Consider the following 57671-nt stretch of genomic DNA (forward strand, 5'->3'; position numbering starts at 1 on the left):
GACAGCTACCTCGCCGGCCTTCACCTACGCGGAGCCATCTTGTGGATCCGAAGCCTTCAACCCATCTGAAGATCTGAACTCCGTACAGGCCCTAGGGGCACATCGTGAACGGTTCGATGCCAGGCAGGTGGCGGGACCATTCACCGGCGGTGAGCGTACGACCGGCGCGCTCGCACAGGGTCGCGGCCACGTGCCGCTCGTCCACGTCGTGCACACGGATCGTGCCGTCGGGGGCGGCGGTGTGGAGTTTCGTGCCGTCCGCGGAGAATGCCACCCACCCGCCGTCGGCGCCGTCCGCCGCCTGCTTGCCATCGAAGACGACGCCCAGCGGTCGCCGGCTCGGCACGTCCCAGAGGCGTACGCGCAAGCCCTTCTCGTACGTCGCGATCGTGCGCCCATCAGGCGACCAGGCCAGCATGGTGACCTCGCTGCCCGGCACCGCGGGGAACTCGGCGATTCTGGTCCTGACGTCGCCGTCCCACAGAGAGAGTCGGCCAGGCCCGGAGAAGGCCACCTGCCGGCCGTCCGGGCTGAAGGCGAAGGCGCCGGCGAGCTGCCCGGTGCCCTGTTCGGGAGGCCGGGTGGCGCCCTTCTCCGGATCGATGAGCTGGAGCGGGTTTCCGGTCACGAGCAGCCGTCCGTCGGGGCGGAAGGCGAGGTCGTTCGCGCCCGTCCCGGTCTCCGCTTGTCGAGATCCGCGTTCGAGGTCCCACAGTTCGACGCGACCGTGCTCCCCGTAGCGCGACACGGCCAGCGTGCGTCCGTCCGGACTGAACGCCAGCGCCTGGGCGCCCTGCTCGACGCCGCCCCCCAGCTTGAGCCGGGCCGACACCTTATACCCGGGCAGATCCACGAGGTGGACCGTGTTGTCGGCGGCCAAGGCGAGCCGGCGGCCGTCGGGACTGAAGGCGGTCGCGCCGCCACCGCCCGACCGGCTGATCAGTTTCATCAAAGCGCGGCCCGTCGCCGCGTCCCTGACCTCTACCCGGTCCCCCCAGATCGCGGCCAGCACGCGCGTGGAGGGAGCCAGCCGTACGTTCCCGCCCTCGCTGCCGCCGCCGATCGGCGGGTCGAACACCATCGAGACGTCCTCGGTGTGGACGGCGCCGTGTTCGTCCAGGTAGCGGACGGCCCGGTCGGCGAGGTCGAAGCGGAGCCCGCCGGCGAAGGCGGGCAGGGCCTGGCTGTACACCGTGTTAAAGAAGGCGGGCATGGCTTGGCTGTACACCGTGTCAGGGGTGGAGCGCCGCTGAAAGGTCAGTCGCTCCCGGCCGCCCCAGTTGGCGATGAAAGCGTCGCCGAAGACGAAACCGGCCTCCGGGCCTACCCCGCCCCCCGTGCCCATCCCGCCCTCCTGGCTCATCACCTCCTCACCGGACGGCAGCTCGAACATGCGGATCCTGCTCGTCTCTTTCGAATTCACCACCTCCGTGGTCATCATCAGCTTGCCGTCGTCGCTGAAGGTGGTCTGGTTGATGACGCCCTTGTCCCGCTCGAGCGGCGGGATCGGCGTTCTCTTGCCCCGGCGCAGGTCCCACAACTCCGCGTCATGGCCTTTCACCACGTAGCCGAAGCGGCCGTCCCGGCTGATCGCGTTGAGCGCGGCTCCCGAGGGAGCGGTGAGCTGCTTACGCTTGGCGACGTCCCACCATTCGGGCAGGGCTTTCGCTCCCCAGGGGATGGCGAGGTAGCGCCCGGAGGCGTCGAAGCTCAGTGCGCCGCCGCCCGATTGCCTGCCTTGACGGGCGATGGGGGCGCCGAGCGGCCTTCCGGCGCGCGTGTCCCACAGCCGTACCCCCTCGTGGTCGAGGAGGGCCAGGGTGTGCCCGTCGGGGGCGAGCGCGGCTTGGGACACCTCCGCGCTCACCCCGGACAGCACGCCGATCCGCCGTTGGCCGGGGACGTCCCAGATCCTGGCTGTCCCGCCGTCCACGGACACGAGCACGCGGCCGTCCTGGCTGAGGTTCTGCACGGTCGCGGCCGTGTAGTCGGGGTCGAGGAAGACGGAGGCCGCGGTCTGAGAGAGCGAGTCGTAGAGCGCGCCGCGGGTCTCGGGCAGCTCCGGGCTCAACCGCCAGCCGGCCACGCTCAGCAGCTTGGCGACCTGAGGATCGCTCTGCCGCAGGTCGGCGGCTCGCAGCGCGAGCTCCCGCGCCAGCGCGTCGTCGCGCTGGCGGCTCGACTCCCTGCGCAGGTACTCCGCGGTGCCGAGCCCGCCGAGCGCGACCACGAGCAGTACGGCCAGGGCCGCCGCGACCAGACGGCGTCTCCTCGCCCTCCCACGGGCCAGGTTCACCGCCTCGTCGAGGAACGCGCGTTCACGCCGTCCCAGCGTGAGGTCCTTGTGCGCGGTGGCGGCCCACTGCAGCGTCCGGTCGAGTGCCGAGCCCTGCAGCAGGTCGGCCGGTCTTCTGCCGTGCTCATTCCACAGCGCGGCCGCCTCGGCGAGTCGCCGGTGGACGGGCAGCCCTTCGCGGTTGCCCGCCACCCAGTCGCGTAGCCGGGGCCAGGCGTGCAGGAGGCCGGGCGTGGCCAGTTCGTACGCGGCACCGGACCGCGTGACCAGGCCCGCGGCGCCGAACACGGTGAGCATCGCGTCCACGGCCTGCGAGCCCGGCAGCTCGTCCCTGCCGACGGGCCGGAGTTCGTCGCCGTCGATCATCCGCAGGAACACCTCGGGCACCGTCGCCCGCTCGGCCTCGGTCAGCTCGGCGTAGAGCTCCTCCGCGATCGCGCCCAGATCGGGCTCGGGCCGTCCGGTCAGGGCACCCGCCTGCGTAAGCCCGCGTTCGAGCAGGTCGTCGCCGCGGCGGAGCGGTGCCTCGCCGCCATGGCCCAGCAGCCGCAGCAGCACCTCCCCGGCGGCCGGCCGCTCGGTGGGATCCCGGGCAAGCGCTGCGGCCACCAACGCATCCAGGGGCTCAGGCAGGCCGCACGCGTCCGGCTCGAACTCCATCACCCGCCCGATGACGGCGGCCGGATCCCCCGCCTCAATCACGTCCTCGCCCCGGGCCGCGAACAGCACCACCATCGCCCACGCCCACAGGTCAGCCGCCTCGCTGGCGCCGCGTCCCGAGAACACCTCCGGCGGCATGTATCCGGGCGTGCCCATGATCGGCCCGCTCGTCGTCGGCCCCACCTCACGGGCCACACCGAAATCGATCACGCGCGGCCCGTCCGGCCCCATGATGATGTTGTCCGGCTTGAGATCGCGATGCACGATCCCGTCCTGGTGGATGGCGGTCAGCGCGGTCGCCACCCCGATCGCCAGCCGGTGCAGCGCGTCCTTCTCGTACGACCCCGACTCCGCCACCACCCGCCTCAGGCTCGGCCCTGGCACGAACTCGCTGACGACGTACAGCGGCGCCGAATCGACCTGTGCCTCGATCACCTTGGCGGTGCAGAACGAGGCCACCCGCTGGGCCGCCGCCGCCTCCTTCGCGAGTCTGGCGCGTGATTCGGCGCTGTCGTACCTGGGGACCTTGATCGCGACCCGCTCTCCCACCTCCCCGTAACCCTCGTAGACGACGCCCTGGCCGCCCGCGCCCAGCCGGCCGGCCAGCCAGTAACGACCCAAACGCCGCGGGTCGGATGGGGTGAGAGGAACCATTGAGCGTGCCATTTCGGGAAACTCCGGACGGGCTGAAGGTCAAGGACATCTGTCGGATGCTGAACACCGGCGTGGAGCCCAAGCACGCCGAGAGCGTACGCATGGTCGGCCGCGCGCTCAATGAACCTTTTCAGGCTCCGCGGCAAGTGCCCTGGTCACAGCATGATCGCGATGCCGGTGTTGGGTCGGCTGCTCCTTCGCGTGTGCAGCGGCCTTCACACAGGTTCCAGTCTTCCTCCGGTTCACCCGCAGATCACCTGCTCCTGGACGACGAGGTCGAGCTCTCAGCCATCGAGGAGTCGTCCGCATCGGCCCAGTCCGCGCCGATCACCACCGTCGCCGGCGTACAGGCTCGCGGGCCGATGCCCAGCATCAGGCGCGGTACATCCAGGGGAATGCGCCGGACGCGGGCCGGAGACCCCGCCGGGGCCGCCTGCACCACTGACCGCGACCGGGCGCCTACGCGTGAGGTCACTTGGCGTGTGGATAGGCGACCATGGTGTTTGTGGAGTCGTCCCAGAACAGACCGTATCCGGAGTAGTCGCCGAAGGGAGCCACGACGTAGTTGCCGAGCTGGACCTGGCCTGTGGCGAGGTCGATGGTGACCCGCGGGTCGGCCTGGTCGGCAGTCGAGGCGCCGATACCGAAGGCGACGCCGTCATCGGTCACACCGGTCAGATGGACCGGCTTGTCTCGGTCAGTCTCCTCGAAGCAGTGGCCGGTGCCTTTGTCCAAGTCGAAGGCCGTGTGGCTGCGGACGAGATAGCGTCCGTCGGCAGACAGGGAGGCCCCCTTGGAGTCGTCGGCCGTCACGCGCTGATCCGGCGCACAGTCGACCTTGGCGCGAGCCTTTCCCGTGGTGGGGTCCAGGACGGCCCACGTGTCGTTGGGCGCGCCTTCGTCGCGCCACTGCGCGACGAGGGAGTCCTTGACCGGGGCGATGAAGATCTTGTGATCGCTGTCGGTGGTGAGGGTTCCGCCTGACCAGGCTCCCGGCACCCAGTAGTGGCGGCGCGGCTGGGTGTTGGTGGCCAGCAGCGGCCCGCGAGGGGTGACCGCTACGGCCTTGGTCGAGCCGAAACACAGCTTGCACTCGCCGGCTGGGGGTTTCATCTTGCGCAGGTCGTACGTCTTCGTCGCACCTGTGGCCGGATCCACGGTCACCACCACGTCGTTGTCCAGCTTCACCAGCAGTCCGCCACCGCCGTTGGTGACCACACCCTCGCCGTCCAGTTCGAGATGGTGAGCCGGCTTGACTCCGTCTCCAGCGGCACGGGCGGGGAAGATGTCGATCGTCGTGACCTGCCGGCCCTTGCTGACCACGTCGGCGCCCTGAAAGCCGGACGCGGAGGCGACCAGGTAGTCCTTTCCCTGCACGGTGACCGAGAGCGCTGACATCAGGCCGGGGCCCTTCACCTCGCTCTTCCACAGGCTTTGGCCGCTGGTCACATCGAGCACGGTGAAGGTGCCGTCGTTCTTGCCGCCCTGCCGGAAGACGGCGACCGCTCCGGAGTGCGGCAGGGTCAGCTGGTCCCCCGGCAGGTCGGACTCCCAGCCGCGGGAGGTGTCGTAGAGGCTGGGCACCGACAGCTGTGTTTTGGGCGCGACACGCTCAGGGGAGGCGGACGAGGACGGCGTCGGCGTGCTGGTCCGGGGTCCGTGCGTCCCTCCCGAGTCATCGCTTCCCGTACCTCCTCCGCAGGAGGCGAGGAGGCCGACAGCCGCCACTGCGGCGAGTACGCACCTGGGCCGATTCACACGAATCCTCCATTCAGCAGAACGCGTCGGTTGGCTCGACCGCCGAGATCGCCGCAAAGTTCCGGGGACGTTTTCGACCTGAACAGGTCGCGGATCTGGCATCGTTGCTCGCCCATTGCCCCCGGTACGAACGCGATCAATCCCTGGCTGCGACGCACTCACCACTGGCCGACCGTGTGGCCGACCCTGCCGAGCCGGTCGTGATGCGGCCGCACTTGTACGGCACTTTGGAACTCGATATGAGCAAGCACCTGGAACGGGACGAGCAGAACGCGGGCCTGACTCGATCGTTTACTGCATGGCCCGGGTCCCCTACCCTGGACACTTGTCATGGCTACGGGCGAGTGGACGCCACGGCGTTCACCCACCCTTCGATCCGCTTCCGGCCACTTCAAGGGCGACGGAAACCCTCTCCACCTCGACCGGGACCACCTGGCGACGACGCTGCCCTCTGGTGAAGGCAGACGACTTCGTAAAGGTGCGGATCGGGCATGCCGAGCTCAAGCATGGGGCTCATGCGATCGGCGTTGGCTCGCCGGGAGGTGTTCGAACGCCTCCCTGTTCTGCATTGCCGGTAGTTGACTACGCGGGTGCCGTCGAGGCCACCCGTACGTTCCCGTCCCCTTCACTCGGCCATAGACCCAGAGGTTGTCGTATCGGTTCCGCACCCAGCAGTGGAAGTAAATCCCCTGCGGAGCCTGGCCACGCTCCCACACCGGTCCGCCCGCGGCCCTTTCTTGAGGTTGTAGGGGTCCTTCATCACGCCGTAGCCGCTGTCCAGGTTGGACCGCTGAGTTGTCCCGAATCGCATGGTCCCCCTTTGTCTTGTTGATCAGCTGGCGATCCATATGGTGCGCTGGGTGGTGTTGAGAACTTGTTGAGTATTGGTTGAGGGGGGAACGCCCAGCCACGCGCCGGTCGATGGCATCCACGTCGACGTCCGGCTGGAGGAGCGCAAGCTGTGCCTGCTGGTGGTGATCGGCGTGCGCGCTGACGGGCGTAAAGAACGTGTCGCCTTGGCCGACGGCGACGGCAGGCAACTGGCGCTACTGGGGGCGAGCGATCTGCGCGACGACGAATGCATCGAGATTGCTCACGTTCCGTAGTGGAGCTGGGAAGTGGATGTGCCACGGTGCCATCAGGGAAGGAACTGACCGGCCGATACACTCACCGCCGAGTCCCGGCCAGGAACATGATCGTTGTCAGCGCCAACGGCTGTCCGCTCGTTCCAAGTAACCCCCGAACACCGTCGATACTTGGAGGCTTGATCATGTCGTCCAGATCCGTGGAAGCCGTGCTGGTCATCGTCGACCAGGACGGTGCCGTGCTGTGCGACATGGCCGGCGGCAATCCGACGCTGCCGCGGATGCCCTTCGACGGCAGGTGGCCGCCGATGGACAGCGAGCTGACGGATCGCGTTCGTCGCGAACTCGGGCTGACCACAGTGGTCCTGGAGCTGTTGGACTTTACGACGGTGGTCCTGCTGGCGGCGGACCGGGCGCGGCCGGTCCGCGCCGATGGGTTCGCGTGGCACGGTCATGATGCGGTGACCGGGCAGAGCCGGGTACTCGACCGCCGGGCGGCGCGATCCCGTCCGCCCGCCTCCGACTGGTTTCGGCCTGGCTGGTTCGAGCGAGCCGAGTCCTACATCGACGGGGAGTTAAAGGGTGCCGGTCGCGTGCGGCTCGGTCCGAGCCGCCAGATCAAGCACTGGAGCATGTCCGCCGTGCTCCGCACGCCGACTGACCGGGGTGACGTGTACCTGAAGGCGGTCCTGCCGAGGCTGGCTCGCGAACCGGAAATCACTCGATACCTGGCGTCATTGCGCATCGCGCCCTTCGCCCACATCATCGCGATGTCACCCGGTGACCGCTGGTGGCTCGCCGAGAACTTCGGCGGTGTGGACGGCTGGGCGGTCTCCACAGAGCAGCGTCGCGCATGCTTGACACAGCTAATCATGGTGCAGAAGGAGACCATTCACCGCGGGGACGAGTTGATCGCCGCAGGATGTGTCCCGCTCACTTCGGCCTCGCTGGCCGACGGCGTACGGTCGATCATGGCCCGCGACGACATCTGGCGGGCGCCCAAGCTTGCGAAGAACCTGGACCGGGCGCTGACCGACGAGGAGGCCGACCGGCTGCAGGCACTGACGCCGTATCTGCTCGAGTGCGTCGAGCGCCTGGACGGGGCGGCCATCCCGGCGACGATCGTCCACCGCGATTTCCACCCGGGCAATGTGGTCGTGCGCGACGGCGAGATCCTGTTGCACGACTGGAGCTTCGCCACCGTCGCGAACCCGTTGTTCGATCTGGCCTCATGGCTGCTCGACGTGTCCGAGCCGGATGCCGCGGCCTACCTCGACGCCTGCTTCGCCGCCTGGGCCGACATCGTCGCTCCGGAACGGATGCGGGACGCATGGCGCGTGGCCAAGCCGCTCGCCGCGGTGGTGGAGATGATGAAGCTGATCGAGCTGGCCGACATCGTCGGACCGGATCACGACTTCAACTGGCTGCCGATGACTTACGGTTGGGGCCGGCGGCTGCTGAACGCGGCCGCCGACCCCGACCTGACCATCAACGGTTGGCGATAGTAGGGCTCATCGGCCGTACGGCTGGCCGTCGCCCGCCTACCGGACCGCGGCCCGAATCGTCGCCGCCGTACGCTCCTCGATCGCGCGGATCACCGCCACCATGTCGGTGCCGCCGAGCCCCAAGGCGGCGCTCTCGCCGAACAGGGCGTGGCAGACGTCAAGCAGCGGCGAGACGATCCCGGCCGCGCGCGCCGCCTCAGCGATCCGCCGGCAGTTGTTATCCAGGACGTCGGAGATCGCGGCCTGCACGGCGAAGTCCCGGTCGACCAGCTTGGCCGCCTTCGCCTGGGACACGCTGCTCGCCATAGGCCCTGCGTCGAGCACGCTCACGAACCGCCGCAGGTCCAGGCCGTGACGGTCGGCGAAATGGGTCGCCTCGGCCAGGCCGGTGACCATGGTGATCAGGAACAGGTTGACCGAAAGCTTCATGAGCAGCGCGTTCGGGACCGGCCCGCACCCGATCGTCTCATGGCACATCGAGCGGAGCAGCGGGAGTACGTCCTCCGTGCCCGGCGGCTCGCCGGCCACCATCGCCACGAGCCGCCCGGCCTCGGCCGGCTTGCGCGAGCCCGAGACCGGCGCCTCGACATAGGCGCCGCCGGCGGCGCGGATGTCGGCTTCCAGCCCGCGTGAGTATTCCGGCGAGGTTGTCCCCATGTGAACGATGGCGTGCCGCGCGACGTACGTCTCGAACGCAGGGGTGCCCCGGCCCAGGACGGCGTCGATCGCCGTGTCGTCGGCCAGCATGAGGATCACGGTACGCGCCTGCTCGAACACCTCGGCGGGGCGCGCCACCACCTTCGCGCCTGCCGCGCGCAGCGGCTCGCTCCTGGCCGCTGAGCGGTTCCAGACGACGATCTTCATCCCCGCCCGCGCCAGGTTGAGCGCCATGGGCTGCCCCATGACGCCGAGGCCGATGAAACCCGCGTCCATGACCACCTCCCCGGCCATCGTACTATGACAAGCGTCATGAAGGGAGAGGTGGTCAGATGGCGCACGGGCCGAGAGAGCGCATGGTCTACAGCGCGGCGCAGCTGCTGCGGACGCGGGGGGTGACAGGGACCGGCATCCGCGATGTGGTCGAGCACGCGGGCGCGCCGCGGGGGTCATTCCAGCACTACTTTCCCGGCGGCAAGGACCAGCTCGTCGGCGAGGCGCTGCTCTGGGCCGGCGACTTCGCGGCCGAGCGGGTCGCCTCCTACGCGCGCACCGCCGCCGACCCGTCACCGGCCGGGCTCTTCGCCCACATGGTGGAGCAGTGGAAGGCCGAGTTCTCGGTGCGCGGCTACGAGCGCGGCTGCCCTGTGATGGCCACGGTCGCCGACCTGGCGGGCGGGGAGTCCGCGGTCAACGAGCAGGTACGTGCCGCACTCGGACGGTGGGAGCGCGCGGTGGCCGCCGAGCTGGTGCGGCTGAGCGTGCCCGGGGAGCGCGCGGGCGCGGTGGCGACGCTGATGATCGGTGCTCTGGAAGGCGCGATCATGTTCGCCAGAGTCCGTAGGAACGTCGGTCCGCTGGACGCCGTGGTCGCCGAACTATCGCCCTTGCTGGACTCGTACCAGACCTGATGGCCGGGCCCTCCCAACGGCACCCGCCAGGCTATCCGGCGCTCCAATACACGGGTCCACTCCCTGCCCCGCGGGAGCTCCGCCAGCAACCGCACCCGCAGGCCGGCGAGAGCGGCGTCCGGCGGGGTGAGGTCGGTTCCGGCGACGCGCTGATCCGCGCCATGCGCCTGGTGGCCGCCGCGCTGTCCGGGATGGCCACCGCCGCCCGAGCCGCGCGTGACCCGATGCGCGACGCCGGGGAGGCCCTCATCAAGGCCGCGACCGTGCTGCAGGAGGCCGCGAAAGAGGCGCACAGCCTCCGCGCGATGGGCGAGCTGATGACCATGACCGACTGACGACCGCCTGTGACCTGCAACGCACCTTGGCCGGGGATCTGCCACATTATTGGCCGGATGTCACTCCTAGTGACGGGCCCCTGAGCCAGATCACGTTAGGTGGAATCTGACCGCGGTTGTGCCGTTCCGGCGGCTGGCGTACGCATGGCGCCGCACCTTCTGCTGCGGCGCCATACTCACTCATGCGGGGTATTTCCCGGTCGGCCTTTCGGGCATCCGGCCATCTTCTTCACGTGCGCGGTCAGCTCGCGAGTGAACTAAGAGCCGGTCCGGCTGCGCCCAGACGAGCACCTGCCCCGATGCTGTCGGCACCGCATCGCGGACGAACCAGTTGCCCGGCACCCGCTGGGCGCGGTCCGACCTCTTGCCGACCCTGAACTCCTCGATCGAGCCGTCCCGCTCGGCCCGTACCTCGTCCATCTGCGCGCTGCCCTTGAAATCCCTGGGAATGCGGAACGAGACCACGCATCGGCCGCCGAGGGACTCGCGCTCCACCGACTCCTCCTCGATGCGGGCTCCCTCCGAATTCTCCCCGCCACCGCCACCTGGCCGCGCGGTCGACGACGAACTCGCCAAGCTCGACCCGGCCGGCTACCGGCCGCTGCGCTCCCGCTGCCCAGACCCGACGTGAGCCGCCGGGCGTAGATCGTTTCCGCTGCAGCCATCTCCCCCGACGTCGGGAGTGCCATGAATTACCTGAGAGTCCGATAGGTGGGGCCACGAACGAGCGGCCAGGCTGCCCGGGGGCGTGGCTTCCTGGCCGGTCGCTGCTTGCGGCTCGTTGTTCAGACGAGCACCGGCGTGGGAGCGGGCAGGTAGGGGGTGATGTTGCGCCAGGCGCGCTCGATGTATTCCTCCTTTTCGCCGACCGGGGCGACATAGTGCAGCGCGCTTTCGGCGGCGTCGTTGCCCTCGAGGCGGGCGATGATCCAGGCGGCGAGGTAGTGCGAAGCCAGGCAGCCGCCGGCGGTGGCGATGTTGTCCTTGGCGTAGAAGGGCTGGTTGAGCACCTCGACGCCGGCGGCGATGACCCAGGGCTTGGTGGTCAGGTCGGTGCAGGCGGGGATGTCGTTGAGCAGGCCGAGCTTGGCCAGCACGAGCGCGCCGGAGCACTGCGCCGCGATGAGTTGGCGCGAGGGGTCCAGGCCGCGCAGGATGTTCATGATCGCCGGGTCTTCGACGACCTCGCGGGTGGCGATGCCACTGCCGACGATGACGGCGTCAGCGGCGCACGCCTCCTCAAGAGTGGACATCTGTTCGATGACCACTCCGTTCATCGACGTCACCTTGGGGGCGCGGGTGGCGATGGTGACGCGCCAGTCGTCGGTCTTGACGCGGTTGAGTACTCCGAGCGCGATCAGAGAGTCGAGCTCGTTGTAGCCCTCGAAGGTGAGGATGGCGATGTGCACGGCGGTCGTCCTTCCGCATAGGTGGGGTGAGTCTTGACGGTAAGGACCCGCGACCATGACGGTCAAAGAATTGTCATGGGTACAATTCGGTGCATGGCAGCCTCGCGGTACAAAATGCTGGTCGACGCGCTCGCGTCCGACATCCGTACGGGGCGGCTCGCCGCAGGCGTGCGGCTGCCGACACACCGCGGGCTCGCCGCCCGTGAGGGCATCGCCGTGGTGACCGCGACTCGGGTGTACGCCGAGCTGGAAGCGATGGGTCTGGTGAGCCGGGAACAGGGCCGCGGAACGTTCGTGCGTGACATTGCGGTTCCCGCCGGCCACGGCATCGATCAGCTGGTCGTCGCCACGGACACGGTCGACCTCACCTTCAACTATCCGTCGCTGCCCGGCCAAGCCGATCTCCTACGGCAGGCCCTGCGAGAGGTGGCCACCTCCGGTGAACTCGACTCGCTGCTGCGCTACCAACCACAGCGTGGGCGTCCCCAGGATAGAGCCTCGATCGCACGGCACCTGAGGCGTCGAGGAATCACTCCTGACGCGGATCAGATCCTCATCGTCAACGGTGCGCAGCACGGCCTGGCCATCACTGTCATGGCCGCGCTCAACGCCGGCGACGTCGTCGCGGTCGACGCGCTCACCTACCCGGGTTTCAAGGTGCTCGCGCACACCCTTCAACTCGACCTGGAGCCCATACCCACCACCACCGACGGCCCGAATCTCGATGCTCTTGAGAAGCTGTGCGCTACCCGCCCTGTACGCGCGATCTACACCATGCCCACCTTGCACAACCCTCTGGGCTGGGTCATGCCGGCAACGGACCGAACCCGCCTGATCGAGCTCGCTCGACAGCACGATTCGCTCATCATCGAAGACGCCGCATACGCCTACCTGGTCGAAGACCCTCCACCGCCTCTGGCTGCAAGTGCACCGGACATCACCGTCTACGTCTCGGGGCTGTCCAAGAGCGTCGCCACCGGCCTCCGGGTCGGCTTCGTCGTCGCCCCGCCGTCTATGGTGCCGTCGCTCGAACGCGCGATTCGGGCGACCACCTGGAACACCCCGGCCCTCACCACCGCGATCGCCTGCCGCTGGCTCGACGACGGCACGGTGGACCACTTGGAAACGCAGAAACGAGACGACGCCAAGGCCCGCCAGTCACTAGCCAGACAAGAGCTGGCAGGCCTACCACTCATCAGCCACCCCTCGTCCTACTTCACCTGGCTGACGCTGCCCGACGACGCACGCGCCGATCGCCTGACCGCCACCCTCGCGCGCCAGCACATCTCGGTAAGCACGGCTGAGCCCTTCACCACCTCGAAGCACACACCACAGGCGCTCCGCCTCGCTCTCGGCTCGACCGATCTGGACCGCCTCCAGTCGACGCTGCGCACAGTGCGACGAGTCGCTATCGAGGACGCCTACGTCTGAACTCCACTCGACCAGCCGATTCCCGCCCGCGCCAACGTCTGCGTACGAAAGTCCGTCGGCCCGAAGTCCTGGGGCCCGGTCGGCCTGCGACCCGAGACTGATGAGCAAAACACCGCAGCCGTCTTCCCCCGGAACCGACGGCCTCAAGACCTCTCAACAGCCGCAAAGGAACGACGTTGGTCCTGTGCCAACGTGCGCCACAGCTCGTGGAGGGGGCGGCCGGCCCCGATCACACCTCGGCAACGACCGCCCAGCCGCAGGAGACCAGCCCGGTATGCCCAGCTCCAGCAACGGCGCCGCCCCAGGCCCCCGGCGGCACCATCGTCCAAAGTGCCGCAACGCTTCGGAGATCACCGCCGTCTACGGCCGCCACCGCAAGAGACTGGTGTACGTGGACCCGCCGTCATGGCAACACCCAGGAGCGGGACTTCCGGCACGAGATGGGCGGCGAGGTGGTGCACCGGCTCCTCACCGAAGCCCTGCACGCCTGCCGCGCCACCGTCGTCATCTCCGGGTACGGCAACCCGCTCTTCGGCGAGGAGCTGTGTCGCGGCTGGCACCGCCACAGCGCTGGAGGCCGGCCCCAGCAGCCAGCCAGTGCGGACATAGGAGAGCCGTACCGAGGTGCTCTGGTCCTATTGCATCCTGCTCTGGTCGATCCCGCCGAACACAGCCTTCCGCCGCGTATCTGGACAATCCCGGCCATTCCGTGCCAGTAGTCTGCGGCGCCGCCGCCGCACTGATCCAGCAGGTTGACCTTGCCAACCGTGTACCGCGGAGCCGTGGCCCTTTCGTGACCCGCTTCCGGCATGATCACGGCCCATGAAGAAGACGATCACAGTTCTGGTTGCCGGCTGTGCCTTTCTGGTGACGGCTACCCCTGCGCAGGCTGCTGCTCCCAAGGATCCCGTCCGAGCTCTGAAGAGCAAGCTGGTTTCCGGGCACGGGGTACGGTTCACCGAGACCACCACCCTCATCGGAGACGGCAAGGTCAAGCTGCAGAGCCGCAAGGGAACGTTCCAGTTCAACGCCAAGGGCATCGCTGCCTCAGACATCACCAGCAAGACGGGCCCCACCGAGCCTGAGCGGACTATCAGCGTCGGCAAGGTCAGCTACACCTCGGGCGGCATCTGGAAAGAGCGCCTTCCAGATGGCAAGACCTGGCTCAAGACCGGCAGCATGCCCGGCGGCGCCGGCGGCTTCTACGGGCAGGTCATCAACCCTGCGGAGCCGGGAACGTTAGCCGCGCTGATCAAGAAGGGCAAGCTGAGCGGAAGCACGATCACAGGAAAGATCACATTCAAGGAACTGGAGAAGGTGTCGCGCTGGTTCGACGCGTCGATCCCGCTGCGCATGCACGACGACACGAAAGTCACCTACACCCTCAGCCTCACCTCGGCAGGGCTCGTGAGCAGGGTGAGGAGCTCGTACGCCGCAACGGGGGTGTTCGACAAGAGCGGCTTCGACGGCAAGACGATCACGATCGACAGCCGCTTCACCGGGTGGGGTGTCAAGGTGTCGATCAAGGCGCCGGACCCGGAGACGGTGACCACTGACGCGGGTTCCTGATTGTTCCGTTGACCGGGCCTGGGCCTTCCGTAAATAAGCGATATGTCGCAGCGGGACCACCTCTTGCGGCACGACGATCCAGGAGGCGTTCTCGGCGATCTCGACGGCCGTGGGTGCTCGGGTGCGCCTGCCGGCACTCCCGCTGCGGACAAACCCCACGTCGGCATGTGTGACTCCGCGCGGTGCCCGCAAGCCACCCATCATCCCTGCCATCGGCCCGCCTGGGCCGAGTTCGCCAACAAGACCAAGACCTTCCTCGGTGAGGCGGCCCCACCCGCAAGACCGAACGCACCCGCCTTCAAGCCCAGCACGACCGCGCTCGACGCCGCCTCCGGAGCCACCGCATGAGGCTCAGCCCGCCATGTTCTTCCCGGGCCGGCTCGGCGGCTAGCGACTTCATTAGTGATGGATAAGGGAGGAGCTGGGTGTGTGGAGTTGCCCCAGTTCAGTGACGCGCTCGCCTGCCAGGCTTTCGAAGCAGGGGCGCAGGAGCTCGACGATGTCATCGGCGAGCGCGCTCAGCTTGTGCAGGTAACGGTCGATGACCGCGCCGGCGATGACGGCGCTGACCAGGCCCGCCCGCAGGTCGGCGTCCTGGTTTGATGTGCCGGGCATCACAGGTGGACGAGGAGGCTCCGCTGCCGAACGCTGACTCCTGCGTCACAACGCGGGGTGATTTCAAGATCCAGTAGACGTCTTGAGCATCTTCATCTGCTGGTCTTACCGTCGTGGCCATGCGACAGATCGATGACTTGGACGTGCTCAAGGTCATGACCAGCCGGTTCCGGATGAAGCTCTTCAGCCTCCTCTTCCGGATTGGCCCGATCACGGTAAGCGAGCTCGCCAGGCGGATGGATGCCGACCCCGGCCAGGTGAGCTATCACCTGCGGCAGATGCAGAAGCATGGCTTGATCGAGGACGTGCCGGAGCTCGCCCGGGACAGTCGGGAACGCTGGGTGCGGTCAGCTATGGGCGGGTTGGCAGTGGTGGACCTCCAAACCCCGGAAGCCAGAGCCGTGGTGCAGGCGTGGACTTCACAGTGGGTGATCGACCAGTTCGAGCGGCTGCGTGACTTCGAACGCACTCACATGACGCTTCCCGAGGACTGGCAGAACGCGGCCTTCGGAAGCAGCCGCCACCTACGGCTCACCACGGATGAGCTCGCGCAGCTCGCCGACCAGCTCGATGCCGTGTTGCAGCCGTGGCGCGAGCTGACCAAATCGCGTGTCGAATCGAACGAGGCTCCGCCGGATACCCGCCCGATCTTCATCTTCTACCACGCATTCCCCGAAGAACCCTGAGGAGCCTTCCATGCATCACATGCATGAAGAGCTCGTCCGCGCGGACCTGGCTGAGCGGCGAGCCGAGGCCGCACGGCTACGCATGATCCCGCCGCGCTCGCGTCGGCGTGTTCTTTCGCGCCTCCGCGGCCGGTTCGCGATCACCCTCCGCCGCCTCGCCGACCACCTCGAACCTGCCTGATAGTCCGTACGGCTAGCTGTGGGCGTAGATCTCCAGAGCACGTCTCGCACGACCTGCACGTCGTTGAGCCTGCGTTGGCTCAGGTGAGACGCAACCGCAGCCCAGCACGCCGGCAAACACCCGCGCCAGGTGTGGTCACTTCTCGCGAACAAACCAGCCGGGACAGCTGGCACATCGGCCTGACAGGTTGCCGCTGTCTGCGATTGTCTTGGAGAACAGCAGTCGGACAGGCAGCTGGTGACGTTGCTCAGCCGAGGAGGTGAAGGAGTGGTCGGCGGCAGAGCGCGCTCTCGCGCCCCACGCGAGCTGGCCGACGATCCGCGGACGTGGCCTCATGCCGATCTGGCCGGCCATCTGCCAGCGGCTCATGTGCAGGCGATCGCCGCCACGCTGGCCGTAGTGCTGGCCGAGCGAGGTCTGAGCCTGCGTGGTATGGCCACCTCCAGCGAGCCCGGCGGAGCCGCGAGCTGCGTGACCCCGTCCATGCTCATCCGCAACCGCCTGCCTCTCACGGCTGGCCGGCCGGGGCGGCGACGCCGGGCGGACTTGTTCCTCTTCGGGGGCCGGCGGACGGACATGACCTTTGACGATAAACGGCATGGTGGCGGGCCCAGATCGAGAACGAGGCGGCATTGCGGACCTGCACAAGGAGAGCGCGGGGCCGCGACCATCGCCCTGTGGAAGTAGCTGGCGACCATCGCCTGGTACGCCTCCTCGTCCCGGCCGAGCGGACACCCTCCCGACAGCGTGCACTCCTGACGTCACCCCCGGGGAAGATCGCGCAGACCTGATAGAAGTTCGTTCTTGATCGATGCGTCCGGGTCATGGAGTCGGTCGTGCAGTTCGTGCACCACCCCGCCTTGAGGGCGGGCGCGGCCGGCTGGCCCTCTCGGATGTGTCCGACCTGATGATCATGCCGATCTGGCCAAGGAAGTCGAACACGTGCTCCTGTAACACCTTGATCCCGCGGCCCTGCGCCCACTGCTGCACGATGCGGGCGAACGTCCGGATCGCCATGGTGCCGTTCGCCGCGCCCATAAGCCATCGCCCCTACCCATACTGCCCGCAGGGTCGCCGGCTACGTCCGCGCAGGCACCGCGTACAGGACGGCGACGAGGGACTCGCCCTCGAATCCGATGCGCACGCTGTCCGGATCCTGACGGACGGCGGCGGGAGTAGCGGCTTCCGGCACCGCGGACGGGGGCACCGGCATCGGGTGGAACCCGGCCTCACGCAGCCGGGCGAGCCAGGTGGCGGTCGGCTCGTGACGTTCGTAGCGCTCCTCGTCGTCGGCCGTGCCGACGATGTCGGCCACCTCGCGGCGGAAGAACAGCTTCATCGCGTTGCGGTCGGCGGCCGCCACCTCCAGCGCGTCTATCAGCCGGAAGACGGCGTGGAAGTGCTCCCACGAGTTGTGGAACCGCTCGAGGAGTGCCACCTGATGATGGTCGGAGTCTGGCTCGCACAGCACCACGATGTCCGGCTCGGCCGCGCGCAAGCTCTCGAAGAACGTGTTCCGCTCGTCCACGCCGGACGGACTGTCCCGGAGGTGGTGCAGCGCGAACGCGGCGTTCATGACCAGCGGACGTGGCGCATGGCGTACCAGGTCCCAGTCCTCGCCGGTCATGTGTTCGGCGAGTCGGGGCACCCCGTGGAAGTCCAGCGTGACACCGGTGTCGCGGATGGCTTGTTCGGCCTGGCGGAGGCTGGCCGCCGCGGGATCCACCCCGATGACCGTCAGTGGTCCGGGTGCCTGATCGCGGTCCGCGAGCGTGCGCAGCACCGCCGCCTCCTGGCCGCCTGAGCCGATCCCCACGGACAGCAGGGTGGCCTCGTCCTGACCCGCGAGGTGCCCGGCAAGGAGCGCGCCGCCGATGCGACCTGCCAGATTCACGATCGGCAGGTGTGCGGCCACCAGGTCGAACAGCTGGATCTGCGGACGCTCGAAGCTGCGGAGATAGAGATTATCTCGCTCGTCTTGGCACGTTCCATGCCGGGCGGCCAAAGCGTCGTGATAGAGGAGATAGAGGAAGTCGTCGCCGCCTGTTTTCTCGGGGTTGATCACACTGCGGAGCTTTTCCAGCCAGCGCCCCGCGGTGTCGGCGCGGCCCGCGTCCGTCTCCTCCACGGCACGGCACAGCAGGTCGAATGCATGGGAATTCACGTTCAAGCCTTCCTTCGACGTTGGTAATGATCGAGGATGCCGCGACGCTCTTGTCATCAACTTGGGATGCGCTTGGCGGCCAGGAATGGGCAAGGACGCGCCCGCGCGACGACATCGGCATGGCTGCCGGGCACCGGTCTCGCCCTCCAGGCCCGTCAGCGGGACCCGCGCACCGAACTCGCGGGCGAGAGCACGTTTCTCGACTCGGAGATCTGCGGGCGTGCCCAAATCCTTGAGACGTCCGTTCTCTCCGAAGACCAGCTCATCTCACGAGAGCTTGCCTTTTCTGCTGCGGCGACCGCTGTGATCGGCTTGGAAATGTCGGCGATCCGGAACAGCGTCAAGTCCGTCACTTTCTCACGACTCGTTTTTCTGCCAGGCCAAAGCCTTGCGCATGGACCGATCGCCCATCCTTGGCGATCGCCAGGGACAAACCCGGCACGTCGTAGTACTGCATCCACCTCGCTACCAGGCTTGCTATGACAGGACCGGCCTCGCGCTTCTCCCGGATCGGGCAGAATCTTGATGCGGCGCCTGTCCCGTAGTCGGAGGAGAATCCACCTAGGGACACCAGGCGATACCGCTCGGGCTCTTTCTCCTTCTGCCGGACCTCGTTGTGCAACGTGGTGACGTCGATCCCGTAGCGGGCAACCCACAAGCGTCCGTCGGATCTAGCTCAGATTGAGGCGTACATCCGATATTTCTGGTCGGCCGGAGCGAAACCTACGGTTCGGACAGAGCGGTAATGGACCCTGCCCTGCCGCTCGAATGCCGCCTGGTCATTGAGTTCGCCGACCTGCGGCTGGACCCAATTCCAACGGGTGTCGTATCCCGGCCATGCCTCCCATACGAGGGTGCACACTGTCTCGGTCAGGCCGGGGGTCGGGTAGCAGCAGGGAGAGTGCTTAACGTCGCCTGGCCACGCGGCGCGGCGGCATCACAGCTCCAGAGACTCCTGATCCTGGTCAGCCATGCGTTCTGGGGCCTGCTCGGTGTTCGCCGCGCGGTCTGGTTGATCGAGTCGACTTATGGCCTCACGAAGTACGACTCCGAGACGTCGACGATTGCCGATGGCTTGAATGACCAAGACAATCATCATGAGGAAAAGCCACCAGAGTCCTACCAGAAGGTAAGCTGCAGCGTCAAATCCAGCTGCGCCGAGCTCTCCGCTCAAGACAATAACCATTGCCACTAAAGGAATGCTCACTCCGGCACGGAACTCGATCTCACATCTTAGGCGCTCGTACAATTCGTACAACTCGGGCTCGCGACCTATTAGCCTAACTAAGTTAGCGAACTTTAGATGGTCGCTAGAGGTTCTGGTAGCTAGCGCGATGATCCGGTCGATGAGCGCCAGGACCAGGTTCGACACCATCGTGGAGACAGTTCCGACGAGATAGGCCAGGAATATGAGAACAGTGGCGACGAGGGGGTTGAGGATGACCTTTTGAAGGTTATCCAGCGATCTACCCACAATCGTCCAGTACGCTGTTCGCTCTGGAAGCTTGTCCGCCTCCTCAGGGGGTATGCCACTTAGATCGAGAAACGGTCCGACATTCGAGCCAAGAAGAAGGAGCGCAAACAAAACGAGCCAGATGAATCCAGCCGCGATCGGAGTCCTGATTTCGCGTAGGCCAGGAAGTAGCCGAGAGATAAGCATGACTAAGAGGGTGTTGTTGAACTTTCGATCTTGGAAATCGCCGTCCTAAAGCACCCGACAGGAGGGCACCTCGCCACGTCTTCCGATGGGATGGGTGTGGTGGTCGTGGCCTTTTGGATGCTGGTGGTCATGCCGTGTGCTGGCTCAGTGTGGTGGGGTGCCGGTGACGGACGGGCGGTGCTGCCCGGCCTGTGGGACTCGCCTGCCTGGGTGGATGCGGCGGGACGCCGTCTTCTGCTCGGATGTGTGCCGGGCTCGGCATCGGTGGCTGTTGCTGCGGATCCGGGTCAAGGTTGAGGTGATCCAGAACCCTTCTCCGGAGCGGACGATCAGGTGTCCGGAGTGCTCGCGGTCGTGGCTGGAGGGCGTGGATCATCCGGTGGGGACGATCTATTGCTCGCCGCGCTGCCGGACGCAGGGGTGGCGGCGTCGCAGAGCCGGTGAGAACGGCGTCACGGTGACGCCGTTTCTTTCGGATCGTTGATCCCGAATTGTCCTCATATGGCGGTGTGGGGAGAAGTCCGTAACGAGGGCATTGTCACCGATTGTGTGCGGGTGGAGACTTCGCGCTAGCACTCGTGAGGAGTGCGGGACGCGAGGAGGGGCGCGATGACCACGATGATCGGGAAGGTGACGCAGGAGCGGTACGAGCAACTGGTAGCCGATGGGCTGGAACAGCTCGCCGTCCAAGGACGCACACAGCTGCAGCTCGGCGATCACGCCTTGGAAATCGAGCCGATGAACCCGCGGGGCGGGTCACATGCTGGCCTCGGGGAAGAGTCGTTCGGTGTCCGGCAGTCGCTGGCGCAGTACGCCGAGGATCTGGACATGCCGCTGACGACCCTGCTCGATAACCGGTGGGTGGCTTCCCGCTGGCCCAAGGAGCGGCGCCAGCACGGCGTGTCGTACGTCGTGCACAAGGCCCTGGCGGGCATCGCGGAGGAGGACGTGCGCTTCGCCAAGATCCTGGACCCGCCCTGGCATGAGAAGTCGAAGACCCACCGGTGGACGCAGGATGCCGCCAAGCGGGAGGTCGGCCAGCGCGTCAACCGTCCCACCACGGTGCAGGAGAAGGTCAACAAGGTTCACGACCTGCTGGAGGATGAGAAGGTCGCGGCCCAGGTGGCAACGGATCTGCTGCGCCAGCCGCAGGTGGTGTCAGAGGTTGTCGAGGACCAGACCGCCATGCATCTGGTCAACCGGGCACAGGTCGACCGCTCTCACCGGATCGCGCAGCAGCGGATGGAGGCCGTGCCCCAGCCGGCCAAGCAGGCCATCCAGCGGGCGCGGGAACAGGTGCGCCACAACCGGGAGTACGTCGATCTGGTCGGGGCCTGCGCGACGTTCGTCGCCGCGGCGGGCCGGATCGTGCCCACCTTGCGCGGGCACGCCTTCACCGAGGAGGAGCGTGAGCGGGTGCACGCCAACCTGGCGCGCGTGCGCGGCGCGACTGAATGGATCGGCCAGGCGATCGATACCGGCGACCTGTCTTTGGATGAGGGCCTGGCCGCGTTACTGCGGGGCGAGTGAGCCCGCGATGGCCTACTCCACGCCTGGGCGGGGGCGGCGAGATCGGCTGCCGACGAACGTGTGTGGTGAGCGAGTGCGGATGGCGCTGATGGAAGCGCGCCCGGCCGGGCTGACCACCCGGCAGCTGGTCGCCGCGACCGGGTTGAGCCCGTATCAGGTCCGCAAGGGCATCTTGTGGATCAAGGAAGTCGCCGCGCGCGAGCACTTGACCCCGCTCGTCTATACCGCGAAGGGCGGCTACCGGTTTCCCGCCGACTCCGCCGACTGGGTGGTCTACGAGAAGACGCAGTTCGCCGCCGCGCTGACCCGGATCAGCCGGCTACTCGACGGCACGATCACTCCGCACGCCATCAAGTACCCCGACGACAAGTGGGCCCGCTTCGTCCTGGCCCAGGCCACCGGCCTGCAGTCCACGCTGGACATGCTGACCAACGGCAATGCGCCGGTCGGAGGCTGAAGCGATGCGCCCACGCCGCTACCCCTCCGACACCAGCGCCGCCGAGTGGGCCCTGCTGGAGCGGCTTCTCCCGGTTCCCGCCTGCCGCACTCCCACCGGCGGCAGGCCGGAGAAGCATCACCGCCGTGACGTGGTGGACGCGATCCGCTATCTGGTGGCGAACGGCTGTGTCTGGAGGGCGACCCGGACGATTTTCCGCCCTGGGCCACGGTCTATGGCCTTTTTGTGCGCTGGGCCCGGCAGGGGTGGTCAACGAGATCCGTGATCAGCTGCGTCGCGCCATCCGGTTGCGCGCGGGCCGCTGTCCGAGTGCGGTCACCCTTATTGTCGATTCTCAGTCGGTGAAGGGGTCGGAGACGGTCAGCAAGGCCACTCGCGGCTTTGACCCAGCGAAGCGGATAAATGGGAGGAAGCGGCATCTTTTGGTTGATTCGGGCGGGCTGCAGGTGATGGTCATGGTCACCCCGGCCGATATGGCCGACCGGGACTGCGCCCGCGACCTGCTGTTCCGGCTGCGGCTGACCCATCCCGAGATCACCCTGGTCTGGGCCGACTCCGCCTACGCGGGATCGTTGATCGAGTGGGCGCGCACCTTCCTGAACCTCACCGTCAAGGTGGTCTCCCGGCCACGCGGCGCCCAGGGTTTCGTCGTATTGGCCAAGCGCTGGGTGGTGGAACGCAGCCTGTCGTGGGTGCTGCGCGCCCGTCGCAACATTCGCGATCATGAACGACTTCCCCAGAACAGCGAAATCATGATCATCTGGTCGGCCATCACCCAGATGCGCGCCGTCTCACCCGCAGCGCCCGCGCCAGGTCGTCCTGGGGAAAAGTTTCGTGACCGCGCTGTTGCGGATCAGCGTGTCTCGGAACCCATCAAACGAGACACGCTGATCCGCAGCCATGCGGCCACGAAACCCCTGGCCTTGGGGAGCGCCCCTCATGGGATCTCGAACCGAGCAATGCCTGAACTGCGAGGCCCCGCTGCCCCCGCCCATCACCCGCGGTGGGCGGCCTCGCAAGTACTGCTCCGACACCTGCCGGTGGGCCTTCTGCCGGACCCGCGCCAGGCGCTGGCGTCCGCTCACCCAGCGGCACCGACGCCAGGACGACACCCGCAAGCGGTGCCGCCACCTCCGCGACCAGGCCGAACACCTCGCCCAGGCAGCCGGGAAACTGGCCCTCGACCTGCACGCGGAGGACCTCGCTCCGCCCACCCAGCAGACTGGCTGGAAACCTGGGCCCATCGCCGGCTACACCGCCACCGCTTTGCCCCTGCTCGCCCACGCCCGCGCCGTCCTGGCCGCTGCCGTCACCGCCGACCGAGCGACCGGCGCCACCTGGGACGAGATCGCGGCCGTTCTGGATGTCAGCCCCGACACCGCCGCCCGCCGCTACCGCACCTGACGGCGAGCTGGCACCTCATCGAGCGGCGCTCACGCACTGATCGAGAAAGCCTTGGCGCGTGCAGCCGTCGGGATGGTGAGATGGCACGATGATCAACCACGACGAGGCGGCTGTCCGACCGTTGACATTGGCTTGGGTGAGCCGGCACCTGGAGGTCGGCGAACGGATAGTCAAAACCGAGGCGCTACGCGGCGGCATCACTGCTGACATGCGGTGGCTGACCATCGGCACTAAGGACGGAAGGACGCGTGACCTGGTGCTGCGGAGTTTCGTCGACCCGTTCTCCGTGGAGCGCGCCGAGGGCGGACTGAACAGGGAGGCCGGAGCTCTGACCCTGTTGGCGGGGACCGGTGTGCCGGCTCCTGAACTGGTCGCGGTTGATCCAACCGCCGCGCATTGCGAGTACCCGTCGCTCTTGATGACACATCTAACGGGCCGGACGGTCCTCGACGATGAGGGAGTGGAGACGCGCGTCCCACTGCTGGCCCGTCAACTCGTGGCCATCCACGCGCTGCGGCCCGCCGAGCGGCCCCGGAAGTATGTGACGCTGACGACCTCCGACACCGTCGTGGTTCCGAAGGGCGCCGACGCGGCGGTATGGGCCGCGGCGATCGACGTGATCCGCAGGCCCACGCCGCCCTATGAAGGGCGATTCCTGCACCGGGACTTCCAGCCCGGCAACGTGCTGTTCGCCATGTCGCCCCCAAGCCCGGCAGGTCCCCGGATCACCGGCGTCGTCGACTGGGTCGCGACCTCCTGGGGCCCGGCAGACCTCGATGTCGCGCACTGCTCCACCAATCTCGCGCTGCTGCACGGACCGGCGTGGGGTCTGCGGTTCGCTGAGGCGTATGAGGAAGCCGGCGGGGTGCTGGCTGCGACCACGAGCGAGCGGCTGTACTGGCAGGTGCGGGACGCGCTGGCCTGCTCAGAAGAAGTGCAGTCGGTGTCGCAGCCATGGCGGGAGGCAGGCAGAGCAGAGCTGACGACGCGATCCGTGGAGGAGCGGCTGGACGCCTATGTCATCGCCCTGATGGACGCGCTGGGCTGAGCCCTGGCGGTCCGGGTGCAGCCTGACCCCATCGGAGGTTCGAAAACACCCTCTAAATCTAAATCCACCGACCGGCCAGGGCCACCGTTCCACAGGCAACAGCTCACTTTCTGGGGCGATGCCGTCCGGTCCGGTGCGCGCCGCCTCAGGAGCGTACGGCTCAGGAAAGGGTGACGCATTCGCCTTCGACACCAGACCGGCGTCGACGGTTGTCGGGGTTCTTGGCCTCTTCTCGCAGGTCAGGGCGAGATGATCTCTTCAGGTATGCAAGGCACTTGCAGGCATGTTGCATCGATGGTGACGGAGGAGGCGGTCGGCCTGGCTCGCTCGGCCAGCGACCGGGAGGCGCTGATCCACGCCGGCACCGCCATCTGCGGGCCGGCCCGGAGATCTATATGCAGGACCGAAGCCGTCAGTCGGTGGGTTCGACGCCAGGCTGCACATCCTCCTCGCCGGCGTCATGGGCCACCTCCCGCCGCTCCTTCTCCGCCTTCTGCTCCGGGTCGGGCGGGGGTTCGACCGGTTCTGCGGGGATCGGGCGTGGCGTGTCCCGCACTTCGACGCTGGCGCGCTCGGCCAGCGTGTCGGACTCGCCGTTGACCTGGCCGACCGCAGGCGGCATGTCCTCGGGGCGTTTCTCGGCCTCGTTCATGACCGGCAACTGCCCGAGCGTCAACCCCCAAACCAACCCTCAACTCCTGGAGAACCGACCATGCCCAGGGGATTTCCGCCTCCCGAGAACCATGCAGGTGCTGGAGAACGGCACCCACTATGGGCTGATCCTCGAATACCGCGACTCAAACTGCACGCCGCGTGGACTGAGAGCGGGGACGCCGCAATCGGCCTGATGTCGCTGGCGAAGATGCGCAAGCTGGTGGCCCGCGAAAGGGTACGCGCCACGCGAGAACTGCACGACACCTTGGCCGCGCTGCTCAGCGCGCAGCAGCCCCCCGGACCACTGGATCGCCTGCCATCACCCGCACACCTCCGGGAAGATCATTCCAGCCGGGCCGCGGCCTCCTGTGGCTCGGACGAACGGAGGAAGCGCAGGTCCTCCATGACCAGGGCGACATCGGTGGCGCCGCCGCGGCGCAGGGCCGGGGCCAGCGCGTCCAGGTCGGACCAGCGGGACGGGCGGAGGTGGACGCGGTAGCCGTCTCCGGCGGGCTCCAGGGTGAGGGCTTCGCCGATGGCGAGCCTGCTCTCCGGGAGGTGGGCCGCGGTCGCTCCGGCGGCTCGTTCCAGGGCGGTGACCGAGGTGACACCGGCGGCGATGGGCAGGGTCGTGTCCGGGCCGGTGACGTGTTCGTGCAGGTCACGCAGGCGGGCGGCGGCGGTCGTACGGGCGGGGTGGTCCTTGGGCAGGCGGTCGGCCAGGAGGCTCGCAACGCGGGCGATGTGACCCAGCGGCGGTACGGACGGACGCTCGCCGAGCAGGGCGATCAGCGCCTCCAGGGCGTCCTCGGCGCCGGAGGCGAGGGTGACCCACTGTTCGGTGGTGAGCGGGGTGAGCCTCGGGTGGCGTTTCGTCCAGTACGCGACCGCCCGGTCCAGGTCGGGGCCCGTACGCCAGAGGTCGGCGGGGTCGTCAGGCATGAGCAGCTCGACGACTTCGACGGCCTCGTCGTTGGTGGTGAGCGCCTCCAGGGAGAGCGCGGCGACGCGCAGTTCGAGCTCGGTCAGGTCGAGTTCGCGGGCGCGGGCGGCGTCGCCCTTGCGGAAGGCGGCGACGCGGCCCCGCGCCCAGCCGTCCGGCCAGGAGAGCGTGCGGGCCGAGGTGGACAGCAGGATCAGGCACTGGGCCGGTGACAGGCCGGTGGCCTCGGCGAACGCCCGTACGGTCGCCTCCCGGTCCACGGGCGGCGGGCCGTTCTCGGCGATCAGGCCGAGCGCCCGCCGGAGCCGGTCCGGGTCGCCCCAGCCGCGGCAGGTCCGCAGCTCGACGGCGCGGTTGCGGGTGAACAGGAGCGGGTCGGGGCCGCCAGGGGTGTAGAGGAGCGCCGTGACCGCGTACCCGTGCCCCACCTGCTCGTAGTCGGCGACGGCGGCGGCCATGATGGGGCCGCGGCCCGAGCGGATCTGCCCGAGGTCGTACTCCGGGCGCAGCCGGGCGACGTGCCAGGTGCCGTCAGCACGAAGGAGTTCGGGGACGGCGGCCAGTTCCAGAAGTTGCGCGCGCCCGCCGCCGTTGCCCCACGCGGCCTCCAGGACGGCGGCGCCGAGGCGGCCCAGCGTGTTCTCGACCCCCTTGACGGCGGGGGCGTCGAATATCGCGATCTTCTTGTCGTACGGCACATCGACGGCGGCACGGGCGAAGTGGACGATCCTCTCGTACGCGGACTCAGGCCCCGGATCGTCCGGCTCGGGGGACTTCTCGAACGGGACGGCGGGCGCCGCGGAGGCGGGCGCCGGGCGCAGGTGGGGCGGCGGGGTCAGCGCCAGGCGCTCCAGCAGGGCGAACGCGCGCTCGCGGCATTCGACGGCCGTCCACACCAGGAACGTGACGCCCTTCCAGAGCGACTCGTCGGTGATCTCCGGCAGGAGCGGGCGGAGCCGTCCCGCCAGCTCGTCGCGGGCGGCGTCCTTCTCCGAGTACCCGCTCTCGGGGTCCAGCACCCGCATGAGGTCGGCGGCGAGCGCGGCGTCCGCGACGTCGATCAGGGCCTGCGCCTTCTTCTCGTCGACGGCGCGCAGCGCCCTGGAACCTTCGGGGTCGCGCGGCCGCATCGCCGACCACCTGCCGGGAGGCGCGACCAGGCGGGTCCCGGATGCGTAGCGGTGGTGCTCGACCGTGCTGATGTTCTCGGCACCGTCGTGCTCGGGCACCCTGCCCCAGCCGCGGACGTAGCGGCCGATGGTCCGCCCGGCCGGGTCCCGCAGCTCGATGATCCGGCCCTGGCCACGCCACACGGTGGCCTCGGCGCCACCGGGGAAGGCGACCCGTTCGCCGTCGGCCGGTACGACGCGGCGGGCGGCGGGGTGGGCGCTGCCGTGCGGGCAGTGCGGGCCGCCGTGGTCCAGTACGGTCACCCGGCCGTTCACGGCGATCAGACAGCGGTCGTAGAGGTCGCGCGCCTCGGTCCGTTCGTGGGACCGGCTGGAGACGTGCTCGTACGTGCCGAAGCCGTGGGACGGACCGACTCCATCCGGTGTGACGACGGAGGCGCGGAACTTGTGCTCCCAGAGCCGGCCGGACTCGATCAGGAGCAGGTCGGTGCCGCTCTCTTCCAGGTAGTCGGTGATGGTGTTGACGTGGCCGGGGACGAAGGCGGGCAACTCCAGTTCGTCGAGGACGCCGCCGCTCAGCGTGGTGGCGAGGGCGCGGGCCGGGTCCGTCCCGGTCGCGATCGTCCGGACGCTGTCCAGGAGGGGGCCGGGGATTCCGGCGATGGTGAACCGTTCGGCGTCGCACAGGGCGGCGTGCGCGTCCGGAAGCCCTTGCTCTGGGACCCGCTCGGCATGCTCGGCCAGGATGGCGGCGACAATCTGCGCCGTTCCCGGTGTCGCGGTCAGGGCCCGTACGGTCTCGGGGGCGGTCTGCTTCGGGACGGCGGGCTCGGTGACGTTGAGCTGGTTGGTCACGTTGCCCACGATCGCGTCGCGCAGCAGCGGAGCCCAGTCCGGGTCGGCGGCAACGGCGGCCAGGTCGGTGCCCGCTCCGGAGGCGAGCCGGTCGTACAGCTTGAACGTGTGCAGCAGCCGGGGCCGCGCGAGCGGGACGCCGCGGTCCAGGAGGAGATCGAGGAGCGGGAGGTCGGCGGCGGTCTCCTCCCAGCGGTTGACCTCGTCCTCGTCCACTCCCAGTACCGCCTCATGGTCGTCGCAGGTGAGGCCCTCCGCGCACAGCCGCGTACCGGCGTCGTATAGGAGGTCGCCGAGACCGGCGACGGGGAGTGCGAGCCCCGCGTACAGCTTCAGGAAGCGGCCGAGCCAGTCCTTCGCCGCCGTCCCCGCCAGCCCGGGGAACGTGGAGAACGGGGCGGTCAGGCCCGCGCCCGCGAGGTTGCCGAGCAGGAGCGACACTGCCGCGCTCTTCGCCTTGGGAGTGTCGTTGGCGGGCAGCGGCAGGATGCCGAGGAGCGCGCGGCCGATGCCCGCGTCCGCCCGTGCCATCGGGCCGAGCAACGGAAGGGCGAACGTCCAGAGGGCCTGCGGTGCCGACTCCATGCAGCCGCTCTCCAGCAAGGCCCGTACGGCGCGTTCGTCCTCGGGCCCGCCGAGCGCGTGCCCGGCGGCCTTCGCCAGCGCCGCCCAGCCGTCGGCCAGGGCCAGCGCGCCGTCCGCGCCGTCCGGGACTTCCTCGCACCACTCGGTGAGCAGGCTGCGGTGCCAGCGGTACGCGCCGGAAGCGGGATGGCGGGCGGCGAGCCGCTTGGCGTGCTTCTTGAGCGTGACCGTTCCGGCGGCGTCCGGTCCCGCGGCGAGGTGCGCCGCGACGAGCGCGGCCTCGTCGACCGGCAGCGCGTGCGCGTCCTCGGCGGCGCGGGCCTTCTCGAAGAAGGCGGCGGCGAAGCGGGCGCTGCCCGCGGCGGCCAGGATCCGCGCGCACTCCTCGTAGAACGGCGGTAGCAGCACGGGCGCGTGCGTCTCCAGGTCTTCGCCGGTACGGGTGAGCGCGGTGCGCGCGAGGCCGGGCTTGCGGGCGGCCAGGCCGCGGGCGGCCCGCAGGTCGGTGTGCGCGGCCAGGATGCGGGCGCGGTGCGCCGGGTACCGGTGCAGCGCGGAGGCGAGGAAGCCGAGCGGGCCCGCGTGCACGGTGCCGACGCCGGTCTCCGCCACCGGGTCCAGGTCGTACAGCGACTTCTCGGCCTTGTCGCCGTCGACGACGGCGCGCCGGACGAGTTCGACGACCGGCTCGTCCAGGACGGAGTGCTCGTAGCGGACGGCGACGCACGTGTCCTCGTCGGAGCCGGCGGGCGTGCCCGGCAGCACCGCCCCGGCGCGCAGCAGCACGCCGCGCGTCGGGCCGGTGATGCCGGAGGGCACCACGGTGCCGGGCTCGCCCTGGTGGGCGTCGCAGTAGTGGGAGTACGCCTCGGCTGCCTCCACCACCGGCTCCGTCTCGTCCACGGTGCGGTCCGCGTACAGAGCCATGAGAATGCGGACGCCCTCGGACCAGGCGATGTCGCCGATCTCCCGGCCGCCCGCGGTGAAGCTCAGCCACGCCATGTAGGCCGGGCTCATCGGCCCGCTCCAGTCCAGGTCGATCTCGATGCCGATCGGCTCGGGCGCGTGCACGGCGAACCGCGCCCTGTCCCCCTTGATACGCCCGCCCAGCTCGTGCACGCGGCGTTCGAACGCGGCGCCGCTCTCGTACCGGGCGTCCATGTATCCGAAGGTGTCGACCACGCCGAACGTACGGTCCATGCTCGCGGGACGCGTCCACACCTCACGGCGTACCTGCTCAACAACCTGCGTGAGGTTCCGTCCCCGCCAGATGGGCAGCTCGTCGCCGAGCAGCAGCGGGTGCGGGATCGAGAAGGCGTCCGCGCCCGTCCACACGCCCTCGCGCAGGAGCGCGCAGCGGCCGAGATCGGGCGCGCCGTCGACGATCGGGGCGATGACCAGGTCGGTGAGCGTCTCGCGCCACACCGGGTCGTCCCACACGGCCGCGAACACCGAGGCCGGGACGGGCAGCGACCGCACCATCCAGGACTCGACCCGGTCGTGCACCGCCCGCGCGTGCTCGCCGAGCCGGTCGCAGAGGGCGGCGAGCCGTACGGCGGTCGGATCCTTCCTGATGTTGGCGGGCACCTTGGCCAGCACGCGGCCCGCGGCCGTCCGGCAGGCGAGCACCGGCCGCCGCGTCCACTCGACGGTGAGCTCGTGGCCCGTCGCGATCCCGATCCATCCCATGGCACGCCATTCTTGATCATCCCTAGGACATTCGACGGGAAACGGATGATTTACCCGTAGCCGGTGGGTCGTCCTTGTCATCGCGGGCGCCGGCGCGCTGCTCGCGGCGGCCCTGCCCGGCGTTCGGCCGGAGTACAGCGGACATGGACGGCGCCGAGGTCGGGGTTGAGCGGTGGGATGGATCTTGCGAGGTGAGGAGTCTCCGACCTGCGGGGCTTGGCATGTTGCCGAGGTGGTCGGCAGGGGCGGCCGCTGCTGATGTTCGCGTCGGATGCGAACTCGGGGACGTCCGGGATGAGGCTTCTTCGGCGTGGGTGAACCCGAAGGCCGCGGCCTCGGGCACAGTCGGTGACAGCGGCGGGCCGCCGACTGGACATAGTGTCCGCCCGACCACCGCCAGGCCCGCGGGGCCGCCGTCGCGCGCCGGTCCTGACCTGCGGCGGTGTCCTGAGATCACGGGCAGTAGGTGCTGGCACCGGGCATTCTTCGTCGAGGGGCCTCCTTCGTGCACCCCTTCAAGCCCGCGACACGGCCTGCCGCAACTGCTCGGACGGCCGACGACGTCAACGCTGTCCCAAGCCTGCCGACCAGCCACCAGCTCCGCACCCGATCCGGCAGCGATGAGCGTGGCGCCGGCAGGACGCACACCCGGCCGTCCTCCGCTGTTTCACGCGTTGCCACACCCCGGGCGCCGGAACCACCTCGTCCGTCGGCAACGCTTGTGCCAACCGCGACAGCTCCTTGAAATCGGCGCGCTCCAGCATGGTGTTTGTCCGATCCATCATCACGCCGGCCACCATGAAAGCAACCCCCAAGACGGCGACGACGACCGTCAGGACGACCGAGACCTTCGCGGCCAGGGCGACCAGCAAGCCGAAAAGCGCGATCGACATCGCGGCACGTAGTGCCACCTGCACGTACCTGTTGTCCACCACTTCACCTCACACGCTTCATCCACCCCCTGGGAAGACGCCAGACAGTGAAGAGCGCGGACCTGCGGCTGCTTTGGCTTTCCGCCTCACCGCGTCGCGGGGGCCAGGCGGTCCTCGGCGGCCCTGGTTGGCGACGGCTTCGATGGCGTGTGGGGTGCGGAAACTCAGCCGCCGAGGTTGACGTGGGGGTTCGTGGCTCGAGCATGATGAGGTCTCGCCCATCCTGCCGACGGCGTTGTGGTCTTCCCTCTACCTCATCCACCTGGTCCTGCTGGGTCGCGGTGATAGGGCCAACGCAACGCATGGACGTCAGGACGGCCCAGGACTCCTGAAGCTACGGCGACCCGACACTCGTCGACCACCGTGGCAGCCGCCGGCGCGCGACGCTATTTGGCCTCTCCGCGCGCTGCGGCTGCCCGGCGGACGGAGGCCTTCCGGTGGGGATCCCCAGACGGAACACCTTGTCGCGGAGAGGCCTGGCGCGAGGGAGAGCCCTTCAACAGCGAGAAGTGGGATCTGACCCACCTCGTCGCTGAAAGTTCTGCGGGCTGCGCCGACCAGCCGGCTCAGCGGACTCGGTCGTAGACCATGGCGAGTTCGCCCAGCTCGCCGGTCTCCTGGTGGGTGAGCGTCCATTTCGTAGCCGGCAGGCCGTCGTCGAACAGTCGTTGCCCGCCTCCGGCGATCTCGGGGAAGATCATGAGGTAGAGCCGGTCGAGCAGGTCTGCCGACAGGAGCGGCTTGATGATGCTGGCGCTGCTGTTGACGAGGATGTCGCCTTCACCGCTGGTCTTGAGCTCGGTGACGACGTCTGCGGCGGGGGCGTTCACCACGCGGGCGCGTTCCCACGGCGCGTCGGTCAGCGTGGTCGACAGGACCACCTTTTCCGTGTCGACCAGCCACTTGGCGTATCCGCGGTCGCGCGGATCGGCGTTGTCGTCTTCGGCGACCGATGGCCAGTAACCCAGGAATCCCTCGGCGTTGATCCGGCCGAGCAGTGCCGTCGTCGCGTGCTCCCACATGCGGGTCATGTGGTTGCGGGCGACATCGCTGGTTACGTACGGGGCGAACGCGGCGAAGTCGCCGGGCCCGCCGGGACCGTTGTAGCGCCCGTCGAGGGTGAGGGTCAGGTTCGCGGTCACCCTGCGGCCGGTCGTGTTCGTCATTTCGTGCTCCTGGTGTCGGTGTTGTGCGTGTCGGTGTCGTACGTGGCGAGGGTCGCCGCGAGCTTGTCGAGGGTCTGGCCGTAGCCGATCTCGATGCCCGCGATGAAGTCCGCGGAGTCGACGGTGCTGTCGGCGATCCGGACCTGAACGTCGAGGTCGGTGCCGGTGTCGGTGGGCCGTAGGTCGAAGGCGACGTGGGCGGTGAAGGCGATGTCGCCGCTGGGAAGCCTCGGGGAGGACCGGTAGGCGAGGCGCTCCCCAGGGCGTACGTCATCGACGACGCCCTCCGCGCGCCCGGCGACCAGGTCGGAGCCATCGGCGTCATCAGCATCGCGGTACTCCAGGACAAGCCGTCCACCCGGCCGCGCCTCGAAGACGAGCTCGGAGACGCGCAGGTCGTCGGGCGTCCACCAGCGGGCGAGCAGGGGCGTTTCGGTGAGGTGGCGCCAGATCAGCTCGGGGTGTTGCGTCAGCGACCGGAGGAATCTGAACGAGCGGCCGTCGGCCCACCCCGGCTCCTGCGCGGCGAGTCGCTCCGCCTGGAGGCTGAGCCCGTACCGGTCGTAGGTCTCGCGCGGGCCGCCGGCCTGGTCCGCGGTGTCGGCGAGCCGGCTGAGCGCCGCCGCCAGCTGCCGCAGCGGAGCGGAGCGGAGCGCGTAGACGCGGCGCTGGCCGGTGCGCTGGGAGGCGACGACGCCGGCGCGCTCGAGGGTCTGCAGGTGCTTGGTCGTCTGCGGCTGGCGCGCCTCGGCGAGCTGGGCGAGGACACCGACCGAGCGGGGCCGCTCGGCCAGCAGGGTCACGAGCCGCCAGCGGGCCGGGTCGGCCAGTGCGGTGAGAAGTGCGTCCGCTGTCTCCATGGCAAGAAGTATTCGCTATGGCGAATATTCGTGTCAAGGAATAACTGGAGAAAGGTGGGAATCGGCCAGGTAGGGCGCAACCCGCGACCTTCCCCCTCTCCATGCCCGGCGGAGACATGCTCGGGGGGCACCTCGGCAAGCGTGTGTTGCCGCATAGCAGGCTCATTGGTGCCGACCGGGCGGTGAGTCGGCTTGGTGATCGGGTGATTCGCCGTTCTCGGCACGATCTTCTTCACCGCTGTCACCGGTTCAGCCACCGGAGCACCGGTGCTGCCCGACTACAGTCACGCGCTCACTCACGTACATGGACGATCATGATGGCGGCGAGCAGGGCATCGGCCCGCTGTGCGCAGGCGGGTCAGAGTCTGGCGGTAGGAGCGCAGGGTGGCGGCGTCCAACTCCCAGCGGCAGCGCCGCGGACGCCCGCGCAGCTCGTTCAACTGCTGCTGTGGCGGCGGACTTCTCCATGCTCCGTCGCCACAGTATGTCCGACGCTCAGGAACGCCGAAGTCCTGGCGCTGCTTCCCGACGCAGGCGGCGCCCATGTGAACCGGCCGATCCGGCGACCCACCTGACGTGCCTGACCTGCAGGTGTGATCAGCGGCTCCTGAGCGCGAGAGCGTCCGCGCCAGGCCTGCCCTTGAACCACGCCGAGCCATGCACGGCATCGACCTCGCCATGACGCCGAGAGGCTCGTCATCCCGGGCCCCACGCCTGCTTGGTCGCGAGCCGGCAGGAACGGCGGGATCCGAAGGTCAACTCATTCACAGAATGATCGTCTGCGCGCTACTCTGCCTCCGGCCTAACGGAAACGGAGACCGTGGATGCCCAAATTAGCCAGATCCGGTTTTGCCCTGCCCTTAGTCGGGGCCATAGTCGCGGCCACCCTGATCGCCACCGCACCGGCCGCGTCAGCCGCGCCCGCGCGCGGCAACGGACACCGGGTCACCGTCATGGTCCACGGGTTCGACCGCGAGGCCGACATCAGCTGCTCCGGCGCATGGAACAGCGCCAAGAATCTGCTGAACGCAAATGGCTGGGGCGACGTCGTCACCTTCGGCTACTACAACAAGGCCACCAACTGCGACCTCAGGCTCCAGGGGACCACCGACACGCGCATCCAGGAGGTCGGCCGCCAGTTCGCGTGGACCGTCTACTACCTGTACTCCAGCAAGGACGTGGCAATCGACGTCGTAACGCACTCCATGGGCGGTCTGGTCGCGAAGGCCGCCATCGAAGGCGTCAACAGGTACGGCGTGGGCAAGCCGCCGCCCGACCTGAGCGGGCTGACGGTCGATCCGAACAACCTCGGCGCGACCGTGTGGCCCAGAGACTGGCCCCCATTCCTGTACATCGAGGACATGGTCACGTTCGCCACACCACACCTGGGCATCGGCAGCGCGGTGGTGACCGCGTGCGCCCTCACCCACGAGCAGTGCAGCGACATGCGTCCGGGCAGCGGCTTCATCAGCTGGCTGGGAAAACAGCCGCTCTCCCAGATGGGTACGGACTACACCTTCCTCGCCTCGAGGCACGATGACACGGTCAGCGCCGACTCGGCGACCAACAAGCGCACTGCCCACCATTGGGCACTCTACGGCTCGAACGCCGACGGTGGCACGCTGAGTCACACCTCCATCCGCAACACCTCAACCGGCGACTGGCAAGCGTCGTACGGGGGGCAGTTCAGCGACGAGGGTGAGGGCTCGTATCCGGCACCGCTCCTGCGGATGCTGGACGGCCTGTACGACCAGCAGGCCCAGTAGCGCAGAACGACGACCGGCACGCCACGGGGGTGGCGTGCCGTCAAAAAAACAAAGCAAGGTGCCCGTGTCTGAACCCATCCGCCCAGGTGTACGGGACCGAAGCGAAAGAGACGCGGCGACCCGCCGTTCGTGGGAGCGTCGCTGTGACGCGGACCTGAACGGCTCTCCGCGCGCCTGAGCTATGCGGCGCGCCGATCACTGTGTCTCACCGGACCTGAGGCATGAGCAGGGCGCTGAGCTGGTTGCCTCAGTTTGAGTGAGACAGGGATGCCGTCGCGTCCCGCTCAAACTGAGGCAGTCTTCGTTTGCTACCACCGGCTTGTACGGCTACCACCAGCGACGCGGGGCCGATCTGCCGATCAGCGGCCGGGGCGTGTCTCCATCGAGTCGGCGGGTGCGGCGGGTGCACCGGCGACGCGACCGGGAACGGGTTCGCCTGCCGGGCCGGCGCCTCCGCCAAGGTCTCCACGCCCAGCTCCAGGTCCGACTTGGCCGGCGTCGCCTCGAACGTGCCCGCGGCCAGCTCATCGGCCAGCGCCAGGATGACCGTGTTGCTCGCCGAGAACGTCTCCACCGCGGCCACGTACTGGTCGACCTTCGCGGCCGTGGCCGTGTTCAGGTTCTGGGCCTGCCGGCGCTCGCCGGTCTCGCCCCACAGCCACAGGTCATCGCGCTGCTCCCCGAACACCTGCCGCTGCGCGCGGGGCTTCGATGGGGATCCGGTCGATCGCCTTGCGGTTGGCGGTGGTGGTCAGCCAGGCGGCGGGTTGGGAGGCACCCCGTCGGCCGGCCATCCTCGCCACGTTTGGCCGGTTGCTCACTGCTGGGGTTCTGACGGTGCCTTGCGGGGCATCAGGGCGACGACCGGGAGGCTGAGGGCGGTGACGGCCAGAACGACGATGAGACTGACTTTCATCGCGTGGCCCAGTCCGGAGGCCGCGGCTTGGAAGAAGATCGAGGTGACCGCGGCCGAGCCGATCGCTGATGCGAGTTGCTGGATCGAGCTGAACGAGCCGCTGGCGCTGCCGGCTTCCTCAGGGCTCGCGTCGCCGAGAGCGACGGTGGGGATCGTGGCGAAGCTGAGGCCAATGCCGACGCCGATGACGAACATCGCCGGGGCCAGCGCCCAGAGGCTGACGTTCGTCCCGGAGTGAGCGACGAGGGCCAGTACCCAACCGCAACCGACGAGGTCGACGGTGAGGCCGATGAAGACGAGCCGGCGACCGAGCTTGGCAACCAGGCCACCCATGGCGGCGAACCCGGCGGCGACGAGCCCCAGGGTGAGCGGTACCAGGCCGAGCGAGGTGTCCCGCGGGCTGGCGTGCAGCCCCTCCTGCAGGAACAGCGACAGCACGAAGAGCAGGCCGCTGCCGGCGGCGACGGCGACCAGGCACACGAGCAATCCGGAAGTGAAACCCCGGTTCTTCATGAGCGAGGGCTTGATGAGCGGGTGGGTCGCGGTGCGCTGGCGGTAGGCGAAGGCAGCGAAGAACAGGACGCCGACGACACTCGAGACGATCGGGATGACGCCCCAGCCGTTGGTCGCGCCCTCGATCAGGCCGTACAGCAGCCCGAGCATGGTAACCCCAAGCAGGCCGGAGGCCCAGCCGTCGACGACGGTGGACCGGTCGCCGTCGCCGTCACGCGGCAGGATCTTGACGGCCATGATCAGCCCGATAACGCCAAGGATGATGTTGATGAGGAAGATCGGGCGCCAGGACAGACCGAACACGTCGGCGCTGATGAGGAAACCGGCCAGGACCGGGCCGCCGACACTGGAGAGGCCGAGAACCGGGCCGAACAGCCCGAACGCCTTGGCGAGCATGTCACGGTCGAATGCTTTCGTCACGATCGCCATGCCTTGCGGGATGAGCAGCGCCCCGAACGCTCCCTGAGCAACCCGGGCGACGATGAGCAGGGCCGGGTCAGGTGAGAACCCGGCGATTGCCGACGCCAGGGTGAACCCGCCCATGCCGATCAGGAAAAGCCTGCGTTGGCCGAACTTGTCACCCAGCCGTCCGCCGACCACGAGCAGGACACCCATGGCGAGCATGTACGCCGGTCCCAACCACTTGATCAGACTCTCACCGCCGTTGAGATCGCGGGCGATGGTGGGGGCGGCGACGTTCGTAACTGTTGCATCGATCACGTCGAGGGCGTCGGCAAGCAGCACCAGCCCCAGGATCGCCCACATCAGACGGCTGGAGCGGCGTGTGGTGACTGTGCCCGGCTCCGTCAAGGTAGTCATGAGGAACGTCCTTCTCGGTTCCGTCGGGGCGCCCCTCCTGGGCGGCCTCTCACCCCCTCTACGAAGACCCTCGACCCGATCCGACACCGCCCACAAAAAATTCGTCGAGATCTTCCGGCGCATGTGTCGTAAGCGGACCGACCACGGTGGTGTGGAGGCACCTACGCACGCTTCTCAGCCGCGTGCGACGCCTAGAGCTGTCGCGGCGCTCTCCGGATCGCCCACGTCAGGCCCGATATGACAATCGCCGCTGCCCGCACATGACCACCTGCGAGCAGGAGCCTGGCCGATGTAGTCGTGTGGCTCAGAGCAAGCTGGAGCGCGAACCAGACCGTGGTCACCGCGAGTGCGACCCGGACGAAGGTCTGTTGCGGCGGGGCGGCTCGACGCACGACACCTACCGCAAGGACGGATCCGAATGCGGCGCACAGGACGACGCCGAACCGCAATAGGCCGGCCGGGACGCGCTGCCACCGCAGCAGAGCGTCGGCGGCAAATACCCCGCCGTCATCCCCGCCACCGCAGCCGCCCCCCTCGTCCGCAGGCTCCGCACTGTGCCGCCCGGCCTCCTGAGTCCGGATCGCGGCTCCCGGCCCGGTCTCAAGGACGGGTGCGGGCTGGTTGACGAGAACGATGTCGGTATCGGCGGTCGTCACCGGGACCGGTCCTCGCATAGTATCGAAACGAAACGATTTCTTTTTCATTGGAGGGATTGTGGAGGGTCGTTCAAAGCTCACGCCCGAGCGCGAGGCCGAGATCTACGAGACCGTGGTGCGCCTGATCGGCGAGCATGGCTACGAACGGTTGACGATGCAGCAGATCGCGGCCGCCACGCGGGCGAGCACCGCGACGTTGTACCGCCGCTGGAAGGGCAAGCCCCATCTGGTCACCGAGGCGCTGAGGCATGCCGCACCGCCGCCGTTGGCCGACATCGACACCGGGAGCCTGCGTGGCGACTTCCTCGAGGGCGGACGCCGCATGGCCGCCATCGCCGACGACCAGGAGGCGGTCATGTCGGCTCTGGCGCACGCCTCCAGGACCGATCCCGAACTCCAGGACGCGATGAACGAGGTCCTGGCCGCGCCGATGGCGGAGGCCGCCCGCCGCATCATCGACCGGGCCGCCGCGCGCGGCGAGATCGCCCCCGACTCCCCCGGCCGCGAGTTCATCCCCGAACTGCTCCTGGCCTCGGTCCTCGTGCGCCGCACCCGCACCGGCCGCGGCATCGACGAGGACCATACGGCGCGCTTCGTCGACGCCGTCATCCTGCCGGTACTGGGGGTCCGCTGACATGACCGGCACCCCGCACACCCCGCACGCCACCGTGGCGGCGACGGCCTCGAAGCTTCCGGCGCGCTTCGGCTGGATCTACGCCGCCCTGATCGTCTCGATGCTGCTGTCGGCACTCGACCAGACCATCGTCGCCACCGCTCTGCCGACCATCGTCGGCGAGCTCGACGGACTGTCCGAGATGGCCTGGGTGACCACCGGCTACATCCTGGCCGTCACCATCGGCATGCCCGTCTACGGCAAGCTCGGCGACCTCATCGGACGGCGACCGCTGTTCCTGTGGGCACTAGCGATCTTCATCGCGGGATCTCTGCTGTCCGGCCTCTCCCAGGACATCGGCCAGCTCATCGCCTTCCGCGCCCTCCAAGGCCTCGGCGGCGGCGGACTCATGATCTGCACCCAGGCCATCCTCGCCGACCTCGTGCCAGTGCGCCAGCGGGCCAAGTACATGGGCGCCATCGGCGCGGTCTTCGGCCTGTCCTCAGTAGCCGGTCCGCTCCTGGGCGGCTGGATCACCGACAACGCCTCGTGGCGGTGGGCCTTCTGGATCAACGTCCCCCTCGGCGTCGCCGCGTTCGCCATCAGCTACTTCGGCATCCGGCTCCCCAAGCCCGACCGGACGGTCAGACTCGACTACCTCGGAACCGCCCTCATGGCCATCACGGTCACCAGCCTGGTGCTGGTCGCCGACTGGGGCGGCAACGATCACGCCTGGGACTCGCCGCTGATCCTGTCGCTCATCGCAGTGACCATCGCCGGCTCGATCGCCTTCGTCCTGGTCGAGCGGCGCGCCGCCGAACCGCTCATCCCGCTGAGCATGCTGCGCAACCGGGTGTTCGCCCTGTCCACCGTCATCGGCATGATCGCCATCGGCGCCGGCATGTTCGCCGTCATCGGCTACATGCCGACCTACCTTCAGATGGTCTACGGCCACTCGGCGACCGCCTCAGGACTGCTCCTGCTGCCGATGGTGGCCGGCCTGATGCTCACCGCCACCGTCTCCGGCCAGCTCATCGCCAAGATCGGCCGCTACAAGGGCTTCGTCATCTCGGGTCTGGTCATCGTCCCGGCGGGCGTGTACCTGCTGTCGACCCTCAACGCGGACTCGCCGGTCCAGCTGGTGTGCGCCTATCTGGCGCTGCTCGGCGCCGGCATGGGCCTGCTCATGCAGAACCTGGTCCTGGCCGTGCAGAACGCCTTCCCGCGCAGCGAGGTCGGCACCGCCACCTCCGCCAACAACTTCTTCCGTGAGATCGGCGCGACCGTCGCCACAGCCGCGGTCGGCGCGCTGTTCGCCGAGCGGCTCACCGGCTCCCTGTCCGACCTCGCGCCGAGCCTGGGCGGGACGGGCACCGACTCGCTCACCCCCGCGCTCGTTCGCTCGCTGCCCGAGTCCGTTCGCGATCAGGTGGTGCATTCTTACGTCGACGCGCTCCTGCCGATCTTCGCGGGCCTGTCCGTGGTCGCCCTCGCAGCCCTGGCACTCGCGTTCTTCCTGCCCGACCGCGGGCTGCGGGAGGACGAACCCGAATCGGAGACCGCAGACGCCGAGGCGCTTCAAACCGTCGCAGCCGACCGGCGGAGCGGCGCATGATCGCAGAACTGGAGGCCCCGGCTCGGCGAGCCGGGCTGAGCAGGGCGGTGGTGGCCCGTGCACAGTTCGTTCTCACCGTCGATGCCGGCATCCAGCTTCCCAACTTCACCGTCACTGTCGCCAACTCAACGAACCTCAGCGGTCGAGCGTGCCTCCCGGATTTCCGTCGGGGGAGGACGACCACAGCACCCAACGCGTGAGGACCGACAGAAAGTGCCGGAACACGCCCAGAGTGAAGCGTCCAGGTCGTTCGCTGTTCAACTGACATCGAGGAGGCCGAGCCGTGCCGCTCGTACGCCCGCCTGGAAGCGGCTGCTCGCCCCCAGCATCGCCGTGAGCTCACCCACCAGACGGGTGACGGTACGAGTGGAGACGCCCATGCTGCGGGCGATGGCCGAGTCCTTCTGGCCGGCGGCCAGCATGCGCAGGACGGCCCGCTGCTGCTCGGTGAGCGTGACGCCGTCGGCCGGTCGGGGCACATCGTCGGGCTCAGAGGCGGTCGTCCAGCAGTAGTCGTAGATCGCTGCGAGGGATCTCACCAGGCTCCCACCTCGGATGAGGATGCTGCCTGCTTCGGGGTCATGAGGGTCGGCCTGGACGACGGCGGTTCGGCGGTCGTAGATGAGCATCCGCGTGGGAATCACCGGGGCGACCCGGACCTCGATGTTGAGCCGTCGCCAGCGGCCCATGAATTCGCGGATCAGCGGGTTCGACAGGGCGATCTGCGCGTGCAGTGCTCGCATGCGCACGCCGTTGCGCATGGTCGTCTCGCTGCGGACGAGCCCCTCCTCCAGGGATTCGCGCGTCCATGCGGCGATCGGGTGCATGCCGAGCACTTCGATCTCGGCCAGTTCGGCCAGTTCGTTGATGCGCTCGGACAGTTGATCGCTGCGATCCAGCCACGGGAAGAACTCGATGTGCGCGTGGTTGTCCGCCTGTTCGGGCAGGTGGAGGTAGTGCTTGGCCAGTGCTGCCGTTCTCACGTGCTGCTCGACGAGGCCGTCCAGCAACCGGTGAGTGTTCTGCAGGGTGCGCTTGAGCGTGACCGTCACGTCGGCGGCCGTCTGCGTTTCCGGGTTCAGAAGGTCGAGCCGGGTGAGCTGGTCACGGGCACGGTCGATCTCCGCCGCCGCCAGGCCGAGTTCGTCCGCGGCCTCGGGCAGCGACTCTCCTCGCTGGTGCATCCGGGCGTACAGCGATCGAGTGACACGGTCCTCCGCGGAAGACGGCTGCCCGTCCACTGGACTCCTTTCACCATGGGCCAACGCTGAACATTGGCATAACTGGCCCTTTGTCGGCAAAGGGGTCCACTTTCCGCCATGTCCTACTTCGGAAGCCTGCTAGCCCTCCACGAATCACTGGGCTTGCAGCACGATCCCTGGGTGAGGCGAAGCACCATCGCCGTGAACAAGGAGGGATCCATTTGATCACCGTTGCGTACAGTCTCGTCGCCTACCGCGTCACCGGCCTGTCGTCGGCGACGTGCGAGCACTGCCTGGCCGCAGTCAAGCTGGAGCTGATTCAGGTGCCGGGAGTCGTGGGGGTGGACGCGGATCCGGCAGAAGGCCGCGTGAGCATCCTTACTGACGGCCCCGTCGACGAGGGGCAGGTCCGCGCGGCCATTGAGGCGGCCGGCTGCACCGTCGAAGGTTCCTGACCTGCCCGTGGCCGGGTCCGCCACGTTGGGTGGCGGACCCGGCCGGTCGGCAAGGAGTCGGCGTGAGTGATTCCTTAGGCGAGAGGTGGGAGCCCGCAAGGGCATGTCGGGGCGGGCGCTGGCGCGAGCAGGGCCGCCGGCTGACTCTTCTCCCAGCCTTCCTCGACAACGCCCCTGGTCCGCAGATCTCAACAAACGGTGATCAGCTTCTTGGCCGTCCCGACTTTCTCACGCTGCTGGCAGCCTTTGGCGCGGGAAGGTCGAGGTCTCTGGCAACGGCTCGAGGAGACCCGCCTGCGCACTGCCGTCCTTGGGCGGAACGTGCGCGAGCTTCGCGATCAGATGCGTGAGATGAAAGACGAGATCCGTCGCGCTCAGGCCCGCGCTGACACCGTCTTCCTTGGCCTGCCGCTGGACCGAGTTGCGGGTGGACCTGCAACGGAACCCGCTTATGAAACAAGCCCGGACGGCCGCGCAGCTACGAAGAACTCGGCGAATGTCTTGGCGAGTGTCTTGGGATGGGTGAGCGGGACGGCGTGCCCGGCGCCGGGGATCTCGCGCACCTGTGCGTTGGGGATGTGGTCGGCCAAGTGCCGCGCGCTGGCGTGGTAGAAGGGAATGGTGTCGGATCCGTGCAACACCAGCACTGGAGCGGAGATCGCGCCGAACGCGGCCGGATCCTCAGCGGTGGGGTCTTCGTAGGCCACCACTTGCTGGAGCATGTTGAGTAGGTGCGGGACGTAAGCGGCCTGTGGCCTCGAAGTAGCCGGCGTCCTCGGCCACGGCCGTCTCCTCGTTGAAGGGCCCGCCCGCGGACCGCAGCCGTCAAGTCGCCACCCTTGCCCGTTACGTCCGGGACGAAAGCATGAGGGCGCCGCGGCGATCAACGTGATCCGCAAGCCCGCGCCGCCCTTTGAGGGGCGATTCCTGCACTGGGATTTCCAACCCGGCAACGTGCTGTTCGACATGTCGCCCCCAAGCCCGGCAGGTCCCCGGATCACCGGCGTCGTCGACTGGGTCGCAACCTCCTGGGGCCCGGCAGACCTCGATGTCGCGCACTGCTCCACCAATCTCGCGCTGCTGCACGGACCGGCGTGGGGCCTGCGGTTCGCTGAGGCGTATGAGGAAGCCGGCGGGGTGCTGGCCGCGGCCACGAGCGAGCGGCTGTACTGGCAGGTGCGGGACGCGCTGGCCTGCTCAGAAGAAGTGCAGTCGGTGTCGCAGCCATGGCGGGAGGCAGGCAGGACAGAGCTGACGACGCGATCCGTGGAGGAGCGGCTGGACGCCTATGTCACCGCCCTGATGGACGCGCTGGGCTGAGCTCAGGCGGTCCGGGCGCAGCCCCGATGGCGATCTCGAAAACGCCTACCGCCACAGGATTGGCAGCGCGGGTGGTGTTGGTCTGTGACTGTACTCGGCCGCGACCAGCCGCTGGCTGAGATCGGCACCGCGCTCGCCGACCTGTGGGGCGCGAGCGCGCCGGCGACCTGGAACCGCAACCGCGCCGCCGTCGCCTCCTGGCTCACCTGGTGCCAGACCAAGAAGCACTGGGCCGCCTCGGCGGTCCAGACCGACGCCGAACGCCGCAAGGAGAGCGCCGACGAGACCCGCGCGGTGGCCAAGACCACGATCCACCGGCTGCTGTCGCGCCGTGACATCTCTCTGCGTGAGCGGGCGCTGTGGCGGATGCTCCATGAAACAGCGGCCAGAGCCTCGGAGATCCTGGCGCTGAATGTCGAGGACCTCGACCTGGACCACCGGCGCGCCCCCGTCCGGTCCAAGGGCGGCACCGTCGAGTGAGTGTGCTGGGAGACGGGCACCGCCCACCTGCTGCCTCGTCTGCTCCGGCTCCCCGACGGCACCTGACGTACCCGCGGCCCGCTGTCCTTGTCCCGAACGGCGCCCAGTCCCGGCCCGCCGCCCAGCAGCCGCCGACATCTGCCCGCACACCGGCCACGCCCGCTCGGCTACGACCGCGCCCGCGTCCTGCTGGAGAAGCACGCCGGGCTCGATCCAGCTACAGCACAGCGCCGCCACCCACCTCGGCGACGCCGAGATCCCGCTGCACACTCGCACCGCCATGCGCTACGTCAAACCCGGCCCTGAGGCCGGTGGCGCACCGACGGCGTCACCTCCTGCCATTCGCGTGTACTTAACGACAGGCCCTGTCAGATGCGATCCCGGACTGGTTCGCGATCACAGGTGGAGGCATGCCACTAGCCTGGCGGGATGGGATGGGATCTGGGCGAGCTTGTCGCGAAGTACGACATACCGGGCGCTCAGGTCGCCGTGCTGGCCAACGGGGAGATCCGGGACGAGGCTGCGGGCGTACTGAGTCTGCGCACCCGAGTCGAGGCCACGACCGACTCGGTGTTCAAGATCGGCTCGATCACCAAGATCTGGACAGCCACGCTGATCCAGCAACTGGTCGACGACGGTGTGCTGGATCTCGACCGTCCCGTCCGCGACTACCTGCCCGGCTTTCGGCTGAGCGACCCAGCCGCCACCGCGTCCCTGACCGCCCGCCACCTGCTCACCCACACCGGCGGTATCGACGGCAACCACTTCACCGACACCGGTCGCAACAACGACGCGATCGAGAAGTTCGTCGCCACCCTCGCCGAGGCGGACCAGCTCCTCCCGCCTGACACCGTCTTCTCCTACTCCAACAGCGGGTACGTGGTGCTCGGCAGGCTGGTGGAGGTGTTGCGCCACAAGCCCTTCCACGACGTCCTCCGCGAACGCCTGGTGACACCACTGGGCCTGCACACCGCCGCTACCGACACCTACGAGGCGATCCTGCACCGCGCCGCGGTCGGCCACATCCAGACCGGCGGTGAGACCGTTCCGGCGAAAAAGTGGGCGGTTTCCTACTACTCCGCGCCCAGCGGCTCGCACCTCGCGATCAGCGCACGCGACCTGCTGGAGTTCGTCCGCCTGCACCTCACCGACCCCGCGCTGGCGGCACTGCGCGAACCCCAGGTCGAATCCGTCCCGGACTTCGGCGGCGGCGTCATCGGCTGGGGGCTTGGCTGGATGCTCTACCAGGACGGCGTCATCGGCCACACCGGTGTCTCCAAGGGGCAGAAGGCATTTCTTCGCGTCGTCCCATCGGCGGGTGTGGCGGTGGCCGTGCTGACCAACAGCACGGGCGGTGAGCCACTGGCCTACGAGATCTTCGGTGCGGCTCTCAGGGACCTTGCCGGCGTCGAGACGGCACCACTACCCGTGCCGCCCCTGAACCCGACCGGGATCGACGCGGACCGCATGTGCGGCACCTACCGCTCCACCCTGTACGACATCACCCTTACCAGCGAGCACGACCACGCGTTCCTCACCTACCGCCCACGTAATGAAATCGCCGAGTCCTTCCTCGGCGGGTCCGAGAACCGCGTCGAGGTCGTCCGCCTCAACGACAGCTCGGTCATCACCGCCGAACCGAAGTCCGACGGCCACCAGGTCCTGTCCCTGGTCGGCTCCGACGGGCACGGCCGCGCCCGCTTCCTGCACAACGGCGCCGCCGCCTACCGGATCGCTTGATGGTCACCGCCGACGACGGACCCGAACGGAGGGCCCCAACGTCTGTTCCGCACCCCCGAGAGCCGTCAGTAATGGATGGCGCCCTTCGCGCCACCGCTCGCGATCACCGCGTCGCCGTTGATGGCGACGCTGAGCGGGCTGGCGAGGAAGGCGACCACCGCTGCGACCTCCTCGGGCTGCACGAGCCGGCCGATGGAGACGGAGGCCGCCATCCGGCTCTCGAACTCTTCCCCGGTCGTCCCGCTCTTCGCCGCCAACTCGCCGACGATGTCCACCATGGTCTCCGTACGGGTGGCGCCGGGGTGGACCACGGTGACGTTGATGCCGCTGGGCCCGAGCTCGTCCGCCAGGTTCTTGGTCATGGCGGCGACGGCCACGTTGCGGACCGAGCCGGCGATCGAGCCGCTCTGGCGGGCCGCGAGCCCGGCGATGTTGATGATGCGCCCCCAGCCGCGCTCCGCCATGGCCGGGGCGAACGCGCGGACGCAGCGGAGGTAGCCGCGCACCTTGATGTTGATCTCGGCTTCCAGGTCGTCGTCCGGAATCGCCCCCCGATTGGTGGCGGCCGCGTTGTTCACCAGGATGTCCACACCGCCGAGTTCGCGGACGGCGGCCTGCGCCATGGCGGCCACAGACGCGTCGTCGCCGGTGTCCGTGGTGAGGCCGATGACCTGGGCGCCGGTCTCCTTCGCCAGCCGGGCCGCCTGTTCCTCGACGTTGCGGGCGTTCCTGGCGACCAGCGCCACTGCCGCGCCCTCGGCCGCGAGCGCATGGCCGACCGCCAACCCGATTCCCCGGCTGCCACCCGTGACGACGGCGCGCCGCCCGGCCAACCGCAGATCCATGTTTCCTCCGGATAGATTTGCCCGCCCTTGATTCGGGGCATTGGACACTAAATGCAATCAGAAGCAGCCGAACCGGTTGTCACCAGGGCATGCGGCCGCTGTCGTCGAAGAAGCCGCCCGTCTCCTCGGCCAGCTGACGGGCCGTGGCCAGACCCAGTCCCTTGTTGGCGCCCGTGACCAGGGCGACGGTTTCGGCGGACAGCCCAGTCCCCCAGGGTGAGAAACTGAAAGTGCCCCTACACTTAAACGTAGGGTTCCTACGGTTGTCAAACTGGAGAGGCCAGATGCAGCCCGTACTTCCGTCGCGGCGTCCCAAGCGCGCCGACGCCGCCCGCAACTTCGACGCCCTGCTCGCCGCAGCCCGCGACGCGTTCGCCGAGAAGGGGGCGCAGGCGTCGCTGGAGGACGTCGCCCGGCGGGCCGGGGTGAGCATTGCCACCCTCTACCGCAATTTCCCCACCCGCGAAGACCTTGTCGAGGAGGTGCACCGCGAGGAGGTCGAGAAGTTGTGTCGCGCCGCCGCCGAGCTCGGCGACCTCGACCCATGGGAGGCGCTGGCCGCCTGGCTGCGCCGCTTTGTCGACTACATCGGGACCAAGCTGGCCTTCGCCGACGCGCTCAACCGCGCCACCGACAGCTTCCATGCCTGCCGCAAGGCGATGCGCGACGCCGGCGGACCGCTGCTGGAGCGGGCACAGCGCGCGGGCGGCGCGCGTCCCGAGCCGACGATCGACGACCTGCTGCGGATGTTCTCCGGCATCAGCACCATCGAGTACGTCGACGACGCCCAGCGCGAGCGCGTCTTCGGACTTGCCCTCGCCGGGCTGCGGGCCACCCCGGGTGTGGACCCGCAAGGGAACCATTCGCCCGGGCGGGCATCTTCCCCTTTCCGAAAGGCCCATGATCTGGACTCGGGTGAAAGCTTTTAAGGGCTCGATGTCGTCCGGTTCGGCCACCTGTGAGGGGTGGATGTCGGTGCTGAGCAGCAACGGAACGGATGGTGGAGGCGTACCGAATGGATCCGGTCATCGCCGAGCAGCTCGGCCGCCATCTCGATGACTTCCTCACCGACCTGCCAACGCCGGCACCTCCACCCGTATCCGGCGTGCCTACCGCGGCGACCTGATCGCCTTCGCCGCTCACTACAGCGAGGAGGTCGGTGAGCTGACCGGCGATGCCGATCCGCGCCTTCCTGGCCGAGCTCGCCGGCCAGCCGCAAGCGCAAGCGCGCCGCGCTCGCCTCCTTCACCAAGTGGGCGGTCCGCCACGACCTCCTGCAGGCCAACCTGATGGACCGGATCGACACCGTCAAGGTCCCGAAGGCCCTGCCCCGCCCGGCCGCAGCCACCGACGTCGCCAATGTGCTGGCGGTGATCTGCTCGCGGCGGCCGCGCAAGGACCTGCCGCTGGACCGGCTGCGGGATCGGGTGCTGTTCGAGGCCGTCCGCCGCTGCCTCGGCCACGCCTCCACCGAGACAACGCAGTTGTACGCCCTGCCGGACGACAAGGTCGCCGATGCCGAGACCGCCGGTTACCAGCAACTTCCTGTGGGGTGCCGTCAACCAACGCGCCACCAGCCGCCAAGTAGGCGCTGCTGATTGTTCGACGGCAGGGCGGCCTGTGGCGAGTTCGGGCACGTACTTGTAGATGGTCGAGCGGCTGACGTTCAGCAGCCCGACGATCGAGGACACCGTGGTGTCGGGCTGGGCAAGGCGCGGACGTGCCGGACCTGCTCGGGGGTCATCGCGGGAGGGCTGCCGAGCCGCACGCCGCGAGCCTTGGCGGCGGCCAGGCCCTCGTGGGTGCCCTCGACGATCAGCTCGCGGATGAACTCGGCGGGGGCGGTGAAGACGTGGAAGAGGAGCCGGCCGCCAGGGATAGTGGTGTCGAGCGCCTCGTGCAGCGAGCGGAAGCCGATGCCGCGCTTGCGCAGCCCCGCCACGATGGAGATGAGGTCTTGCAGGGAGCGGCCGAGCCGGTCCGGCGAGGGCACCACGAGGGTGTCGCCGGCGCGTGCCGATCCAGGAGTTGCCCGGCGGTGGAGACGCGGGCGTAACCGATCAAGGCGCCGGTGGCGCCAGCGGGTTCGGCGGCCAGAGAGTCATCGACGACAAGAGCGTCACTGCGGTTCCCGGCGTCGGCCGGGGTGATCGTCACCCCGGAATCGTACGAGAGACGGTGGTGGCGAAGTTGTCGGACACTTCGACTTCTCGACACGTTTGTTGGACGCTCCAGCAGCCTCGATCACTGGACCAAAGCCGTACCACCGTCCGCTGAACGGGGAATGGCGACAACTCCGCCCGTTCGGCTCGCTAACGCCACTGGCCGTTCCGTTGTCGATCAAGCCCCTGGTCCGGGTGAGCACCGACAAGCAGAACACCCAGCGGCAAACTCGCAGCCGAGCGGAACCGGTAACTGCCGATCAGCCCGCGCTGCTCGCGAAGACCAGCGCCGGGCGGTTCTCAGGGGAGCGGCCAGTTGCGTAGGGCAGCATCGGCCAACTCCTGGAGTTCATCGCGGCAGACACCGCTCGCGGCTTGCACGGCGATACCGAAGGCCAGAGTGGTGACGTAGCGGGCCAGGAGCCCGCTATCGCTTTCCGGAGGAAGGTCGCCGTCATCGACGGCTCGCTGGAACCGCTCTCGGACGCAGGAGTAGGAACTGTTACGCCAGGCGACGAGAAGGTCGCGGACTTCACGCCCGGAGTCGCTGGCGGCCAGGGCGCCCTGGACGCCCAGGCACCCGTGGGGATGGGCAGGGCGCGTAGTGGTTCGAACGGTGCCGGCCAGGATCGCGGTGGCGACGCCGAGGGCGGTCGGCTCCTCCAGGGCCTGCACCAGATATGCGCTCGGGCCCTCGGTGTAGCGCTCCAGGGCCTTGCGGAACAGTTGCTCCTTGTTGCCGAAGGCCGCGTACATGCTGGTGGTGGAGATGCCCATCGCCTCCGCCAGGTGGGCCGTGCTGGCCCCCTCGTAGCCATGCTCCCAGAAGGCCAGCACGGCGCGCTCGAGAGCTTCGTCGGCGTCGAATTTTCGCGGCCGGCCCATGGGGCCGCTCTGCTTTCTCCCCACTCCCCCAGCCTACCTTCTTTTGCAGCGATCGCTACAGAAGTGCTACCGTCGGACTTCTGTAGCGATCGCTGCAAAAGTTGAAGGGGGCATCAACGTGGGACTACTTCACGGTAAGACCGCTCTCGTCACCGGGGGCAGCGCCGGAATCGGCCTGGCCAGTGCCGTGCGACTGGCGGCCGAGGGCGCGCACGTGTTCATCACCGGCCGGCGCAAGGCCGAACTCGACGCGGCCGTCGAAGTGATCGGTTCAGCGGCTACCGCGGTGACCGGCGACATCTCGAACCTGGACGACCTGGACCGGCTCTACGAGACGATCCGCAGCCGGGGACGGGGCCTGGACGTCCTGTTCGCGAATGCCTCCGTCGCCGCGCTCGTGCCGCTCGAGCAGGTCTCTGAGGAGCACTTCGACACCCTGTTCGGTATCAACGTCCGGGGCGTGCTGTTCACCGTTCAGAAGGCGCTGCCGCTGCTCAACGACGGCGCCTCGGTGATCTTGAACGGCTCCACCAATGTGGACGTCGGCGATGAGGGGCTCGGCGTGTACGCGGCGACCAAGGCCGCCACCCGGCAGTTCTCCCGGACCTGGGCCAACGAGCTCAAGGGTCGCGGTATCCGGGTCAACACCGTCACGCCCGGCCCGACCGATACCCCTGCTTTGAGGGGGCTGACCCCCGACCCGGAGCAGTTCAAGCAGCACCTGGCTACGCGTGTGCCGATGGGCCGGCTCGGGCGCCCGGAGGAGATCGCCGCCGCCGTGACCTTCCTCGCCAGCGAGCAGAGCAGTTTCATCACCGGTTCCAGCCTGTACGTCGACGGCGGCCTGAACCAGATCTGACAGGCGACACGTCAAGGGCGTCGCGTCTCGACAACATGCGGTCGGAGCCCTGCCTCGGGGCTGCCATACAGAAGGGCCATCTCATGTCCGACACCGATCTACACGCGTTCTACCTGCGCTACATCCAGGAGCTCAACGCCCACAGGTTCGACGGCATGGACGAGTTCATCAACGACCGGACCACGTTGAACGGTGAGCCGGCCACCCGGGACGACCTCATCGCGGTTCAGAAGGCTGACGTGGACGCGGTTCCGGACCTGCACTGGGAGCTCAAGGAACTGCTCTTCGACGGTGACCGGCTGGCTGCGCGTCTGGTCAACACGGGCACTCCGGTGAAGGAGTGGCTCGGTGTGGCTCCCACCGGCGCCTCGTTCGAAATCGTCGAGTACGCCATCTATCAGGTCCGCGACGGCCGGTTCGTGCATATGACGGCCCTGCACGACGCCGGCGAACTACTCCGGCAGCTGACCGGCTGACCTCCGCGATCGGCGTCAGCAACCCGGAGAACACCGCCGGGTCAGGGACGCCCGCAGAAGTCCGAGGGATGTACAAGTCTCGGCACCGGGCGCAGTCGAACGCGGTGGCGGCCGTCAGCACGCTCGGGCCGCGCTCGACTTCCCGAGCCTATCGGCCCGCTCGGGCCATATATGTCGAAGGGAAACCATGACCATCACACTGATCACTGGGGCCAACAAGGGCATCGGCTTCGAGACAGCCAAACAGCTTCTGGAGTTGGGCCACGTCGTCTACATCGGCGCGCGTGACGTCGAGCGAGGCGAGAAGGCCGCGGCGGCACTTGGCGCACGATTCGTGCAACTCGATGTGACCGACGACGTATCGGTGCGCAGCGCGCTGGCGACGATCGACGCGGCGGAGGGCCGGCTCGACGTTCTGGTGCACAACGCGGGCATCTTGGGAGACGGAGCCATCGACGGTCCCACGGCTCTCCGCGTGTTCGACACCAACGCGGTGGGAATCGTGCGCGTCACGGAGGCGGCACTTCCCCTGCTGCGCAGATCATCGAACCCTAACGTGGTCACCGTTTCGAGCAGCGCCGGATCATTTTGGGCAGTGAACAACCCCGACCGGCCGGAGTTCCACTTGCCCCTCGCGCTTTACTCCGCGTCCAAGTCAGCAGCCACCATGCTCACGGTTCAGTATGCCAAGGCCCAGCCGGGCATCAAGTTCAATGCGATCGAGCCCGGCACCACCGCCACCGACATGACCGCGGCCTTCGGAATCGGAAGGTCGCCGGAAGAGAGCGCCAGGACTGTCGTGCGCCTGGCAACCCTCGACGCGGACGGTCCGACAGGAACGTTCCAAGACGAAACCGGGGAATTGCGCTGGTAGGCGCGTGAAAACGATCGAGGGAGCCCAGAGCGCCGATGCTCAACCGCGCGCTCAGGTCGAGACGTACCTCGCCGTAGGGGCGGAGGTGCAGCCAGAACAGCGGAGTCAGACCGCGCCTGTCGACCGGGGCGAGCAGGGCGGCCCACTCGGCATCAGGACCGACGTTGGTGCAATGTCAGGCGGCGGGGCAACAACGCGCGTGGCGATGTGCGTGGTCGAGGCTGTCATGCTCTACTGCCATCCACCGGCCGCTGATGGCATCGCGACTCCCTATTGCTGGGGCCAAGTGAGCCGGCAAGGGCTAATAGGGCTGTTCACCGGCCATATCTGTCCGGAATAACCAATGCATGTGGAGCTAGTTCTGAACTCTCAGCTGGATGCCCGGAGCAGCATGACGGCGATCCGGTCGTCCATGTGATCAGCGCATCCTGTGCAGGGCCCCAGCGTCAAGAGGGCCTATTGGGATGTCGATAAGACTGTTCCAGACTTATGTGCATTTTTACGTGGCGTCATGCTCTGCCGCTTGTGATTCTCGCGGCATGCCGGATCCGCGAGACTTGACTCCCCAGGGATTGCCTGTGGGCTGGTCCGACAACTCTGTCCTGAGGGGGTCTGGCGCGGGCTGCGGCGGCGGCCTGTTCGCGCTGCTCCTTTTCGGGGCCATCCTGGCTGTAATCGCCGGTAGCTGTTCTGATCGGACGCCCGAGGACACGGTGTCATTCACCGACACACTCGGCGCGGGATATCAGTCGGTCACGATCTCGGTTGACGTCGACGACGCCCCGCCCGAGATCTACTTCAAGTCTCTGCGCGGGGCCGAGATCAATTGCGACGTATCGCCCCCCGGCCGTGTTGTCCAGGTCCCCCGTCGCATTGAGGTGGAAGATGGCCAATCCTGGGAGTTGATCTGGAAGGTTTCTGCGCCCGTCTCCGGGGAGTACCGGCTCACCTGCAATGACAACGGTGGCGGATTCTTCGGGATCCGCCAGCCCTAATGGGGAGTGCATAAGAATCACGTCACACGGCCCAAACGAGCAGCTTCGCCGCAGGTCTCCATTCTCCTGCAGGGGCCACGGCGTGTCGATGGTGGGGATGCGGATGCCGTACTTGTACCGGGACACGACTGCGGAAGGTTCAGCGGGGCCAGATACTTGGCCCAGGCCCAGTTGGGCACGACCGGTCCGTCCGCGTCGAGCACACAGGGCAGCTTGCCCGCTGTGGCGGCTCCCGTGAGGGTGTCTCACCGCTTCTCCTTCTTCACGCCCCGGCCGCGGGTTGTGAACTGGGTCGCCGCCGCGTCTCACCGCGGCGGCGGCCCCACCGAGTCCCGCCTGACCAGCGGGCACGGCATGAGATACCCCTGCTCCCCCTGCTCGGGGTCTTCCTGGATGAGTTCCAGCAGTCGGCGGAGCGCCCACGTCCCCATCTCGTAGTGAGGGAGGGCGACGGTCGTCAGCGCAGGGGACAGCTCGGGTGCGATCAGGTCCTGATCGTCGTACCCGACGACGGACAGGTCGTTGGGGATGCGCAGGCCGCGTTCGGCCGCGGCGCGGTAGCACCCCATCGCCATCCGGTCGTTGTAACAGAAGATCGCGGTCGGCCGTTCGTCGAGATCGAAAAGGCGCCTCGCCGCCCGGTAGCCTCCAGTCGTGTTGCCGTGCTCGGCCGCGACAAGCTCCGGGTCGGCGGGGATCCCTGCCGCGGCGAGCGTTTCGTGGTAGCCGGCCAGTCGCCCGGATGCGGCCGGAACCTCCAGCGACTCGGTGGCGAACCCGATCCGCCGGTGACCCGCGCGGAGGAGCTCGCCCACCGCCGCAGCCGCGCCTGCGCGTTCGTCGGGCACGACGTACGGCATGGAGCCGTCGGTGGGGCACGCATCCAGTACGACGGTGCTCACCTCGCCCAGCATGTCGGGGATCTCGACGTGCCGGTGGTACATGGTGGCGTAGATGACACCGTCGACCCTCCGGTCGAGCAGCGCCCGAACGGCGTGGCGTTCGAGCGCGTGCTCTCCCCCGGTGTTCACCAGGAACAGCAGGTAGCCGGCCCGCCAGGCCGCGTCCTGAGCACCCTGGATCATCCGCCCGGCGAACGGGGTGGTCGCTATGTCGTCGCTGACGAAGCCGATCGTCTGAGTCCTACGTGTGCGAAGGCTGCGGGCGATCGGGTTGGAGGTGTAGCCGAGGTCGCGGGCCGCGGACAGGATCCGCTCCCGGGTCTCGGGGCTGACGCGCGCACCCTCGACGTCGTTCAGGACCACGGACACTGTGGAGACGCCTACGCCCGCTCGGGCTGCGACGTCCTTGATCCGCGGCTTTGCCATGATTCTCCTTGAAGAAACGATTCATCAAATCGATTCTTCATCCCGAAACGGACATCTGGCAAGGGTTCGATTCCGACGTGTCACCTGCCGCGGGAACAGGTCCGGGATCTCGGGGTCAGGGGGTGGCGCGGAAGGTGTAGTCCGCGGCGTTGGTGACGAACTGCGAGGCGGTGGCGCTGTCGATCACCTTCGTGCCTTGCGTGCTCGCATCGAGCACCACGGCGTTCACCGCGACGTTGCTGACCACGCTGTGGTTGGACAGGTGGTTGCCGGATCCGGCGGCGACCAGGATCATGGTGGGCTGCGCGCCGGAGGGTTTGATCTTGGCAGGGGCGACGTCATAAGCGAAGAGGTTGCCGGTGACCATGTTGCCGTCCCCGCGCAGATGGATCAGCCCGTACAGGTCGTCCTTGCCGTTGTCGTACGGCTGCATCGGCCCCCAGGGTTCGGGTTCTCTCCGGAAGTGGTTGCCGCTGACGAGATTCTCCTTGTTGGTCCCGTCCGAGTCGAGCATCCCGGGGTAGAAGCCGTGCAGCCGGTTCCCTGTGATCGACGACCGGTTGGTGTTGCGGAGGTGAATCAGGCTCTTGCCGCGCGGGAAGATGTTGTTCGAGGCGATCAGCAGCCCCTGGTGCCCCTCGGCGAAGATCGAGTAACCGATGTAGCCTGCGCCGATGTGGTTGTCGGTGACCTTCGAGGCCTGCCCGGAGCCGATCAGCTCCACGCAGTTCCCGCATTCGGCGATGAAGTTGCCGTGCACGCTCAGCGCGTCCGCGTCCCGTATGACCAGCGCGCGCTCGAGGTATACGAAGCCCATCCGTTCGATGCGGAAGGCGTCGTTGGCCGTGTCGACCCGGATCCCTATCTTGCCGTTGGCGTAGGAGTTCTGGTTCGGCGTGAACGAGAGCCCGTCGAGGCAGAAGTTGTCGAAGACGACCGAGCTCAGCCGCGGATCCCCGCTGCGGGAGACGAGGAAGGCCTCGCTGTGGCCGTCGGTGTTCTCGACCCGGATCCGGCTGCCGCCCGGCCAGATCTCGTGCCAGGCCGAGGTGTCTCCGGCGTTGTACCGGATGCTGGAGGAGGCGAAGCCGTGACCGTCGCCCCTGATGGTGAGGTAGCTGACGTCGACCGTGACCCTGGTCTTGAGCGGGTAGTCGCCCGGAGGGATGTAGATCACCGCACCGGGCTTCGACGACTGGTTGGGCTGGCGCTGCTTGATGTCGGCGATGATGTCGTTGATCAGCGCGCCGATGTCGGTGGAGCAGGTGATGGCCGGGTTGGTGGAGTGGCTCCAGGCCGTGACGTCGTACACCCTGGACGGCAGGGCCTGGGCGGATGCGGCGGGCTGGCCCGACAGCACGGCTAAACCGGCCGCCGCCGCGCCGACTGCCGGCACTCTGAGCAGCGCGCGGCGGGCGAGGCCGGAGTTCTTCTCGGTCATGCGGTTCCTCCTGACGGTGGGAAGCGATATCTGGGGGGGTTGCGTGGACAGGTGGACTTCGCTGGGCTGAGGTGCGCGCCGTGCTCCAGCCCGGGAGCACGGCGAACTTTCGGGCATGCCGGTCGGCGGTGCCGCGGTCGAGCAGGCACCGAGAGCCAGTCAGCCGGCCGTGTCGAAGGCCGTCCGATGGTCCTTCGAGCAGGCGGGTGTCACATCGGGAGTGGTTGGGTGCTCTGCAGGCCGTGAGCCAGATCGAGGCGCACGGGGATCGGGTCGGTGATCTCCCCGATGAAGCCGCCGCCGTCGGTGTGGCGGAAGGCGAGCAGGACCCAGGCGCCCGCGCGATCGCGGACGAGGCGGCCGCTGTAGAGGGACTCCTCAGTGAGGCGGCGCGCCTTGCGCGGGTCGTACGGGCCGAGCAGGTCGCCGGGTTCGAGGACCCAGACGCCGCCGCGTTCCCCGGCCAGGCGCCGTCCCTCCGACAGCTCGGCGTGGAGGCACGAGAACAGCAGCACGGGGCTGCCGTCGACGATCTCCACCTGGGCGACCTCCAGGTGGCCGAAGCCGGTGCCGGGTGCGCTGAGCGGGGGTTGTGCCTCCCAGGTGAGCAGGTCGTGAGAGCGGGCGTGGCCGATCACGCCGCGCTGGTCGGGGTCGCCGACCCGGGAGCGGGCAGTGATGAGCATGTGCCAGCCGTCCCCGCCGGGGTCGCGGAAGACCCAGGGATCGCGCCATGCCTCGTCGGGCCACTGAGCGGTCTCAAGCTGCTCGTACCAGCGCGGATCGCTTTCCAGGATCGCCGCCGTACCGTGCTTGCGCCAGGTGTGCAGGTCGTCCGAGACGGCCAGGCCGATGCGCTGCTTGAGGCCGCCTTCTGCGCGGCTGGTGCCGGTGTAGAACATGTGCCAGGTGCCGTCGTCGGCACGGACGATCGAGCCGGTCCAGGTGGTGTAGTCGTCGAAGGCGGGACTGTTGCCGGGCGCCAGGGCGTCCGAGAGTGTGGTCCAGTCGGTGAGGTCGGCGGACACGGCGTGGCCGACCGAGACGTTCCAGTGGCGCTGGTCGGGGTCGCCGATCGCCTTGGGCGCCTTGAGGAAGTACAGGTGGTAGGTGTCGCCGTCGTCGGCGAGCCAGAAGTCCCAGACCCAGTGGTCGTCGAGACGCAGCACGAAAGGACCTTTCCGGTGATGATGACGCCGGCACACCTCAGGCGGACGGTGCCGCGACGGAGGACCGGCGGATGAGGGGGCAGGGCAGTGTCCGCGCGGGGACGTCGCCCGCGTTCCGGGCGGGGTCGTCGATCAGCTCCATGAGGCGATCGACGGCCCAGGCACCCATGTCGTAGTGGGGCAGTTGCAGGGTGGTGAGGCCGGGGTACAGGCCGTCGGCGATGTACTCCTGGTTGTCGAAGCCGACGACGGACAGGTCCGCGGGGATGCGCAGGCCGAGCTCGGCGGCCGCGCGGTAGGCCCCCATGGCCATGCGGTCGTTGTAGCAGAAGATCGCGGTGGGCCGAGGCGTGCGCTCCAGCAGCCGGCGGCAGGCCAGGTAGCCGCCGGTGGACTCGGACTCCTCCTGTGCGACGAGTTCCGGGTCGTAGGCGATGCCCGCCTCCTCCAGCGCCTGGCGATAACCACGCAGGCGGCCGTGGGTGGCGGGAACGTCGTCGCTGTTGAGGGCGAGCCCCACGCGCCGGTGGCCGTGCTCGACCAGTTCCCGGGTGGCGTCGTACCCTCCCCGGACCTCGTCCGGGACCACGGCGGGCGGTCCGTCGCCCTCGGTCCTGGCGTCGGCCATGACCAGAGGGAGACCGCGCAGCGTGGCCGGGATCTCGACGATCCGGTGGTACATCGTGGCGTACAGCACCCCGTCGACCTGTTGCTGGTGCAGCGCCTGGATGCCGCGCGCTTCCGCGGCCGGGTCTCCCCCGGTGTTGATGAGCATCAACGCCCACCCACGAGTCATCGCGACCTCCTGGGCGCCGAGGATCAGCCGGCCGGCATGCGGGGTGGTGGCGATGTGATCGCTGATCATCCCGAGCATGTGGCTGCGCTGGGTGCGCAGGCCGCGGGCCATTTTGTTGGGGGCGTACCCCAGCCGCTCGGCCGTCTCGCGTACCCGGCGACGGGTGTCGTCGGGCAGCCGGGCGCCCTCGACGTCGTTGAGCGCGCGGGAGACGGTCGTGATGGACACTCCCGCCTCGCGCGCGACGTCACGGATGCTCGGCCGCCTGGTCACCGCGTCTCTCCTCTTCTTCGCTGTCCTCTGGGGGATCCCTTGATGGCGTGATCGGCCGCGTCACTCGTCCCAGAGGCCGTGCTCGGGCCAGCGGCGCGGCAGCCGCTCCTCGACCGGAGGGAGGTCGGCGTGCGGGGCATGCGGGTGGAGTTGGTACCAGTAAGCGACGCTGGAGTAGTCGTTGCCCTGGTCGTTGGCGTGACCATGTTCAATGGTGACGCGGATCGACTTGGTGAAGCGAACCGGGTCCTCGATGTGGAAGCGGTACATACTCCACAGGCCGAAGTGCTCCTGCGGGCTGCTGGCCAGCGAGATCCCGTGGTAGGGCCCGGCATACGCCCCGCTGGGGAATCCCCACGCGGCGTTGAAGTAGTCCTCGGTGCCGGTGCCGTGCAGGGACGGCGGCCACTGCTCACCGTCGATGAAGATCATGTCGTCACCTTCGCCCGGCCAGGTGAACTGCTGGTTGGAGGCGTCGAAGTTGTCGATGCTCAGCACGCAGCCGACGTAGTGCCCGGTGCCGGTGGCGTCCAGGATGACGTAGTTGTCGTCCCCGGTGAGGTTGACGCCCGGCAGCTCCCACGGCGGGGGGTTCTCCGCGTTCGCGGGATGCACGACCTTCTGGCAGGGCTTCTCCTGCCGGT

Annotated in this window: 51 protein-coding genes and 1 pseudogene (1 of these 52 running past the window's edge); 26 read left to right on the plus strand and 26 right to left on the minus strand. The window is 68.3% G+C overall.

Features of this window, described 5'->3' with window-relative positions:
- Nucleotides 1-91 precede the first annotated feature (91 nt).
- Both ACIBI9_RS55805 and ACIBI9_RS55810 read right to left on the minus strand, forming a co-directional pair.
- On the minus strand, nt 92-3577 hold the full coding sequence (locus ACIBI9_RS55805; protein WP_397235568.1) for a protein kinase: 3486 nt from the start codon (nt 3575-3577) through the stop codon (nt 92-94).
- Between the two features lie 504 nt (nt 3578-4081).
- Nucleotides 4082-5194 carry a hypothetical protein gene (locus ACIBI9_RS55810; RefSeq protein WP_397235569.1) on the minus strand — a complete coding sequence of 371 codons (1113 nt, stop codon included), beginning with the start codon at nt 5192-5194 and terminating at the stop codon, nt 4082-4084.
- A gap of 1058 nt (nt 5195-6252) precedes the next feature.
- On the opposite strand from ACIBI9_RS55810, the gene ACIBI9_RS55815 reads away from it, so the two are divergent.
- Nucleotides 6253-6474 (plus strand): hypothetical protein, encoded by a 222-nt coding sequence (locus ACIBI9_RS55815; RefSeq protein ID WP_397235674.1) that lies wholly within the window; start codon nt 6253-6255, stop codon nt 6472-6474.
- Between the two features lie 179 nt (nt 6475-6653).
- Nucleotides 6654-7958: an aminoglycoside phosphotransferase family protein gene (locus tag ACIBI9_RS55820; protein ID WP_397235570.1), complete on the plus strand. Its 1305-nt coding sequence runs from the start codon at nt 6654-6656 to the stop codon at nt 7956-7958.
- 36 nt (nt 7959-7994) lie between these two features.
- On the opposite strand, the gene ACIBI9_RS55825 is transcribed toward ACIBI9_RS55820, so the two are convergent.
- Entirely contained in the window at nt 7995-8909 is a 915-nt protein-coding gene (locus tag ACIBI9_RS55825) for an NAD(P)-dependent oxidoreductase (RefSeq protein ID WP_397235571.1), read from the minus strand.
- Nucleotides 8910-8947: 38 nt separating this feature from the next.
- On the opposite strand from ACIBI9_RS55825, the gene ACIBI9_RS55830 reads away from it, so the two are divergent.
- Both ACIBI9_RS55830 and ACIBI9_RS55835 read left to right on the plus strand, forming a co-directional pair.
- Entirely contained in the window at nt 8948-9526 is a 579-nt protein-coding gene (locus ACIBI9_RS55830) for a TetR/AcrR family transcriptional regulator (RefSeq protein WP_397235572.1), read from the plus strand.
- Between the two features lie 161 nt (nt 9527-9687).
- Nucleotides 9688-9861 carry a hypothetical protein gene (locus ACIBI9_RS55835; RefSeq protein WP_397235573.1) on the plus strand — a complete coding sequence of 58 codons (174 nt, stop codon included), beginning with the start codon at nt 9688-9690 and terminating at the stop codon, nt 9859-9861.
- 180 nt (nt 9862-10041) lie between these two features.
- On the opposite strand, the gene ACIBI9_RS55840 is transcribed toward ACIBI9_RS55835, so the two are convergent.
- Nucleotides 10042-10356 carry a hypothetical protein gene (locus ACIBI9_RS55840; protein ID WP_397235574.1) on the minus strand — a complete coding sequence of 105 codons (315 nt, stop codon included), beginning with the start codon at nt 10354-10356 and terminating at the stop codon, nt 10042-10044.
- A 290-nt stretch (nt 10357-10646) separates the two neighbouring features.
- Nucleotides 10647-11270 (minus strand): DJ-1/PfpI family protein, encoded by a 624-nt coding sequence (locus ACIBI9_RS55845; RefSeq protein ID WP_397235576.1) that lies wholly within the window; start codon nt 11268-11270, stop codon nt 10647-10649.
- Nucleotides 11271-11363: 93 nt separating this feature from the next.
- Between ACIBI9_RS55845 and ACIBI9_RS55850 the strand changes: the two genes are divergently transcribed.
- Nucleotides 11364-12701 (plus strand): PLP-dependent aminotransferase family protein, encoded by a 1338-nt coding sequence (locus ACIBI9_RS55850; protein ID WP_397235577.1) that lies wholly within the window; start codon nt 11364-11366, stop codon nt 12699-12701.
- A gap of 822 nt (nt 12702-13523) precedes the next feature.
- Entirely contained in the window at nt 13524-14270 is a 747-nt protein-coding gene (locus ACIBI9_RS55855; protein WP_397235578.1) for a hypothetical protein, read from the plus strand.
- A gap of 399 nt (nt 14271-14669) precedes the next feature.
- On the opposite strand, the gene ACIBI9_RS55860 is transcribed toward ACIBI9_RS55855, so the two are convergent.
- Entirely contained in the window at nt 14670-14885 is a 216-nt protein-coding gene (locus tag ACIBI9_RS55860; RefSeq protein ID WP_397235579.1) for a hypothetical protein, read from the minus strand.
- 119 nt (nt 14886-15004) lie between these two features.
- Here ACIBI9_RS55860 and ACIBI9_RS55865 point away from each other — a divergent pair, with 119 nt between their 5' ends.
- Together ACIBI9_RS55865 and ACIBI9_RS55870 are read left to right on the plus strand one after the other, a co-directional pair.
- Nucleotides 15005-15571 (plus strand): ArsR/SmtB family transcription factor, encoded by a 567-nt coding sequence (locus ACIBI9_RS55865; protein ID WP_397235580.1) that lies wholly within the window; start codon nt 15005-15007, stop codon nt 15569-15571.
- Nucleotides 15572-15581: 10 nt separating this feature from the next.
- Nucleotides 15582-15752, plus strand: a complete 171-nt coding sequence (locus ACIBI9_RS55870; RefSeq protein ID WP_397235581.1) for a hypothetical protein — start codon at nt 15582-15584, stop codon at nt 15750-15752.
- A gap of 1078 nt (nt 15753-16830) precedes the next feature.
- Here the strand turns inward: ACIBI9_RS55870 and ACIBI9_RS55875 are convergent.
- Both ACIBI9_RS55875 and ACIBI9_RS55880 read right to left on the minus strand, forming a co-directional pair.
- The gene (locus ACIBI9_RS55875) at nt 16831-17916 is read right to left on the minus strand and encodes a GRAS family protein (RefSeq protein ID WP_397235582.1); all 1086 of its coding nucleotides are present in this window, start codon (nt 17914-17916) and stop codon (nt 16831-16833) included.
- Nucleotides 17917-18853: 937 nt separating this feature from the next.
- A complete protein-coding gene (locus tag ACIBI9_RS55880) occupies nt 18854-19576 on the minus strand; it encodes a hypothetical protein (RefSeq protein WP_397235583.1) in 723 nt (240 codons plus the stop codon).
- Nucleotides 19577-20185: 609 nt separating this feature from the next.
- Between ACIBI9_RS55880 and ACIBI9_RS55885 the strand changes: the two genes are divergently transcribed.
- From ACIBI9_RS55885 to ACIBI9_RS55905, 5 genes and pseudogenes are all read left to right on the plus strand, one after another.
- Nucleotides 20186-21106 carry a DUF6192 family protein gene (locus ACIBI9_RS55885; protein WP_397235584.1) on the plus strand — a complete coding sequence of 307 codons (921 nt, stop codon included), beginning with the start codon at nt 20186-20188 and terminating at the stop codon, nt 21104-21106.
- Between the two features lie 73 nt (nt 21107-21179).
- Entirely contained in the window at nt 21180-21563 is a 384-nt protein-coding gene (locus tag ACIBI9_RS55890) for a hypothetical protein (protein ID WP_397235585.1), read from the plus strand.
- Between the two features lie 4 nt (nt 21564-21567).
- Nucleotides 21568-22392, plus strand: a pseudogene (locus ACIBI9_RS55895) (IS5 family transposase); the annotation flags it as partial.
- A gap of 110 nt (nt 22393-22502) precedes the next feature.
- A complete protein-coding gene (locus tag ACIBI9_RS55900; RefSeq protein ID WP_397235586.1) occupies nt 22503-22967 on the plus strand; it encodes a hypothetical protein in 465 nt (154 codons plus the stop codon).
- An 88-nt stretch (nt 22968-23055) separates the two neighbouring features.
- Nucleotides 23056-24015, plus strand: a complete 960-nt coding sequence (locus ACIBI9_RS55905; protein WP_397235587.1) for a phosphotransferase family protein — start codon at nt 23056-23058, stop codon at nt 24013-24015.
- A 412-nt stretch (nt 24016-24427) separates the two neighbouring features.
- On the opposite strand, the gene ACIBI9_RS55910 is transcribed toward ACIBI9_RS55905, so the two are convergent.
- The 5 genes from ACIBI9_RS55910 to ACIBI9_RS55930 form a co-directional block, all read right to left on the minus strand.
- The gene (locus ACIBI9_RS55910) at nt 24428-24667 is read right to left on the minus strand and encodes a hypothetical protein (protein WP_397235588.1); all 240 of its coding nucleotides are present in this window, start codon (nt 24665-24667) and stop codon (nt 24428-24430) included.
- A 344-nt stretch (nt 24668-25011) separates the two neighbouring features.
- A complete protein-coding gene (locus tag ACIBI9_RS55915) occupies nt 25012-29871 on the minus strand; it encodes a DUF4132 domain-containing protein (RefSeq protein WP_397235589.1) in 4860 nt (1619 codons plus the stop codon).
- 563 nt (nt 29872-30434) lie between these two features.
- A complete protein-coding gene (locus ACIBI9_RS55920) occupies nt 30435-30803 on the minus strand; it encodes a hypothetical protein (RefSeq protein WP_397235590.1) in 369 nt (122 codons plus the stop codon).
- Nucleotides 30804-31369: 566 nt separating this feature from the next.
- Nucleotides 31370-31969, minus strand: a complete 600-nt coding sequence (locus ACIBI9_RS55925; protein WP_397235591.1) for a dihydrofolate reductase family protein — start codon at nt 31967-31969, stop codon at nt 31370-31372.
- The gene (locus ACIBI9_RS55930; RefSeq protein WP_397235592.1) at nt 31966-32829 is read right to left on the minus strand and encodes a metalloregulator ArsR/SmtB family transcription factor; all 864 of its coding nucleotides are present in this window, start codon (nt 32827-32829) and stop codon (nt 31966-31968) included. Before ACIBI9_RS55930 ends, ACIBI9_RS55925 begins: the two co-directional genes overlap by 4 nt.
- Before the next feature lie 824 nt (nt 32830-33653).
- Here ACIBI9_RS55930 and ACIBI9_RS55935 point away from each other — a divergent pair.
- On the plus strand, nt 33654-34595 hold the full coding sequence (locus ACIBI9_RS55935; RefSeq protein ID WP_397235593.1) for an esterase/lipase family protein: 942 nt from the start codon (nt 33654-33656) through the stop codon (nt 34593-34595).
- Between the two features lie 247 nt (nt 34596-34842).
- Here the strand turns inward: ACIBI9_RS55935 and ACIBI9_RS55940 are convergent, their stop codons facing one another.
- From ACIBI9_RS55940 to ACIBI9_RS55950, 3 genes are all read right to left on the minus strand, one after another.
- Nucleotides 34843-35283 carry a hypothetical protein gene (locus tag ACIBI9_RS55940; RefSeq protein WP_397235594.1) on the minus strand — a complete coding sequence of 147 codons (441 nt, stop codon included), beginning with the start codon at nt 35281-35283 and terminating at the stop codon, nt 34843-34845.
- A 129-nt stretch (nt 35284-35412) separates the two neighbouring features.
- The gene (locus ACIBI9_RS55945; protein WP_397235595.1) at nt 35413-36834 is read right to left on the minus strand and encodes an MFS transporter; all 1422 of its coding nucleotides are present in this window, start codon (nt 36832-36834) and stop codon (nt 35413-35415) included.
- 200 nt (nt 36835-37034) lie between these two features.
- Complete coding sequence (locus tag ACIBI9_RS55950; protein ID WP_397235596.1) at nt 37035-37547, minus strand: DUF6069 family protein; 513 nt, start codon at nt 37545-37547, stop codon at nt 37035-37037.
- 10 nt (nt 37548-37557) lie between these two features.
- On the opposite strand from ACIBI9_RS55950, the gene ACIBI9_RS55955 reads away from it, so the two are divergent.
- Nucleotides 37558-38133 (plus strand): TetR-like C-terminal domain-containing protein, encoded by a 576-nt coding sequence (locus ACIBI9_RS55955; RefSeq protein WP_397235597.1) that lies wholly within the window; start codon nt 37558-37560, stop codon nt 38131-38133.
- Nucleotide 38134: 1 nt separating this feature from the next.
- Entirely contained in the window at nt 38135-39727 is a 1593-nt protein-coding gene (locus ACIBI9_RS55960) for an MDR family MFS transporter (protein ID WP_397235598.1), read from the plus strand.
- Nucleotides 39728-39984: 257 nt separating this feature from the next.
- Here the strand turns inward: ACIBI9_RS55960 and ACIBI9_RS55965 are convergent, their stop codons facing one another.
- Nucleotides 39985-40911, minus strand: coding sequence for a LuxR C-terminal-related transcriptional regulator (locus tag ACIBI9_RS55965; RefSeq protein ID WP_397235599.1), 927 nt, complete (start codon nt 40909-40911; stop codon nt 39985-39987).
- A 239-nt stretch (nt 40912-41150) separates the two neighbouring features.
- Here ACIBI9_RS55965 and ACIBI9_RS55970 point away from each other — a divergent pair, with 239 nt between their 5' ends.
- Nucleotides 41151-41384 carry a heavy-metal-associated domain-containing protein gene (locus ACIBI9_RS55970; RefSeq protein ID WP_397235600.1) on the plus strand — a complete coding sequence of 78 codons (234 nt, stop codon included), beginning with the start codon at nt 41151-41153 and terminating at the stop codon, nt 41382-41384.
- A gap of 449 nt (nt 41385-41833) precedes the next feature.
- Here ACIBI9_RS55970 and ACIBI9_RS55975 read toward each other — a convergent pair whose 3' ends face one another.
- Entirely contained in the window at nt 41834-42352 is a 519-nt protein-coding gene (locus ACIBI9_RS55975) for an alpha/beta fold hydrolase (RefSeq protein ID WP_397235601.1), read from the minus strand.
- Here ACIBI9_RS55975 and ACIBI9_RS55980 point away from each other — a divergent pair.
- The 3 genes from ACIBI9_RS55980 to ACIBI9_RS55990 all read left to right on the plus strand — a co-directional run bounded on the left by ACIBI9_RS55980 (nt 42273) and on the right by ACIBI9_RS55990 (nt 44924).
- On the plus strand, nt 42273-42704 hold the full coding sequence (locus ACIBI9_RS55980; RefSeq protein WP_397235602.1) for a phosphotransferase family protein: 432 nt from the start codon (nt 42273-42275) through the stop codon (nt 42702-42704). The two genes, ACIBI9_RS55975 and ACIBI9_RS55980, sit on opposite strands and share 80 nt — an antisense overlap.
- An 84-nt stretch (nt 42705-42788) precedes the next feature.
- Nucleotides 42789-43184 (plus strand): tyrosine-type recombinase/integrase, encoded by a 396-nt coding sequence (locus ACIBI9_RS55985; RefSeq protein WP_397235603.1) that lies wholly within the window; start codon nt 42789-42791, stop codon nt 43182-43184.
- 429 nt (nt 43185-43613) lie between these two features.
- A complete protein-coding gene (locus ACIBI9_RS55990; RefSeq protein WP_397235604.1) occupies nt 43614-44924 on the plus strand; it encodes a serine hydrolase domain-containing protein in 1311 nt (436 codons plus the stop codon).
- Between the two features lie 65 nt (nt 44925-44989).
- Here ACIBI9_RS55990 and ACIBI9_RS55995 read toward each other — a convergent pair whose 3' ends face one another.
- Nucleotides 44990-45769, minus strand: coding sequence for an SDR family NAD(P)-dependent oxidoreductase (locus tag ACIBI9_RS55995; protein WP_397235605.1), 780 nt, complete (start codon nt 45767-45769; stop codon nt 44990-44992).
- Between the two features lie 284 nt (nt 45770-46053).
- Between ACIBI9_RS55995 and ACIBI9_RS56000 the strand changes: the two genes are divergently transcribed.
- Both ACIBI9_RS56000 and ACIBI9_RS56005 read left to right on the plus strand, forming a co-directional pair.
- Nucleotides 46054-46698, plus strand: coding sequence for a TetR/AcrR family transcriptional regulator (locus ACIBI9_RS56000; RefSeq protein ID WP_397235606.1), 645 nt, complete (start codon nt 46054-46056; stop codon nt 46696-46698).
- Between the two features lie 360 nt (nt 46699-47058).
- A complete protein-coding gene (locus ACIBI9_RS56005) occupies nt 47059-47367 on the plus strand; it encodes a hypothetical protein (protein ID WP_397235607.1) in 309 nt (102 codons plus the stop codon).
- Between the two features lie 68 nt (nt 47368-47435).
- Here ACIBI9_RS56005 and ACIBI9_RS56010 read toward each other — a convergent pair whose 3' ends face one another.
- Both ACIBI9_RS56010 and ACIBI9_RS56015 read right to left on the minus strand, forming a co-directional pair.
- Nucleotides 47436-47762: a recombinase family protein gene (locus ACIBI9_RS56010; RefSeq protein ID WP_397235608.1), complete on the minus strand. Its 327-nt coding sequence runs from the start codon at nt 47760-47762 to the stop codon at nt 47436-47438.
- Nucleotides 47763-48231: 469 nt separating this feature from the next.
- Entirely contained in the window at nt 48232-48840 is a 609-nt protein-coding gene (locus tag ACIBI9_RS56015) for a TetR/AcrR family transcriptional regulator (protein ID WP_397235609.1), read from the minus strand.
- A gap of 94 nt (nt 48841-48934) precedes the next feature.
- Between ACIBI9_RS56015 and ACIBI9_RS56020 the strand changes: the two genes are divergently transcribed.
- From ACIBI9_RS56020 to ACIBI9_RS56035, 4 genes are all read left to right on the plus strand, one after another.
- Nucleotides 48935-49675, plus strand: coding sequence for an SDR family NAD(P)-dependent oxidoreductase (locus tag ACIBI9_RS56020; RefSeq protein WP_397235669.1), 741 nt, complete (start codon nt 48935-48937; stop codon nt 49673-49675).
- Between the two features lie 83 nt (nt 49676-49758).
- A complete protein-coding gene (locus ACIBI9_RS56025) occupies nt 49759-50151 on the plus strand; it encodes an ester cyclase (protein ID WP_397235610.1) in 393 nt (130 codons plus the stop codon).
- Nucleotides 50152-50338: 187 nt separating this feature from the next.
- On the plus strand, nt 50339-51025 hold the full coding sequence (locus tag ACIBI9_RS56030; protein ID WP_397235611.1) for an SDR family NAD(P)-dependent oxidoreductase: 687 nt from the start codon (nt 50339-50341) through the stop codon (nt 51023-51025).
- Nucleotides 51026-51603: 578 nt separating this feature from the next.
- A complete protein-coding gene (locus tag ACIBI9_RS56035; protein WP_397235612.1) occupies nt 51604-52020 on the plus strand; it encodes a hypothetical protein in 417 nt (138 codons plus the stop codon).
- A 305-nt stretch (nt 52021-52325) separates the two neighbouring features.
- On the opposite strand, the gene ACIBI9_RS56040 is transcribed toward ACIBI9_RS56035, so the two are convergent.
- From ACIBI9_RS56040 to ACIBI9_RS56060, 5 genes are all read right to left on the minus strand, one after another.
- Complete coding sequence (locus tag ACIBI9_RS56040) at nt 52326-53348, minus strand: LacI family DNA-binding transcriptional regulator (protein WP_397235613.1); 1023 nt, start codon at nt 53346-53348, stop codon at nt 52326-52328.
- A gap of 115 nt (nt 53349-53463) precedes the next feature.
- A complete protein-coding gene (locus ACIBI9_RS56045) occupies nt 53464-54789 on the minus strand; it encodes a NosD domain-containing protein (protein WP_397235614.1) in 1326 nt (441 codons plus the stop codon).
- A gap of 209 nt (nt 54790-54998) precedes the next feature.
- The gene (locus ACIBI9_RS56050; RefSeq protein ID WP_397235615.1) at nt 54999-55958 is read right to left on the minus strand and encodes a hypothetical protein; all 960 of its coding nucleotides are present in this window, start codon (nt 55956-55958) and stop codon (nt 54999-55001) included.
- A 37-nt stretch (nt 55959-55995) separates the two neighbouring features.
- The gene (locus ACIBI9_RS56055) at nt 55996-57027 is read right to left on the minus strand and encodes a LacI family DNA-binding transcriptional regulator (protein WP_397235616.1); all 1032 of its coding nucleotides are present in this window, start codon (nt 57025-57027) and stop codon (nt 55996-55998) included.
- A 60-nt stretch (nt 57028-57087) separates the two neighbouring features.
- Nucleotides 57088-57671: the 3' portion of a glycoside hydrolase family 172 protein gene (locus ACIBI9_RS56060; protein WP_397235617.1), read on the minus strand. The gene runs 538 nt beyond the window's last position; the window shows 584 of its 1122 coding nt (coding positions 539-1122); its start codon lies beyond the right edge, outside the window; it ends in the stop codon at nt 57088-57090.

This window comes from Nonomuraea sp. NPDC050451 (genome assembly GCF_044458585.1).

Excerpts from the sequence above, each read along its gene's own strand:
- ACIBI9_RS55855 (WP_397235578.1), top strand. The coding sequence starts at position 13,524 with ATGAAGAAGACGATCACAGTTCTGGTTGCCGGCTGTGCCTTTCTGGTG.
- ACIBI9_RS55825 (WP_397235571.1), bottom strand. The coding sequence starts at position 8,909 with ATGGCCGGGGAGGTGGTCATGGACGCGGGTTTCATCGGCCTCGGCGTC.
- ACIBI9_RS55965 (WP_397235599.1), bottom strand. The coding sequence starts at position 40,911 with ATGCACCAGCGAGGAGAGTCGCTGCCCGAGGCCGCGGACGAACTCGGC.
- ACIBI9_RS55900 (WP_397235586.1), top strand. The coding sequence starts at position 22,503 with ATGGGATCTCGAACCGAGCAATGCCTGAACTGCGAGGCCCCGCTGCCC.
- ACIBI9_RS55850 (WP_397235577.1), top strand. The coding sequence starts at position 11,364 with ATGGCAGCCTCGCGGTACAAAATGCTGGTCGACGCGCTCGCGTCCGAC.
- ACIBI9_RS55860 (WP_397235579.1), bottom strand. The coding sequence starts at position 14,885 with ATGCCCGGCACATCAAACCAGGACGCCGACCTGCGGGCGGGCCTGGTC.
- ACIBI9_RS55995 (WP_397235605.1), bottom strand. The coding sequence starts at position 45,769 with ATGGATCTGCGGTTGGCCGGGCGGCGCGCCGTCGTCACGGGTGGCAGC.
- ACIBI9_RS55925 (WP_397235591.1), bottom strand. The coding sequence starts at position 31,969 with ATGACGAACACGACCGGCCGCAGGGTGACCGCGAACCTGACCCTCACC.
- ACIBI9_RS55880 (WP_397235583.1), bottom strand. The coding sequence starts at position 19,576 with ATGCTTATCTCTCGGCTACTTCCTGGCCTACGCGAAATCAGGACTCCG.
- ACIBI9_RS56045 (WP_397235614.1), bottom strand. The coding sequence starts at position 54,789 with ATGACCGAGAAGAACTCCGGCCTCGCCCGCCGCGCGCTGCTCAGAGTG.
- ACIBI9_RS55865 (WP_397235580.1), top strand. The coding sequence starts at position 15,005 with ATGCGACAGATCGATGACTTGGACGTGCTCAAGGTCATGACCAGCCGG.
- ACIBI9_RS55960 (WP_397235598.1), top strand. The coding sequence starts at position 38,135 with ATGACCGGCACCCCGCACACCCCGCACGCCACCGTGGCGGCGACGGCC.
- ACIBI9_RS55905 (WP_397235587.1), top strand. The coding sequence starts at position 23,056 with ATGATCAACCACGACGAGGCGGCTGTCCGACCGTTGACATTGGCTTGG.
- ACIBI9_RS55910 (WP_397235588.1), bottom strand. The coding sequence starts at position 24,667 with ATGAACGAGGCCGAGAAACGCCCCGAGGACATGCCGCCTGCGGTCGGC.
- ACIBI9_RS55830 (WP_397235572.1), top strand. The coding sequence starts at position 8,948 with ATGGCGCACGGGCCGAGAGAGCGCATGGTCTACAGCGCGGCGCAGCTG.
- ACIBI9_RS55885 (WP_397235584.1), top strand. The coding sequence starts at position 20,186 with ATGACCACGATGATCGGGAAGGTGACGCAGGAGCGGTACGAGCAACTG.
- ACIBI9_RS55975 (WP_397235601.1), bottom strand. The coding sequence starts at position 42,352 with ATGTCGAACAGCACGTTGCCGGGTTGGAAATCCCAGTGCAGGAATCGC.
- ACIBI9_RS55915 (WP_397235589.1), bottom strand. The coding sequence starts at position 29,871 with ATGGGATGGATCGGGATCGCGACGGGCCACGAGCTCACCGTCGAGTGG.
- ACIBI9_RS56000 (WP_397235606.1), top strand. The coding sequence starts at position 46,054 with ATGCAGCCCGTACTTCCGTCGCGGCGTCCCAAGCGCGCCGACGCCGCC.
- ACIBI9_RS55935 (WP_397235593.1), top strand. The coding sequence starts at position 33,654 with ATGCCCAAATTAGCCAGATCCGGTTTTGCCCTGCCCTTAGTCGGGGCC.
- ACIBI9_RS55950 (WP_397235596.1), bottom strand. The coding sequence starts at position 37,547 with ATGAAAAAGAAATCGTTTCGTTTCGATACTATGCGAGGACCGGTCCCG.
- ACIBI9_RS56030 (WP_397235611.1), top strand. The coding sequence starts at position 50,339 with ATGACCATCACACTGATCACTGGGGCCAACAAGGGCATCGGCTTCGAG.
- ACIBI9_RS56040 (WP_397235613.1), bottom strand. The coding sequence starts at position 53,348 with ATGGCAAAGCCGCGGATCAAGGACGTCGCAGCCCGAGCGGGCGTAGGC.
- ACIBI9_RS55870 (WP_397235581.1), top strand. The coding sequence starts at position 15,582 with ATGCATCACATGCATGAAGAGCTCGTCCGCGCGGACCTGGCTGAGCGG.
- ACIBI9_RS55990 (WP_397235604.1), top strand. The coding sequence starts at position 43,614 with ATGGGATGGGATCTGGGCGAGCTTGTCGCGAAGTACGACATACCGGGC.
- ACIBI9_RS56005 (WP_397235607.1), top strand. The coding sequence starts at position 47,059 with ATGGACCGGATCGACACCGTCAAGGTCCCGAAGGCCCTGCCCCGCCCG.
- ACIBI9_RS55930 (WP_397235592.1), bottom strand. The coding sequence starts at position 32,829 with ATGGAGACAGCGGACGCACTTCTCACCGCACTGGCCGACCCGGCCCGC.
- ACIBI9_RS56025 (WP_397235610.1), top strand. The coding sequence starts at position 49,759 with ATGTCCGACACCGATCTACACGCGTTCTACCTGCGCTACATCCAGGAG.
- ACIBI9_RS55835 (WP_397235573.1), top strand. The coding sequence starts at position 9,688 with ATGCGCCTGGTGGCCGCCGCGCTGTCCGGGATGGCCACCGCCGCCCGA.